The sequence below is a fragment of the Peribacillus sp. NPDC097198 genome, from assembly GCF_044762055.1.
In the GTDB taxonomy this organism is placed as follows: Bacteria; Bacillota; Bacilli; order Bacillales; family DSM-1321; genus Peribacillus.
On record NZ_JBIWDO010000003.1, the window covers coordinates 346,028 to 403,698 of the forward strand.

Below are 57,671 nucleotides of genomic sequence, written 5' to 3' on the forward strand. Positions count from 1 at the left end.
TATCGCAACAGTTTGCTGAAATGGGTGTTAATGTTTTTTACCATACTGTCGTCGGAGATAATGACCGTCGTCTGCAACAAGCCATAGAGATTGCTGAGTCACGGGCTAACTTAATTGTCTTTACTGGTGGCCTTGGTCCAACGAAGGATGATTTAACGAAGGAGACAATTTCTCGCCACATTGGGAAAAAGCTCGTCTTTGATGAGGATGCACTACAATCCATAGAAGCGTACTTTCAAAAGCGCGGTCGTCCAATGACAGAAAATAATAAGAAGCAGGCTCTTGTTTTGGAAGGCTGTGATGTATTGCCAAACGACCATGGCATGGCACCCGGAATGGTCTTGGCTAAATCGGGAATCACATATATGCTGCTTCCTGGTCCACCAAGCGAAATGGAACCAATGTTCTTAAACTACGGATATGAAGCAATCATGAAAAGGCTTGAAAAGCATGAACGAATTGATTCGAAGGTTCTTCGTTTCTACGGAATAGGGGAAGCGGAGCTGGAAACGGTGATAGAAGATCTTCTCGTAGACCAAACCAATCCAACCATTGCCCCACTTGCAGCTGAAGGGGAAGTGACTTTAAGGATTACAGCAAAAGAATCGTCTAAAGAAAAGTGTGAAGAGCTTATTTTGGGAGCGGAGAAGGAAATCCTTAGTCGGGTCGGTCAATATTATTATGGAAGTGATAAAACATCGCTGATAAAAGAACTGGTTAAAGAATTAACGGTCCGTAAGCTAACGATCGCGGCGGCGGAAAGTTTGACCGGTGGAATGTTTCAAGAACAGTTAACGACCATACCAGGTGCTGGAAAAGTGTTCAAAGGCGGTATTGTCAGCTATACAAACGATGCAAAGGCGGATGTGCTAGGCGTAAGCGAAGGAACCATTTCAACTCATGGCGTCGTGAGCGGAGAGTGTGCCATGGAAATGGCCTCTAAGGTACGGGAGAAGCTTGATGCGGATGTAGGTATCAGTTTTACTGGAGTAGCAGGACCTGATGAACAAGAAGGGAAACCAGTGGGTACTGTATTCATTGGTATTTCCTTACGGGATGGAGACACCCGCTTTGAAGAGTTGAATTTATCTGGAAGCAGGGCGCAAAACCGAGTAAGAAGTGTAAAATATGGTTGCCATTATTTATTACGGGGTTTATAAGCGACATAAAAGCAGAGCTTAAAAGGCTCTGTTTTTTTATGTTTTAGAAGTTTTCGTTTTATCGAATAAGGGAAAAGAAGAAAACAGTTTATTCAATAAAAAGGCATTTTATTAGCGGATATCTAAAAGAAAAAGGTAAAATCACGTAGACAAAATACTTTTTCATGAAGATTTAACCAAAAGAAAAAAACGAATGAATGTTCGACTTTTTGCTTGGCAAAATAGCAAAAAGAGTATATAGTTAAGATAGGTTTTGAGACAAGATATTGACCTTGTCCTCAAAGAATGGCTAACGTAAGAACATCTTTAATCGGACTGCCGATTATTTGAATATAGAGGAGGAACTTAAGTGAGTAGTGATCGTCAAGCGGCTTTAGATATGGCGTTAAAACAAATTGAGAAACAATTTGGTAAAGGTTCTGTAATGAAACTTGGAGAACAGTCCGATCGAAGAATCTCAACGATTTCGAGTGGGTCTCTAGCGTTGGATGTAGCATTGGGAGTAGGTGGCTATCCGAGAGGCCGTGTCATTGAGATATACGGACCGGAGAGTTCAGGTAAAACGACTGTTGCCTTGCATGCAATAGCAGAGGTACAAAAGACTGGCGGAACAGCTGCATTTATTGATGCTGAGCATGCCTTGGATCCAGCATATTCTGAAAAACTTGGCGTGAATATTGATGAATTGTTGCTTTCACAGCCTGATACTGGTGAACAAGCCCTTGAGATTGCGGAAGCGTTAGTGAGAAGTGGTGCGGTGGATATCATTGTTATCGACTCCGTAGCAGCACTTGTTCCTAAAGCGGAAATCGAAGGAGAAATGGGAGATTCCCATATGGGTCTTCAAGCCCGTATGATGTCACAGGCCCTTAGAAAACTTTCTGGTGCTATCAATAAATCAAATACCATTGCGATTTTCATTAACCAGATTCGTGAAAAGATCGGGATTATGTTTGGGAATCCAGAAACGACTCCTGGTGGTCGTGCCTTGAAGTTCTATTCGACTGTTCGTCTTGAAGTGCGTCGTGCTGAACAATTAAAACAAGGTAATGAAATCGTTGGTAATAAAACAAAGATTAAAGTCGTTAAAAATAAAGTAGCTCCACCTTTCCGTCAAGCGGAAGTCGATATCATGTATGGTCAGGGAATCTCACAGGAAGGCGAAATCATTGATATGGGTGCAGACCTGGATATCGTCCTAAAAAGTGGTTCGTGGTATTCATACAATGATGAGCGTGTGGGACAAGGTAGGGAAAATGCGAAATTGTTCTTGAAAGAAAATCAGGACATCGCTAAGGAAATCTCACAAAAAATCAGGGACCATTATAATCTAGATGGAGAGTTTGAGCTCCCGAAAGAGGCTGAAGAGGAGCATCTTGAACTACTTGATTGATGGTAGGAAAGGACCTAAGCTAATTATGCTTAGGCCTTTTCTATATTCCTTAAGATCTTTGAAATGGAAAAATTGCAAAAATTAAAGCGGTTTTGCAGTCCTCAATTATGTTAAACTGATACATAATTGCTATGCATAGTAATAAAACGAGAATAAACCTTGATACATAAGGGACAAAGGCTTGACAATAAAAATTCTCAACTATACAATTAATATGTATATTTTACAATTTTTCAAACTAAAATTTTGAAAATTAAGAGCTGTATATTGAATTTATTGTGCAATGTACTTGCCGACAGTTCAACATTTTATGTAAAAGTTCATAGCAAGGGGAGGTGAAACGATGGAACCCATGACAATCATCTTCACTTTGCTTGGCCTAATCGTCGGTGCAGTTGTTGGTTATTTTATTCACAAATCAAAATTTGAGAGTAAAATAGCAGGGGCAAAGGGCTCTGCTGAACATATCCTTGAGGATGCAAAACGTGAAGCGGAAGCGCTTAAAAAAGAAGCCTTGTTGGAAGCAAAAGATGAAATTCACAAGGTTCGTTCTGAGTCCGATCGGGAATCCCGTGAAAGAAGGAACGAATTACAAAAACAAGAAAATCGATTATTGCAAAGAGAAGAGAATCTTGATCGGAAGGATGAAACGTTGGATAAACGTGAAAGCCTTTTAGAGAGAAAAGAGGAGTCTCTTAACCAAAGACAACAGCATATTGAAGAGATGGAAAGCAAAGTGGACGAGACGGTACGCAAGCAACAAACGGAGCTTGAACGTGTCTCAGGTTTGACTCGTGAAGAAGCTAAATCGATCATTATAGATCGAACAGAAAATGAGCTTGCTCATGATGTAGCAGTTATGATTAAAGAAAGTGATACCCGCGCCAAAGAAGAAGCTGATAAAAAGGCGAAAGAAGTCTTATCTCTAGCCATTCAGCGTTGTGCGGCTGATCATGTTGCAGAAACCACCGTTTCTGTAGTGAATCTTCCAAATGATGAGATGAAGGGACGGATAATCGGACGTGAGGGCCGAAATATCCGAACACTTGAAACGCTAACGGGTATTGATCTTATCATTGATGATACTCCTGAGGCAGTCATCCTATCTGGATTTGATCCAATTCGACGGGAAACAGCACGTTTGGCTCTTGAAAAACTAGTTCAGGACGGACGGATTCATCCGGCTCGTATTGAAGAAATGGTTGATAAGGCAAGACGTGAGGTAGATGAACATATTCGTGAAATTGGTGAACAAACAACTTTTGAAGTGGGTGTTCACGGGCTTCATCCAGATCTTATCAAGATTCTTGGTCGTTTGAAGTTCCGTACAAGCTATGGTCAAAACGTACTGAAACATTCTATTGAAGTGGCCCAACTTTCAGGATTATTGGCAGCTGAGCTTGGTGAGGACGAAGTACTTGCCCGCCGTGCCGGTTTATTACATGATATCGGGAAAGCAATTGACCACGAAGTGGAAGGTAGTCACGTTGAAATCGGCGTTGAATTAGCGACTAAGTATAAGGAACATCCAACTGTCATCAACAGCATCGCTTCACATCATGGTGACACAGAACCAACATCCATTATTTCGGTGCTTGTAGCGGCCGCTGATGCCTTATCAGCTGCAAGACCAGGTGCACGGAGTGAAACACTGGAAAATTATATTAGAAGACTTGAAAAACTTGAAGAGATATCCGAATCCTATGATGGAGTGGAAAAATCCTTCGCGATTCAAGCCGGACGTGAAGTGCGGATTCTAGTGAAACCAGAACAAATTGATGATCTTTCGGCTCATAAACTTGCTCGTGATATCCGGAAACGGATTGAAGAAGAGCTTGATTACCCAGGTCATATAAAAGTAACAGTAATCCGTGAAACAAGAGCGGTAGAATATGCCAAATGATTTGGCTTGGAAAACGAAGTGGTGAAAACCACTTCGTTTTCATTTTTTGTATGAACTTATTTGAGGATGTCTGTGCATTCAACAGTTATACCAAACAAGTGAAATGTATATAGGAAAGGGTTTTAGTATGAGATTGTTATTTATAGGAGATGTAGTGGGGGCACCGGGCCGTGGTATGGTTAAAGAATACCTCCCAAGACTTAAAGAAAAATATCAGCCGCACATCACGGTAATAAATGGTGAAAATGCTGCAGGAGGCCGAGGAATTACAGAAAAGATTTACCGCAGTTTTCTGGAGTGGGGCGCGCAGGCCGTAACAATGGGAAATCATACGTGGGATAATCGAGATATTTTTTCGTTTATTGATGAAGCGGAATATCTTGTTCGTCCAGCCAACTTTCCCATGGGTGCCCCGGGTGAGGGTCTGAAGTATATAGCGCTAGATCAACAGGAAGTCGCTATCATCAATCTACAGGCCCGGACATTCATGCCAGCATTGGACTGTCCTTTCCGAAAAGCGGAAGAGCTCGTTCTGGAAGCCCAAAAAAGGACACCTATCATTTTTGTCGACTTCCATGGTGAAGCTACAAGTGAAAAACAGGCGATGGGCTGGTACCTTGATGGGAAGGTGACTGCGGTGGTAGGCACACATACACATGTCCAAACAGCTGATAACCGGGTTTTACCACAAGGTACAGCTTATGTATCGGACGTAGGGATGACAGGGCCTTATGACGGCATTCTGGGAATGGATAGAGAGGCTGTTATCCATAAGTTCTTGACGAGCCTCCCTGTGCGATTTGAAGTACCTAAAGCTGGCCGTTCTTTATTAAGTGCTGTATTAATAGATATTGATGAAAAGTCAGGCAAGGCGGTAAACATTGAGCGAATACTGATAAACGAAGATAACCCGTTTTATAACTAACTTAAATGGACATCAGTCGTGGCTGATTGTCCATTTTTCTTTAATAGCTACGTGATTTTCACGAGAAAGATTCAATGAGGGAAAAAGTTAAGTAAGGTCTCCTAATAGGGAATCTAAAATCTGTTGTTGGACAATCCTGGTTTTCTTTGTCATACAAGTTTTACTAGCTGAATATAGTAGCAGTGGAAAGTGTTATAACTATTGAGCCAAGTTATAATCGGCAGGGAAAACAAGGAGGACTAGGAATGGAAATATTAAAGGTTTCAGCAAAATCTAATCCTAATTCTGTAGCAGGCGCACTGGCGGGGGTTCTCAGAGAAAGAGGGACCGCAGAAATTCAAGCAATTGGTGCAGGTGCGTTAAATCAAGCCGTTAAGGCAGTAGCAATCGCAAGAGGATTTGTCGCACCTAGTGGAGTCGACTTGATTTGTATTCCTGCCTTTACGGATATTCTCATTGATGGCGAAGAGCGTACGGCAATTAAGCTAATCGTTGAACCAAGATAAATTCATAAGTTTATGCCTGTTTGTCGGATGGCGAGCAGGTTATTTTTTGTATGTGACGAATAAGAAAGGTAGAGAAGGGGGATTGGATGGTGATTTTTGATGCGCATTGTGATGTTTTGATGAAATTGTTTATAGATCCGGATATTTCCTTTGTGGACAGCGATAAGTTACATATTACAAAGCGTGAACTTATGGATTCAGGTGGAAAGGTCCAATGCTTTGCGATATACATTCCTGAACAAGTCCACTCGGATATGAGATTTCAGGCTGCCTTGGCGATGGTGGAAATTTTTCACAAAAAAGTCCTGGCTGAACCTGAAATGAAATTTATAAGGTCGAAGAAAGATATCGATTCACTGGGGGAAAAAGAGATAGGAGCTTTGCTGACATTAGAAGGCTGTGATTGCATCGGGGATGATGTATTAAAGATGAAAACCCTCCTTCAGTTGGGGGTTACTTCGGTAGGATTAACATGGAATTATGCCAATCTGGTAGCCGACGGAGTTTTAGAAAAAAGAGGAGGCGGGCTAACGCGATTTGGAACGGATGTGGTGGGATTATTGAATGTGCAGTCGATATGGTGCGATCTTTCCCACCTATCGGAATCTGGGTTTTGGGACACCATAGAAATAGCAGACTTTCCGATTGCTTCCCATTCGAACGCCTATCGTTTATGCCCACATCCAAGGAATCTGAAAGACAGCCAAATAAAGGCTCTCCTAAAAAAGAATGGGACTATTGGGGTGACATTTGTTCCTCAATTTTTATCACAAGGTAAATCCGCGTCCATAAAAGACGTTATCAATCATATTGAACATATTTGTAGTTTAGGTGGAGAAAAACAAATTGGTTTTGGATCGGATTTCGATGGCATAGAAGAGATGGTCGATGACTTGGTCTCTTATAGCAATTACCAAAATTTAATTGATGAACTTGATAGGCTCTATTCCACAGAATTCGTAAAAGGCATTCTTTTTGAAAATTTCGTTCGTCATTATCCTCGATAAAAAAGGAGAGGGCGAAATGGTGTTTTTATTCTGATTTTGTAGATAGAATTGAATATTCTGAAAATATAAAAAATAAAAGCAAAAAGGTTGCAATTTATGTATTTAACCGATAGAATTGAAAGCGTTTAGTACACCTTTTCTGTCATAGAACGATTATTTACATATTGAACGTTCTGAAGAGAGGTACAGGTAAATAGCAGTTATATACGAACGTTCTAAAGGAGTGTAAGACATGATCAATCAACTTTCATGGAAAGTTGGCGGACAACAAGGTGAAGGTATTGAAAGTACAGGAGAAATATTCTGTATTGCCCTCAATCGCTTAGGTTATTACTTGTATGGCTACCGTCATTTCTCATCTCGAATAAAGGGAGGACACACGAATAATAAGATTCGTGTAAGTACTTCTGAAACTCGTGCTATCTCAGATGATTTAGACATCTTAGTTGCTTTCGATCAAGAAACAATAGACGTCAATTATAAAGAACTACACGAAGGCGGCATCATTATCGCTGATGCAAAATTTAAACCTGTCTGCCCTGAAGATACAAAGGCAGAGTTATATATAGTCCCATTTACGGAAATCGCATCTGAATTGGGTACTTCTTTAATGAAAAACATGGTGGCCATCGGAGCTACCTGTGCTGTACTTGGTATGGAAATCTCCGTGTTTAATGATGTTGTTGATGAAATCTTCGGCCGTAAAGGTGAAGAAATCGTTAAAAAGAACATGGATGCGATCACTGCTGGTTATAAGGCCATGGAAGTATTGCTTGGTGAAAAAGTGGGCGCTATGGAACTTGAAAAAGCGGATGGTCAAAAACGTTTATTCATGATTGGTAACGACGCAATCGCACTAGGTGCAGTTGCTGGTGGATGTCGATTTATGGCTGCTTATCCGATTACGCCAGCTTCAGAAATCATGGAGTATTTAATCAAGAAACTGCCTAAAGTGGGTGGTACCGTCATTCAGACGGAAGACGAAATCGCTGCAGCTACGATGGCAATCGGGGCTAACTACGGTGGTGTTCGTGCTATTACAGCTTCTGCCGGACCAGGTCTTTCATTGAAAATGGAAGCAATCGGTTTAGCGGGAATCACAGAAACTCCGATTGTTATTGTAGATACACAACGTGGCGGTCCTTCTACCGGACTTCCAACGAAACAAGAACAATCTGACTTAATGGCTATGATTTATGGGACGCACGGAGAAATACCGAAAATCGTCATGGCCCCAAGTACGGTTGAGGAAGCCTTTTATGATACGGCTGAAGCCTTCAATCTTGCTGAGGAATACCAATGTCCGGTTATCATTTTATCCGATTTACAGCTATCATTGGGTAAGCAGACTGTGCAACCGCTAGATTACAGTAAAGTGGAAATCAGACGTGGTAAACTTTTGGACACGGAAATAGAAGGCCCTCAAGAAAAAACATATTTCAAGCGCTATGAAGTAACAGAAGATGGAGTTTCTCCTCGTGTCGTTCCAGGCATGAAAAACGGAATTCACCATGTTACGGGTGTAGAGCATGATGAAACAGGGAAGCCTTCTGAATCAGCTGCAAATCGTGTAGCACAAATGGATAAGCGGATGCGTAAGCTTAGCAATTTAGCGAACACATTCAATACACCCGTTTACAAAAATGCACCACACGCAGAGGCTGACTTATTAATCCTAGGGTTTAACTCTACCCGGGGAACGATAGATGAAGCCATCGGCCGTTTGGAAACGGACGGAATAAAAGTGAATCATGCACAAGTTCGTTTGATTCATCCATTCCCTGCTGATGAAGTTCTTTCTTTAGTGCAATCAGCTAAGAAAGTAGTAGTAATTGAAAATAATGCGACTGGACAATTGGCTAATATTATCAAGATGAATGTCGGGCATGTAAATAAAATTAAAAGCATCCTAAAATATGACGGCAACCCATTCCTCCCGCATGAAATTCACACACAATGCAAGGAGATGTTCGAATATGGCAACATTTAAAGAATTTCGAAATGATGTAAAACCTAATTGGTGTCCTGGTTGTGGGGATTTCTCCGTTCAGGCTGCCATGCAGCGTGCAGCAGCCAACGTAGGCTTGGAACCGGAAAACTTAGCTGTGGTTTCTGGAATCGGCTGTTCAGGTCGGATTTCAGGCTATATCAAATCTTATGGTTTCCATGGCATTCATGGTCGTTCGCTACCGATTGCCCAAGGATTGAAAATGGCTAACCGCGAGTTGACGGTTATAGCTTCCGGTGGGGATGGCGATGGTTTTGCAATCGGGATGGGACATACCATACATGCAATACGTCGTAATATCGATATAACGTATATCGTTATGGATAACCAAATTTATGGTTTAACTAAAGGACAGACTTCCCCACGTTCAGCTGCTGGATTTAAAACGAAATCCACGCCTGAAGGATCAATTGAGCGGGCAGTCTCTCCGATGGAATTAGCTTTGTCGGCTGGAGCTACCTTTGTCGCTCAAAGTTTTTCAACGGATTTAAAAGACTTAACTGCAATCATTGAAGCTGGAATCAACCATAAAGGGTTCTCCTTTATTAATGTTTTCTCGCCATGCGTTACGTACAACAAAATCAATACGTATGATTGGTTCAAACAAAACTTAACAAAATTAAGCACGATTGAAGGATATGATTCCACAAATAAAGAACAGGCCATGCATACGTTAATGAAGCATGACAGTCTTGTGACTGGGATCATTTATCAAGATTCTTCACGGTCATCGTATCAGGAATTAATTCCAGGTTATGCCGATGAAGCGTTGAATAAATCTGATTTAACCCTAGATCAGGCTCATTTTGATAAATTGGTTGAAGAATTTATGTAAGCGTGAAAAGGTTCACCCCAAATTTGGGGTGAACCTTTTTTGTGGTTAATAACGCGTTCAAGGGAGGTCGAACGCTTTTTAGTTGGGACTACTTAGAAGTAAGTCTTACCACCAACCGTTATTGCAGCCACAGTTGTTGTTGTTGTTGCAGCATCCGAAAGAAAAGAAATTACAACGATTTCTTCTGCAGCAGCAGTTATTATTATTATTATTGTTATAATTGTTATTTCTATAATTATTGTAGTCGTTATTGTTGTCATAGGAATTGTTATTGTTGTTGTTATAATGATGATGGTGATGATGATGCTTATTGTTGTTATTGTTATGATTGTCGTTATCGTTGTTGCGTCGTTGACAACCTCTCACCGCACGACAGAAGTCCCTTTCGATTCTACTGTCATTAGAATTGTTGTTATCGTTGTGATTCCCTTTGTAGCACTCTTCGTTCTCGTAATATGACATATAAGTCACTCCTTAAAATATTTTTGTTGTACGAGATATCTTATTCAAGAGTGGACAGGATGCTATGGGGTCCTGTCCTATATAGAGAAAATGTACGATAGCCCTAGATAACGGATTGGAGAGAAGTAAATAGAAGGTTACTGGTTGATTACCATCTCTTAATTTCCTATTTTGTGAATTTTTTCTAACAAACGCTAAAGGATTGACAGAATGATTGTTTCTTCCTGGTAAAAGCTTTATACTATGTTAATGTGGATATATCACACTTAAAAGCAAATATTTACACATGAATGAAATAGGTAAGTGAACAAAAAACCTGGTTAGTATGCGGGTCTGGAAATAGTTAGGACGTTAAATAAACTAACTATTTTGAAAGGAGATTAACATGAACGAGAAACAAAGATTAGAATTACAACAAGTACAGAATGAAAATCCAGCGGACAAAAAATCCGAAAAGGATTACAGTAAGTACTTTCAGGCAGTTTATATACCGCCTTCCTTGAAGGATGCTAAAAAACGAGGAAAAGAAAATGTAGAATATCATGATGACTTTGCTATTCCTGAACAATTCCGAGGAATGGGAGAAGGTAAGAAATTTCTTATTCGTACATACGGTTGCCAAATGAATGAGCACGATACTGAAGTCATGGCGGGTATCTTTACGGCACTCGGATATCAACCGACCACTACAGTCGACGATGCGAATGTCATTTTACTGAACACTTGCGCAATAAGGGAAAATGCGGAGAACAAAGTATTCGGGGAACTAGGGCATTTAAAATCACTTAAATTGGAAAAACCGGATTTACTGTTGGGCGTTTGCGGCTGTATGTCCCAGGAAGAATCGGTCGTTAAAAGAATCCTTGAGAAACATCATTTTGTCGATATGATCTTTGGTACACATAATATCCACCGACTACCACAAATCCTAAATGAGGCATATCTTTCAAAAGAGATGGTCATTGAAGTTTGGTCCAAAGAAGGGGATGTGATCGAAAATCTTCCTAAAGTACGTAAAGGGAAAACAAAAGCATGGGTCAATATTATGTACGGCTGTGATAAATTCTGTACGTATTGCATCGTGCCTTTTACACGAGGAAAAGAAAGGAGTCGCCGTCCCGAAGATATCATTCAGGAGGTTCGTCATCTTGCGGCACAGGGCTACAAGGAAGTCACCCTCCTCGGTCAAAATGTGAATGCATATGGAAAAGACTTTACAGACATGGAGTATCGCCTTGGTGACTTGATGGATGAAATCCGTAAGATAGATATCCCGCGGATTCGCTTTACTACTAGTCATCCCCGGGACTTCGATGATCATTTGATTGAAGTTCTTGCTAAAGGCGGTAACTTAGTGGATCATATCCATCTTCCTGTTCAATCGGGAAGTACGGAAACGCTTAAAATCATGGCGCGTAAATACACGCGTGAACAATATTTAGAGCTTGTTAGAAAAATTAGGGAAGCAATTCCTAGTGCATCTTTAACGACGGATATTATTGTCGGTTATCCAAATGAAACGGAAGAACATTTCGAGGAAACGATGTCTTTATACCGGGAAGTTGGATTTGATGCTGCTTATACGTATATTTACTCTCCGCGAGAAGGAACGCCTGCAGCAAAAATGCAGGATAATGTCCCGATGGAAGTGAAAAAAGAGCGTCTGCAACGCTTAAATGCTCTTGTGAACGAAACATGTGCTTTGAAAATGAAAGAGTACAATGGGCAAATTGTAGAAGTTCTCGTGGAAGGTGAAAGTAAGAAAAATCCAGATGTATTAGCAGGGTATACTACGAAAAATAAGCTAGTGAACTTCAAAGGACCAAAGTCCGCGATTGGCCAAATCGTCAAGGTGAAAATCACCGACACGAAAACATGGTCATTGAATGGGGATATGGTTGAAGAAGCGACAGCAATAGAGGTGGATTAAAATGACAAAATATACAAAAGACGATATCTTAACAAAAGCGGCAGAGCTAGCTGAAATGATTGCCAGCACGGAAGAAGTGGATTTCTTTAAACGGGCTGAGGCTCATATTAATGAAAACCAAAAGATACGTGAAATGATTGCCAGTATCAAAAGCTTACAAAAACAAGCTGTGAACTTCCAACATTATGGAAAAGAAAAAGCATACGGGCAAGTTCAGGCGAAAATCGATGCCCTTGAAAAGCAGTTGGATGAGCTTCCAATCGTCCAGGAGTTCAAGCAATCCCAAGTCGATGTCAACGACCTTCTTCAAATGGTTTCTTCGCAAGTATCCAATAAGGTGACGGATTTGATAATTGAATCAACTGAAGGTGATATCCTTCGTGGTGAGACAGGATCAAAGGTGCAGGCTGGTGGCGGAGGTTGTTCATAATATTTTCGGGAAGCCCTTCTGGATGCAGAAGGGCTTTTTTATGTTTCAAAAACCCTTATACAGCGCCCATTCGTGACACATATCCCAAAACTGGTGCATAAAATAACCTAGATTTAAACATTACAGCAGTTTTCAGATATTAAAAATTCTACGCACACTAGACTTTTACCACGCATAGGATGAATGGAAACTGTATGAGGAGGGTTCGCTAGCATGTCACAATATAGAGAGATAATAACTAAAGCGGTGGTGGCCAAGGGACGTAAATTCACAAAGTCCTCACACACCATTTGCCCGGCTCATCATCCTTCTAGCATTCTAGGTTGTTGGATCATCAACCATAAATACGATGCCAAGAAAGTCGGCAAAAAGGTAGAAATTCACGGCAGCTACGAAATCAACGTTTGGTATTCATATAACCATAATTCAAAGACGGAAGTTGTCACTGAAAAAGTACAATATACCGACGTGATTTCGCTAAAATACCGTGATCCAGATTGTCATGATGACCATGAAATCGTAGCACAAGCTGTCCAACAGCCGAATTGTTTAGAAGCATCCATCTCCCCATGTGGACAAAAGATCATTGTTCATGTGGAAAGAGAATTCTTTGTGGAGGTCGTTGGCGAAACGAAAATTTGCGTCGCTGTAAGCCCAGATGGCCGCTGTGAAGATGACTGGGGCTCAGATTTTGATGATGATGAGTTCGAAGATTTAGATCCGGATTTCCTTGATGAATTCGAAGATGAGTAAAATACTTTAATATAGTCAATACCGGATGACATTCCCTTCATCCGGTCTTATTTACGTTAAAAGAAGGACAGGCCAAATTAGTGAATATTTTATTACCCGCATAAGCTCCTCGGCGTCCTAAATCCCCTTATAAAAAGGAAAAAAACAGTATATTATGCATGTTTTCTTGTAATAGCGAATACAGGAAAGGTGCTATCCCGTATGGTATAATAAATGACATATATAAATAACAGATTATAGTTTGGAAAGGTTTTGAAAGAATGGCTGGATATACACCAATGATTCAACAATATTTAAAAATCAAGGCAGAGTATCAGGATGCCTTTTTATTTTTCCGTTTAGGGGATTTTTATGAAATGTTTTTTGAGGATGCATTGAATGCCTCACAGGAACTGGAGATTACATTAACGAGCCGGGAGGGTGGCACGGAAAATCGAATTCCCATGTGTGGCATTCCCTATCACTCGGCTCCCAATTATATTGATATTTTGATAGAAAAAGGCTTTAAGGTAGCCATTTGTGAACAGACAGAGGATCCTAAACAAGCAAAAGGGGTCGTCCGCCGGGAAGTTGTCCAGCTGATTACACCGGGAACCAAAATGGATAGTAAGGGACTTCGGGAAAAAGAAAATAATTACATTGCATCCATCACGTCCTTTACAGATGGGCCATTCGGTTTTGCTTACAACGATTTGTCGACAGGTGAAAACAAGGTCACGTTGATTGAAAGTTTTGAAGAGGTATTGAATGAGTTTGCAAACCTTGGTGCCAGCGAAGTTGTCATTGCAACGGATTTTAACGATGAATGGAAAAAGCAATTGCAGGAACGGGGTGCCGCAGCACTTTCCCTTGAGGATAACTTAGAGCAAAGTGAGTCGTTCGTTTCTTTGTTTCGACTGTTGAAAGAAGATAAGCAAGCTCAAACGACTGCGCGTTTATTGAATTATTTATACCGAACCCAAAAAAGAAGCCTAGATCACCTGCAGCCAGTATTTGCATATGAAACGTCCCATTATATGAAAATCGACTATTATAGCAAGCGTAATTTGGAGTTGACGGAAACCATCCGTTCCAAAGGAAAAAAAGGGTCGTTATTATGGCTTTTGGATGAGACGAAGACAGCGATGGGAGGCAGGATGCTTAAGCAATGGATTGATCGTCCACTCATCAATCGACTGCAAATCGAACGTAGACAAAACCTTGTGGAAATATTGAAGGATCACTACTTCGAACGTCAAGATTTGCGCGAGCGCTTGAAGGAAGTATATGATTTAGAGCGTCTTGCGGGCCGGGTGGCGTTTGGAAATGTCAATGCACGTGATTTAATCCAGTTGAAACGTTCACTCCAACAAGTACCCATCATTCGTGAAATCGTCCAATCCTTGGGCTCCAATGGTGATATAACAGCTCTCGCCGAAAAGCTGGATCCCTGTGAGGAAGTGACCGATTTACTTGAAACGGCATTAGTGGAAAATCCACCGTTATCCGTTAAGGAAGGGAACATTATCCAAGATGGTTTCCACTCGGAACTGGATACATATCGAGATGCCAGCCGAAACGGAAAAACGTGGATCGCTCAGCTGGAACGGGAGGAACGGGAACGTACCGGAATACGATCATTGAAAATCGGCTATAACCGAGTATTTGGTTATTATATTGAAGTGACTCGCGCCAATTTGCATTTACTTGAAGAGGGACGGTATGAACGGAAGCAAACCTTGACCAATGCTGAAAGATATATCACACCTGAACTAAAAGAAAAGGAAGCCTTGATTTTACAAGCCGAAGAGAAAAGCATCGGTCTTGAATATGATCTGTTCCTCAGCCTCCGTGAACAGGTGAAAAGCTATATCCCACGTTTACAAGAGCTTGCGAAAGGCATCAGTGAACTTGATGTTCTCCAGTGCTTTGCAACGATCAGTGAAGAGCGTCATTATGTAAAGCCGGTCTTTTCTGAAAATCGTAAAATAGCCTTACAGGAAGGACGCCATCCTGTTGTCGAAAAAGTACTGCATTCTCAAGAGTATGTTCCAAATGACTGTTTTATGGATAGCGACCGTGAGCTACTTTTGATTACAGGACCTAATATGTCGGGTAAAAGTACGTATATGCGTCAGATTGCGTTGACATCCATTTTGGCCCAAATCGGTTGTTTTGTATCGGCGACCTCAGCGGAACTGCCGATTTTCGATAAAGTGTTCACTCGAATTGGTGCAGCGGATGATCTCATTTCGGGGCAAAGTACTTTCATGGTCGAGATGCTCGAAGCAAAAAATGCCATCATGAATGCTACGGAAAACAGCTTGATTTTATTCGATGAAATCGGACGAGGAACTTCCACTTACGATGGTATGGCGTTAGCGCAGGCAATCATTGAATATATTCATGGAGAAATCGGTGCAAAGACACTCTTTTCAACACATTATCATGAATTGACCGTGCTATCAGAGGAACTTCCTAAACTGAAAAATATCCACGTAAGTGCAATCGAACAGAATGGGAATGTCGTTTTCCTTCATAAAATAAAAGAGGGACCAGCCGATAAAAGTTATGGTATTCATGTTGCCAAGCTTGCCAACCTTCCAAAACAGTTAATTGACCGGGCAGCTGCCATTTTAGCGCAACTTGAAAGTGATAATGAACAAGTGACGCAAACACCTTCAAAGTCAGCTGTTGTAGTAGATATAGATGTTCCTAAAGGATCTAAAGAAAAGGATGGTACGGTTGTAAATGAAGCGTCGCAACTTTCCTTTTTCGGAGAAGAAGTTCCAAGGGAAAAAACCAGTTCATCAGCTAAGGAAAAAAAAGTGCTTGATGATATCAAATCGCTCGATATCCTAGAAATGACACCACTGGATGCGATGAATATACTCTATAAATTGCATAAGAAATTGAAATAAATAATTGAAGCGAGGCGATAAAAGTGGGGAAAATCATACAGCTAGACGAGTCTTTATCGAATAAAATAGCAGCTGGCGAAGTGGTTGAACGTCCTGCCTCAGTCGTGAAGGAGCTAGTGGAGAACGCCATAGATGCCAACAGTACCATCATTGAAATTGAATTGGTGGAGGCCGGACTTGGGTCCATCAGGATCATAGACAATGGAGATGGAATGACGGCCGATGATGTAGAAGCGGCGTTCAAACGTCATGCCACAAGTAAAATAAAAGATGAAAATGACTTGTTTCGGATTCGGACGCTCGGGTTCCGTGGTGAAGCCATGCCAAGTATCGCATCAGTTTCCCATTTTGAAATGAAAAGCAGCACGGGAGAGGGGCCAGGAACCCGAATTCTGCTTGAAGGGGGGATCATTCGTGAATTGGAGGCTTCATCAAGCCGAAAAGGGACGGACATCACGGTCTCCGAGCTTTTCTATAATACACCGGCACGATTGAAGTATTTAAAAACGATTCATACGGAGCTAGGAAACATTACGGATGTCACGAACAGGCTGGCTTTGTCACACCCTGACGTTTCGATAAGCCTTACGCATAATGAGAAACGTATTTTGCATACGAATGGTAATGGAGATGTCCGGCAAGTACTGGCCGCAATCTACGGAATGAATATTGCCAAAAAGATGATTCCGATAGAGACGAGGTCTTTGGACTTCACTATAACCGGATATATCGTAATGCCCGAGGTCACCCGTGCCTCCAGAAACTACATTTCGACTATGATTAACGGTAGATTTATAAAAAACTATGTTCTTGTTAAGGCAATCCTGGAGGGATACCACACACTCCTTCCTATTGGACGTTTCCCAATTGCTTTGTTGAATATTGAAATGGATCCAATCTTGGTCGATGTTAATGTACATCCATCCAAATTAGAGGTGCGACTTAGTAAGGAACAGGAGTTATATGCCTTAGTATCGGAAACGATTAAATCGGCTTTCAAGAAACTTTCCTTGATTCCAAGCGGTTTCACGCCGTCACACAAGAAAGAGGAGCCTAAGAGCGAGCAGACGTCTCTCAGCTTAGACCATGTCGTGGAAAGGGGAAGGCAAGTTCTTGAAGAAGCAAAAAAAGAAGCATCCCTACTAAAGAATACCTTGATACGAGAAAAACAACAGCAAGAAATTCCAGTGGAATCTATCGATGATAACCAGGATATTGATACCATGCATGAATTAATATATAGCAGTGAAGATGGAATGCAAATGGGAGAGGCCTCTATCCCTGTCATACCTCCAGAAGAAAAAAGGTCCTTGTTCGAATCCGCTGAAGGGTATACAACATATACAGTCGAAGAGGATGAGGAAGAAATGGAGGAGGAAGATGCTTCAAGCCGCATACCTCCTATGTATCCAATTGGACAAATGCATGGCACCTATATTTTCGCCCAAAACGAAAAAGGTTTGTATATCATCGATCAGCATGCTGCACAGGAACGGATTAAATATGAATATTTCAAAGAAAAGGTTGGTCGTGTCGAAAATGAGCTACAGGATATGCTCGTTCCGATCACGTTAGAATTTTCGACCGATCAATCAATTCGAATCAATGAATACAAGGATGAGCTAGAAAAGGTCGGCGTCTTTTTAGAGGAATTCGGTTACAATTCCTTTATCGTCCGGTCCCATCCACAATGGTTCCCTAAAGGAATTGAACAGGAAATCCTTGAAGACATGATTGAACAATTATTGTCGATGAAAAAGGTGGACATAAAAAAACTGCGTGAAGCGGCGGCCATCATGATGAGCTGCAAAGCCTCCATTAAAGCCAACCGCCACCTCCGTAACGATGAAATACAAGCCCTTCTTGATGAATTAAGGCGAACAACCGATCCATTCACCTGTCCGCATGGAAGACCCATCATCATCTCCTATTCAATTTACGAAATGGAAAAGATGTTTAAAAGGGTGATGTGAAAATGAAAAGAGAACCCCTTGTTATCAAGGGGTTCTCTTTGGGATAGGTACCAACATAATACGTAATATGTATGCTAAGGGAGGAGTTTCTTTGCATTTTGAACCGATTGATGTAACGAAGCATAGAACATTCATTATTCGATTTCGTAGGGACTCTTTCATCATAAGCTTTGGTTCTGATAAGGATCTTGGAAACGTAGAGGAATATCTGGATTGGGTAAAAATAAAATCGAACCGATATCCAGGTGGATTTGTCTTGGTTATGGAAGATGATGTGCCCATCGGTCAACTTGAACTTACAATTAAAGAATATAAGGGTAGTAAAGTAGGCTACGTAAATCTTTATTATCTCATTCCTGAAAAACGTGGAATGGGGTTAGGGAAGGAACTTCACCGATATGCTCTTCATTTCTTTAAAAAATATGGGGTAAAGGAATATCATCTACGCGTTTCTCCTACTAATAGAAACGCATTGTCTTTTTATCGTAAAAATGGAATGCAGGAAGTAGGGTTTGAATTAGAGGGAAAAGTGATAAGAATGAAAGGGAACGTGTAAGTTAAAAAATATACCTCCAGGGTAAGTTCATGTTTCTCAGCTAGTTCATTATTATTAAGGTAAAAGATGTAGAAAAAATCCCCTTCTCATTTTGAGAAGGGGATAGTCGTAGTCAATCTTCAAACAACTCATCCATCAAGTCATCAATTTCTTTTTTTAACTTTCTTGTTCCTTCTTTGGAGACAGTAATTGTATCACCATCGATAATCAGCATATCTCCGACCTTGGCCCCTTTTGGAAGGGAGCTTTTCGGAAAATCCTTCATATCGCCACCATCGATTTCCACGACAGCTATTTCACCTTCAAAGCGATCAATTATTCCTTGCTTCATTTATTTCACCGTCTTTACAGTAAGTTTCGTACCTGTAGAAGTAAAAATAATGTTTCCAGATTTGTCTGTACGATAGATTTTAGCTTTTATGGAATTCAAGCGTTTTACAACGGTAGAAGTAGGATGCCCATAGCTATTTTTTCCTACACTTATTATAGCGTATTTTGGTTTTGCTTTCTTAATAAAAGCTGAACTAGAAGATGTTTTTGCCCCGTGGTGCCCAACTTTAAGGACATCCACGCTTGGTACTACCTTTTTGGCAAGCATGTCTTTTTCGGATTTTTCTTCAGCATCGCCAGTGAACAAGAACGATTTTTTATTATGTTTAAGCAATAGGACGGCACTCCAGTTATTTAAGTCTTTCTTATAGTCTTTGACTGGAGCAAGGAATTTCAATGACGTATTCTTTGCCTTCGTTGTGACTACTACCCCGGTCTTGGCTTTCTTGATTTTTAGCCCTTTCTTCTTAACCGCTTTTAAAAAGTCTTTGTAAGCTTGTGTGGTATGGGAAACTTTCGGTGCATACACAGCTTTGACTTTCAGGTTATTGATTACATAGGCCAGTCCACCGATATGATCGGCATCCGGATGCGTCGAGACAACCGCATTCAACGTTTTTACCTTTTGTTTTTTCAGATAGGCAACGACATCATCGCCTTTTCCTTTTCCACCAGCATCAATTAAAATGTTTTCATTACCGGTTTGAATCAGGATGGAATCGCCTTGGCCCACATTGATAAAGTGTACCTTCACATTGGAAGCAGCAGCTTCAGTTGACTGGATTCCAGTAAATAAAGTTAAACATAGAACAGCCACTAATATTACTTTAAGTTTTTTCATCATTATATCACCCTAGCATATCTTATCATGGTTATTAAGAGAAAAGTGAGATAATAAATATTTTAAAATAGTATTTTTTCATTCGTATAGATATTTATCTGTTATTTTATGCATGAATTAATAAAAAATACCATTAATATAAAATATAAGGATAATATTTTAGTTATTTATGGGATTTTATATTATTTTATTAAAATAATACTAATAATATGGTAAAGCTGATGGATTTTGATTGTAGTATGGGCTACCGTACCATTGGTTTAGATAGTGCCATGATTGATTGGAATGATTATTCCCATTTCTGTTATAGGTTACGGGTGGGCCAATGAAAGTCGAGGGCTGAACGGGTGACACCGTTTTTTTCCATTGGTTTTCATCTATGGAATAAGTGTGGGCCATGATATCCGCTGGCGTTAATTTCAAGATATCCGATCCAAGAATGACTTCAGGGATAGGTGCATTAAAAATAGCAAGTAAATGTGTTTGGTCCATGGTAGCCACTTCATAATGCCACCAGCCTTGTGGGACGTTCGCTACTTGGCCGGGAGTAATGGGGTAGTTCTGAATGAGCTTTGTATATGGATTCAGAATGGATACTGTAGCGGCCCCGGAGATGCAATAAACTAGCTCAGCTGCATTTTGATGGTAATGAGGTTCGATGATATTATTGGCACTTAAGAATATATCGAGTAAAGAAGTATTCTCCAGGGTGTTCAACTGTGAAATGCCCAATACATTTATATAGTTCAGATTATCTTTTTTTACTAAAGTACTTTTATTTACATCGAAGGTAAATTGAGTCGAAGGTGATGCATAATCCATAGGTATCCTTCCTTTACGATGGTGTGGGTTTTGAGCAGAATATGCGGTTTTTCTTTAGAATGTGCAAATACCCATGATAAAGATTGTAGTTAGAAACCAAAGTCTTTCAAAATAATATTCTTATAAAATATCATTTAACTGAATTTTCCCTATTGTCTTATTTAAGAATAAGCAGAATTTTCCCATTGCATGAATAGAAATTACAGTGATATAATAATTCCTGTGTTTTTAAAGTTAAAAAGATATAGGAAGTGTCTAAATTGTCTAACAATTCAAAAGAGAGCAAATTCGTCCCGTACGTTTCTGCTTCGAAATCTTTACCCGAATTAACTGTCACTGCAATTATTCTAGGTATAATTCTTGCCATCGTTTTTGGAGCAGCTAATGCATATTTAGGTCTCCTTATTGGATTGACGGTTTCCGCATCTATACCCGCGGCGGTAATTTCAATGGCAATCCTGAGAGGGATTTTTCGACGAGATTCCATCTTAGAAAACAACATTGTGCAAACGATGACAACAGCAGGTGAGGCCATTGGGGCCGGAGCCGTTTTTACTATCCCAGCATTATTTATGTGGGGGATGGATGTTAGTCAAGCGTTAATCCTATTCATTGTTTTAACTGGTGGATTCCTTGGGGTCTTCATGATGGTCCCCCTTCGTCAGCTTTTAATAGTAAGGGAGCACGAAACATTACCTTATCCTGAGGGTACGGCATGTGCCGAGGTATTGAAATCAGGAGAAAAAGGCGGTTCTAGCGCTAAATTAATCGGAGTCGGTTTAGTAATCGGTGGTGTGGTTAAAGCGCTTGGAGATGGATTCAAGCTATTTAAAACGGAAGTGGAAACAGGCATCACTGGTTTTAAAAATGCAGTAGTCGGCCTTGATGCATTTCCTTCCCTATTGGGTGTCGGGTATATCATCGGTCCACGTGTTGCGGGTCAAATGATCGGTGGGGGTCTATTGGCTTGGGTCGTCCTTATACCGGCCATTAGCTTCTTTGGTAGTGGTAGCTCAACACCTATATTCCCGTCAGAAGTTCCTATCGGTGAACTGGATGCTTGGGGAATTTGGGATAATTATATTCGGTACATCGGAGCTGGAGCAGTTGCGACTGGGGGCTTAATCACACTGATTAAGACATTGCCCACTCTATTCAGTTCTGCTTTTGCAACGCTGAGAGGCGTGCAAGCGAATAAAGGTCAGCTTAAAGCCGGGCTAATTCGTACTGAAAAAGACATTCCTGCTAAATTCGTGTGGTTAGGGATGCTTATTGTTCTTTTGATCATTGCCTTTGCACCTGTAACGGAAGTAGGTATCATAGGCGCAGTTGCAATCGGTATTTTTGGTTTCTTATTCGTGACGGTCGCTTCAAGGATTGTTGGGATTGTAGGAAGCTCTTCATCCCCTACATCTGGGATGACCATTGCGACACTACTAATTGTAGCGCTTATTTATAAGGCAACAGGCTTCACTGGCATGGATGGCATGATAGCTGTAGTAACGGTTGCTGCAATCGTTTGTACGGCACTTGCAGTGTCAGGTGACGTTTCTCAAGATTTGAAAACAGGTTATATTGTCGGTGGTACGCCATGGAAACAACAAGTTGCGATGATGATTGGTGTCGTTGCATCTGCAGCTGTCATTGGCTTTACCTTAGTGTTAATGGATAATGCTTATACAATGGGTTCTGCAGAACTTCCTGCACCTAAAGCGGCCTTGATGAAAATTCTTGCTGAAGGTGTTCTTGGAGGAGACTTACCTTGGACCCTTATCTTCATAGGAACGGCGATTGCCATTACTCTAGAGTTCTTCGGTTTGAATTCACTTAGTGTGGCAGTTGGGATTTACTTGCCAGTTCATACGAGTGCGCCAATCATGATCGGTGGATTTGTACGTTACTTCGTTGAACGTTTTTCTAAATCTAAAGAAGCACGTAAAGCAAGAGTAGATAGAGGAACATTGTTCGCGTCCGGTTTAATCGCCGGTGAATCATTGATTGGAGTGCTTATTGCAGTCTTAATTGCAGTGGGAGTAAAAGTTCCAGCCGTAGCGGTGATAGCGAGCAACCTAATACCATTCTTACTTTTCCTTGCTTTAGCTGGAGTACTTTGGTTTGTATCTAGCAAAAGGAATAAAGAAGATGTTTCGTAAAAAGCAAAAATCAAAGAGGAACCTGTTAACTATGGTTCCTCTTTTGGAAAGTCGTGTCACCCTAGAAATGGATTCTTCTTCGGACTTAGGATTTTTGATTATCCAGAGAACTAACTTCATCGAGAGACTGACGATTCGTTTCTTGAAGCAAAGGGCATTTCGTAAAATCAAGCTAGATAAGTTTGGGAGATTTGCCATTGAACAAATGGCATATCGCAAGAATGTTCAAGCGATTTCGGAAGCGATGATTGAACACTTTGGGGAAGAAGCCGAACCGGCCTTACCACGACTTGTGAAATTTTTTGAAATCCTTGAAGTTCATGAATGGATCATTTGGGAAGAAGAAAAATAAAAAACAAGCTGAAGCATGCAAATCGCGCTTCAGCTTGTTTTTTTGCTTTTTCATGAATGAGGGGTAGCGAAATCAATAGCTAAAGGTAATTCGAAAAAATTTCTTAATAACGGCAGAGAGTAGGTTGTAGGGCTGATCGTCATGTTTGGTATTTGTAAAAGGAGCATATTCTGTAAATGTTAACGTATATGATTTCATTCTTGATGGGTTTGTATGGGAAATGTAACAGGGACGCTAAAGAGGGTGACACCAGGCCTGAATTTAAGGTCCGGCAAAAATGCCCTCAGTCTATACTTATTGTATTGCCTTGCCATCCTACGGGGGAGGGGACCATGTTCTATCATTTATTAATTCGTCAATAGATTCCTAATCTATCAATTGGTGGAATTGAAAAATCCAGTTTCCGTCTAAGGACAGAAACTGGATTTTTCTCAGCGTCTACTTATTTACAAATGATTAAGTTCAGTGTTGAACTTAATAGACCAAATTGTAAAGCGCTTTGATATGAGTAAGATAACGGATGTTACTAGCTTCCTTCATTAAAGTGGCAGGTAAGCCTTTAAGTTCAGTGTTGTTAGCCCCAACTGTTGCTACACCATCTTTACGACCTAAGCTGGCAAGTGTTCCAGAATTGATAGGTGCGAATTTTTCTAGTGTTTTACCTTCAAATGCTGCATATAGGTTGTAACCGACTAGTTCGCCCATTTGCCAAGCGTTTTGTGCTGTTGGTGCGTATGGACGTCCACCTTCTGGAGGGAAGGCAACGGCACTATCGCCAACAACGAATACGTCATTATGAGACTTGGATTGAAGATATTCATTGACAGTTGCTTTACCACGGTCCACTTCAAGACCTGATTCCCCAACGATAGGAAGAGCAGCGACCCCACCAGTCCAAACAAGTGTATTAGCCGTGATGGTTTGTCCATCTTTCAATTCGATAACATTGCCTTTGACACCTGTTACAGGAAGGCTAGTTAAGAATTCGACCCCACGTTTTTGTAGACTTGTCATTGCGCGTTCAATTAATGAATCCGGTAATACAGGAAGAATCTTTGGACCAGCCTCGATAAGCTTGATTTTCAAGTCTTTGTAGTCTACGCCAAATTGTTTTGCAATTTTAGGGAAATGATCTACGATTTCACCGATTAATTCAACGCCAGTTAATCCACCGCCGCCGATTACAATCGTTGCGTCCGCTTCATTTTTCGTAATGGAATATTCACGAATGCGATCTTCGATATGTTTGTAAACTTTGTTTGCATCATGTACAGATTTTAATACCATGCTGTTTTCTTCAAGTCCTGGAATGCCGAAGAATCCTGTTTGGCTTCCTAAAGCAACAACTAAAGCATCGTAAGTTAGAGTAGAACCATTAGCAAGTTTAACTTGTTTTTTATCCACTGAGAAAGATTCAGCTTTGGAAATGACAAGGTCGATGTCTTTTCCTTTGAAAAGTTTTTCTAACGGAATGGCAACAGCTTGTTCAGAAACTGATCCTCCTGCTAGACGATGAAGTTCTGTGATAATTTGGTGTGTTGGGTATTGGTTAACCACTGTAACTTGTGCTTCATCTTTATTTAAGTATTTTCGAACCGTTAATGCAGATAGTAATCCGCCGTATCCTGCACCTAAGATGACGATATGTTTTGACATTTGTTAATCCCCCGTCCTAACTGGTTGAATGATAATAATAGAATTAGTTTTGGTTCTTACGTTCTGCAGAGATTTCAAGGAACGCACTTGCGAAACGGAAAAGTTTTTGCGCTTGTGGATCTTTCATCATACGTAGTAAACCGAAAAGACCAATGACTTCCGTACTTTCTTCAGCGCGGTCCTTTGCTTCGATTGCATTGGCAGCAAGGCCCTTTACAGAAGATACAACTGGTGTTGCCATTTCTGAAATAGCACTGACTGTATCATTTTTCAATACTTCATCAGTTGCAACAGATTGAGCAAAATCATATGACTTTGTCAAAATATTAACCAATTCCGTTAATTTTGGTAATTGTTCTACTAAATTATTCAGTGATTGTTGAACCTCAGGGTTTAAAAGTTGATCTAGGATATCTCTTTGTTCCTGGCTTGCAGAGATATTAAGTGTTTCGTTTTCAGGTTTTGATTTTGAGACTACATCTGCCATATCTATTTCCCCTTTGCGTTGAACTTAATTTGCTAATTAGGATGCAAAGTCACATTACTATCGAAGTCAGAAACTATAACTTTGAAAATCTCTTTAAAAAGTTATCGCTACTAGAGGCCCATACTGATATGTAGTTCCTTTGATAGAACCTATTAACTTACTGAACTCACGTGTCTCTATCCTAACACTCCTAATCATACGTCTACCGACTGTTAATTTCAAATAGTTTTTTACAATATGAATATAACTTAAAGTTATTATTTATGTTCGTGTAAGCCAGGGGACATTTTTCGTGGTATCATCGGGAAACTTGAATATCTTCTATATTCTCCATTTTTATGGTTTTTTTGAGAATTCACCTTAGAAATAGGCTTCATTCCTATAAAATACCTATAATTTTCTTACTTTTTTGTATTTCTTTTAGTTTTTACGAATAAACTCTCTAAAATCAGGGTATAAGATATTACTTGTATTGGAGATGATGCCTTTGATCAAACGTCGATTATTAAAAGTTCATGGAGAAATGATTCAGATTTCCTCCAGATATTCTAAAAAGCATAACAAATGGAATTGTACGGCCAAACTTCCCAATAGTTCGCTTATCGCATATTGTCGAGATAAAAACAGGATACGTGCAGAAACTGTGTCCATGAGTAGGTTAATAATTACTTATGATGATTATAAAATCATATAATCAGGATGAACGTACTTTATAAATAGTAAAAGGGCACTCAATCATTTTTGATTGGGTGCCCTGGCCTGCCCTTTTAATTAACGCTCTTTATCTTTAAATTCCTTAAATGTTTATTCCCATCATGAAATGATGTTTGTTTTTCCATACATAATACAAGCGGGGATCACTGGAGTAAGGATACATGGCTATCTTTCATATATCCTCAATATTAATAATCTCATGCATTATCAGTATCCTTTTTTTTAAAAATTATTTTGTATGTTGCTATAGTGATATACGTAATTGAAAGATGATTAGAAATCCATACAAGTAGAAAAGCTATCTGTTAATGCTCAGATGGCTTTTTTATTTTAATAGAACTAACTATAAAAAAAATAAAATTCAATACATTTGTTTAAAAGAAAGGAGATTAGTGTAAAAAATAATAGGACAAATTAACGCAAGTAATAAAAACGAGAGGGTTGAAGGATTTTGGAACATTCTAAGAATACAGTTGCCGAGTTAATCATTCAACAATTACAACTCATGAATGTGAAAAGAATTTATGGAGTGGTGGGAGATACGATAATTGGACTGATTGATGCACTGGCGAATCAAGAAAATATTAAATTCATTGCTGTTAAGCATGAATCGGTAGCCGCTTTAATGGCTTCGGCGGAGGCCAAGTTAACAGGTGGATTGGGTGTGTGTACCGCGACCATGGGACCTGGGGTCACTAATTTGCTTAATGGACTTGGTGATGCCTATTCCGATAAAGCACCGGTGTTGGCCATAACAGGGCAGGCTCCAAGTGATAAAATAGGAACGGATTTTCAACAATATGTGAATCAACAGGAACTCGTGAAGCCGTTTGCTTCTTATAGTGTAAATTTGACCAGCCCGGATGCCATTATTGAAGTGATGCATAAAGCGGCCCAAAAATCGCTTGGCCAGAGAGGGGTTACTCACCTTTCCATACCAAAGGATTTTTTCGATAAAAAAACGGAAGTGCGGCCAAGGCGTTTACCTTTACTTGTTAAAAGTACTTCCTCGCTGGAAGAAGAAAGCAAGAATCGGATTCTTGAGGTAATGAAAACAGCGAGACAACCTATGATACTTGCTGGAGCCGGTGCCCATGGTGCTTCAGAAGCGATTGAGATGCTTGCCGGTACGTGGGGTGCTGCCATTCTTACTAGCCTTGGGGGCAAGGGCGCTTTCGAGGCAAATTCTCCAAATCTTTTACAAGGCATCGGGGAAGGCGGCAATCCATATGCGAAGACCGCCTTCCTGGAGGCTGACGTTGTATTGCTTGCCGGTGTTACTTGGTGGCCCGAAGGATATGTGCCAACGGATGCGAAGATTATACAGATAGACAGTAATTTTGACAAGATTGAAAAAAGCATACCCGTAGAAATCGGTATTAAAGGTAATACTGAAGAGGTTATTCCTCAATTGAATCTTGGATTAAAAGGGCACAACAAGAATGATGAGTGGGTCGGTCGTTGCCGGGAAGTGAAAGAATTATGGTCAGCGCAATTGGAACAGGAAGGCAATAGCGAAGGTTCTCCTATACACCCAGCAAGGATTATTCGAGCGATTGAAAGGACGATAGATCCAGATGCGATCCTAGCAATCGATACTGGGGATGTAACTGTTTGGACGAATAGAATCTTGCGCCAACAAAACCAAAGGGTTCTATTTTCAGGATATTGGAGAACGATGGGGTTTGGTCTTCCAGCTGCAATGGCTGCCAAATTAGCCGAACCGGAAAAACAAGTAGTAGCCGTTGTCGGTGACGGAGGCCTTCAGATGACACTTGCTGACTTACTGACAGCCAAACGATATGGCATTAAGATTACCATCATCGTACTCAATAATGAATCACTACAAATGGAACGGGATAAAATTAAAGCTGAGGGAGGGGATGAAGTGGGCGTGGGTCTGACAAATCCTGATTTCGTAAAGGTAGCGGAAGCCTGTGGATGGAAGGGTGTGCATGTCGAAGAGGATAACTCCTTGGAAGGATCCATCACAGAAGCTTTGCAGTCAGAGTTACCCGCTTTAGTCGATATCCGTACAGCTCAAATCTTTTTCCCTGAAACAGAATGAAAGGACAATTACGTACAGGGAAAATATATAGTGGAAGGAAGTTAGTAAAAAGAGGCATTTGACCAATGGGTTAAGTGCTTCTTTTTTTGCCAAATATAATAGAAAGGACCCATCAAAAGGTACTGTATCAAAAATAAATGATTCACGCTTCCTACTGAATTACCCCCTCTCTTTAAAATGACCTTTGACAAAAAGAAGAGAAAGGGTTAAATTCTAATAATCGTATATTCAAATAATCAGATATACAAAAATAAAAAAGGAAGTGCTTTTTTATGAAGCGAAATTGGCTTATTGATGGAAGATACAAAGATTATTCTTTTCAATCTTTACAAAAAGATCTTATAGCTGGACTCGTAGTCGGTGTAATTGCCATTCCATTAGGCATGGCATTTGCTATAGCTTCAGGTGTAAAACCTGAATATGGGATATACACGACAATCATTGCCGGAGTATTGATTTCCTTATTAGGGGGTTCAAAATTTCAAATAGGTGGGCCAACAGGTGCGTTTATCCCGATTTTATTTGGGATTGTAATGACATATGGGTTTGAAAATTTATTAATTGCTGGATTTTTAGCAGGAATCATCCTAACTTTAATGGGGATTTTTAAATTAGGCTCATTAATTAAGTTTATTCCCAAACCTGTAACGATTGGTTTTACCGCTGGGATTGCCGTCATCATATTTGTGGGCCAGGTTCCGAACTTTCTGGGATTGTCTGGTGTGGAGAAACACGAAGAATTCATTAATAATGTAAAGGAAATATTCATGCATATTCAAAGCATGAATATGTACAGCGTATTAACCGCAGGTATTTGTTTACTGGCTGTTTTAGGCACACCAAGGTTCTTTCCAAAGATTCCAGGGCCACTAATCGGCATTATCTGTTCGACGTTGGTTGCCACTTTCTTATTTCCGGGTCAAGTAGCAACGATTGGTTCCACATATGGGGAAATTCCAAATAATTTGCCACAGTTCAAATTTCCTGAGATTACTTTAGATCGCATTCAACTTTTAATTCGACCCGCGCTTGTCATAGCCATGCTAGGAGCAATAGAATCATTATTATCAGCAGTCGTGGCAGACGGGATGTCCGGTAGTAAGCATAATAGTAATAAGGAATTGATTGGTCAAGGCGTTGCTAATATAATTACGCCTCTATTCGGTGGAATCCCAGCGACAGGTGCAATCGCAAGAACGGCTACCAATATTAAAAACGGGGCTGTTTCCCCGGTATCCGGTGTGGTTCATGGCATAGTCGTCCTCTTGGTTTTAGTGCTGTTTGCACCGTACGCCTCAAAGGTGCCGTTGGCAAGTATGGCTCCGATATTGATGGTGGTTGCTTGGAATATGAGTGAGAGGCATCTTTTCTTTAATATGGTCAAAATCAAAACGACAGATTCACTCATTCTAGTTATAACATTCTTATTGACGGTATTTGAAAATTTAACCAGCGCCGTAGAAGTGGGGCTTATTTTAGCCGTCCTTTTATTTATAAAACGAATGAGTGATACAATAGTAACTGAAAAAGTATTGCCTAATCCCAATAATAAACATCAACAGGTTGATAGCCGAGTAGTTACATCTACGCATGATTGTCCACAGATTAGTATATATAATGTGGAAGGGCCACTCTTTTTCGGTGCAGCCCAAACTTTTGAACAGTCTATTATTGGGACAACCCATTCCAAACCAAAGGTACTGCTTTTAAGAATGGGACAAGTCCCATTGTTGGATACCACTGGTGAGTCTTATCTTTCTAACATCGTTCATCATTTTTCTAAACACGGTCTCGTTTTGATTTCTGGAATCAAACCACAACCTAAAACGCTTCTGATCAAAACTGGCTTATATGAAGTAATTGGGAAAGATCATTTTTTTGATCATACAGGAGTAGCGATTGATTACGCTCTTGAACAGTTAAATAGGAATAAGTGTCTTGGCTGCAAGCACTTTGCCTTTAGAGAATGTTCGGCTTTATCAGGGGATCTCACCAAAGGTATTGAGGAAAGAAGACGGGCCTTTTCCAGTTAATTAAATTGAAGAGGAGAAATTATCATTGAATCTTGAGATGCAACAATTTAAAGCGGAGTTTTTTAAGGCACTTGCACATCCCTTGAGAATAAAAATTCTCGAGTTATTGTCAGAAGGAGATAAAAACGTAAATGAAATCCAAAATCTCATTGGTAGTGAAGGATCCGCAGTTTCCCAGCAGCTAACCGTTTTACGAGCGAAAAATATTGTCGTAGGAACGAAAGATGGAAATCGCGTGGTCTATTCACTAAGAGACCCCATGATTGTGGAACTTCTTTCAATAGCACGTCAAATATTTAATAATCACTTGGTAGATACGATTTCAATGCTAGATAAAATAAGTGAAAATGAGGAAAAGAATAGAAATAAGTTGTAACTGAGGCTGGGGGATGTTGACATAGCAACGTAAAGATGAACTATGTCAACACCTTTATTTTTCCTTTTTATTTGCAGAAAATACTGAAAAAAACAAACGAAATTATGTTAATATATTTTAAGAAAGTGGTATAGGATAAATATGGGGAATAATAGTTATAGTGAAGTTTTCTTTTACAAGCAACGAGTGGGAAATTTGACGAAAACGTACTATTTCCCCAAGAATTATGAGAATCTACATGGTATAGTACAATTATAATTAGATATTGTTATTTATTGTAAAACGAGATATTAAAGGGGCTATTGAAAGACAACTGCAATCAACATATATCTTCGGAGTTATCCCCTGATTACATTTAAGTTTAGGCATATAGGTGGCTAATGTAGTTTTTTATTAAAACGAACTGGAGTTGATAGGATGAGGAAAATCACTGGATACGGCAAAGCAACACAGGAAGCGGTCAATAACTTTGAGAGGTATGTCGGTTTCGAGATTCCGGCTGATTATAAACATTTCCTCCTTGAATATAACGGAGGGACCACTACCGTTCAAAATGGTAAGTTTTATGTAGAGGCATTGGACACACTTGTATCGTTAGACGTTTTATATGGGTTGGATATCGATAGTGAACAGCTTGATTTACAAAAGTTGCATGAAAATAATAAAGATGGTTTACATACAAATTGCATTATAATCGGCAACGATACCTGTGCAGGAAAAATCCTGTTGATAAACAATGATGAAGAACAAGGAATCTTCTTTTGGGATCAGGGGTGGTACGCAGATCCCTCCAGTCAGGATGAAAATATTTATAAAGTGGCAGAAAGTTTCAAATCCTTTATCGAGGGACTAAAAATCCCTGAGGAAATTTAATGGTGTAAAGTCACTCCTTGATTGGTTAAAAACCAGTCAAGGTTTTTTATCGTGACTGACAATTCCATTCTGCATGCTTTAAGCAATTAGAGTACTCATGGCAGAAAATCAATCTTTAGTAGAAAATCGAACAGGTCATTTAAGTGCTTCTCGTGGACTTGCGGGGAGTGATCCTCTTGATTTTATTGTCTTGTAAATGATTTCATCTATTGAAACTTCAACAAATTTCTACGGGGTGTTATAGTACGTAAAGGTTTGAAAAAAATGAAATCAATTAATAAAGCATGATAGCCGAAAAAAGGGGCTGTCCCAAAAGGTGTAATTACCCCGTAATTGAATAAATAGTAAAAGGCAGAAACGTTGATTTAACAACATTTCCGCCTCTTTGTTTTTGCGAAATTCACTGGAATAAGGACTTATTAGACAGCCCCTTTCACACTTGTTGAAGTCTAGAAAAAGGAATATTTAGAACGTTGTGTCATTATCTTATTTATTCATTTTGTGATTAAATATACCTATGATAATCGATATAAAATAAGTTTACTATATTCCTTTCTCTGTAATTATAGTAAAATTATAGTATAATATCCGATTATCAACTTCAAGAGATGGGGTATATAGAATTTTATGAAAAATAAAAAGGTAAAAGCATTCATTATAATGATATTCCTATTGTTACTTGGATTTGTCCTACTTAATATGTTTACTTCTTATTTAAATATCAAAAATACTGTTCAAAGGTCTGTGGCCAATCAAAATCTCTTGGTTGCTAAGTCTGTTGCTAGTACGTTGGATATAGAAGCCTATAAACGCTTTCTTAAAAACCCAGTAAAGAGCCAAGAATATGAGGATATTAAAGCCTATTTAGAGAATGTCCGTGAAAATGTTGGCGTTGTACACATCTATACTTTAAAAGTGGAAAACCCCCAAGAGTCAAGGACCATGATTGCAGGTCTCCCAGAAAACGTTAAAAGAGAACCTGAAATTGGGGAACTATGCACGGTCCCCGAACGCCAGGTCAGACAGGCCTATAAGGGAGAAAACTTCATCACGGATATTCTGGATGACCCCATATATGGGAAGTATATGACTGTAGGAGTTCCCATAAAGGATAAGGAAGGCTCCGTAATAGGTTTTTTAGGAGTGGATGCGAGTGCTGAAGATATTCACGCAATAAGCGATGAGGTTATCAATAGCAGCATTTTTAATCTGATTTATTCGGGCGCTTTTGTCATTATCCTGGCCATTGCTTTTACAATCATGCAAAGATGGTATCGAAAAGAGTTGATACGAGAGGTAGGGGATACTGAGGATACGTACAGGGCGGAGTTTCAATCTCTTATGGCATCTGTTCGTTCCCTAAGGCATGACTTCTCCAATCACATTCAGGTCGTACACGGTCTTTTAAAACTTGGAGAAAAAGATAAAGCATTAGAATACTTAACAGGTCTCTCTAAGGAGATCCATACCATAGAATCCATGGAAATGAACGTTACACACCCTGGGTTATCGGTGCTGTTGGAAACGAAAAGGCTGTCTGCCCAAAACTATAATATTGATATAAGCCTTGATATTTCTCCAGATTCTTTCGATACGATTAAGACGATAGATTTAATTAAATTGTTATCAAATATAATAGATAATGCCATAGAAGCTACGATTGAAATACCTGAGCAAGAGCGGCGTATGAATATCATTTGTAAAAAGGATAAAGGAAAATATACATTCACCGTTACGAATTCAGGACAGATGATTAGTAGGGGGGACCTGGAAAAGATTTATATAAGTGGATTTTCCACTAAAAAGAAAGAAAAAGGAAAAGAGCGTGGTCAAGGTCTGTTTATCGTTAAGGATCTAGTAAGAAGATATAACGGTGAGATATCAGTAGATTCGAATGAAATAGAAACGACTGTAACGGTCTTAATACCTGTGGAATGAAGTTTTTACAAAGAGCCGCCCAAAATGTGAGATGCTTTATTTTTGTTAGGGATGTTTAGGGGCATGAACCCGTTTATGGGATCATGCCTTTAGTCATGTGGATTTACAGACAGTACTCCAAGCGTTGAACCAGAACCTTCGCTAACTTGTTAAGGAGATATATTCGCCGATGTGAATAAATGAGTGAGGAATGGATATAATGGTTAGATGTTTAACTGCTTTTGTGGCGTTTTGTGATAAGATAAAAAAAAATCATATAAGGCAGTGAATAAAGTTGACACAACAAAAAGGAAAACTTCTAGTCATTATTGGACCGACGGCAGTAGGCAAGACGAAACTGAGCATTGAGTTGGCCAAGCGATTTAATGGAGAAATAATCAGTGGGGATTCCATGCAGGTTTATAAGGGAATGGATATTGGAACTGCAAAGATCACAAGAGAAGAGATGGAAGGCATTCCCCATTATCTACTTGATATAAAGGGGCCGGATGAACCATTCAGTGCAGCTGAGTTTCAGAAGCGGGCAAATGCTTGCATTGAGGATATTCAGGGCAGGGGCAAACTCCCTATCATAGTAGGAGGCACGGGTTTATATATTCAATCGGTAATCTATGATTATCATTTCTCTGAAGCGCCATCCGATCCTCTATATAGGGAACAGCTCGAAAAACAAGTCAACGAAGCAGGAATCGATCCTGTTTTTGACCAATTGCGGAGTGTGGACCCAGAAAGTGCTAAAAGAATACACCCTAATAATGTAAGAAGGGTGATTCGTGCACTTGAGATTTACCACTGTACAGGAAAAACAATGAGTGAGCAGATGAATCAACAACCCACGGAAATGAAATATGATACATGCATAATAGGACTGACAATGGATCGGGACAAGTTATATGAACGTATTGACCAACGAGTTGATGGAATGGTGGAAGCCGGATTGATTGAAGAGGTACAATCTTTTTATGATCAAGGATTGAGGGATTGCCAATCGATACAGGCAATTGGTTACAAAGAGATATACGACTACTTTGAAGACCGGGCTTCGGTGGAAGAAGCGATCGATTCTTTGAAGCAAAACTCACGCCGATATGCAAAACGTCAATTGACCTGGTTCCGAAATAAAATGGATGTAATCTGGTTTAATATGACGGACATCGAAGGGTTTACAAAAAAAATAAATGAAATATCTGGATTTGTAGCAGGAAAGCTTTTCAAAGAAGGCGAATACATAAATTTAGAGAGAAAAGAGGAGGACTAAATCATGAAGCAATCCGTAAATATTCAAGACCAATTTCTTAATCAATTACGAAAAGATGGGACGTATGTGACGGTTTTCTTATTAAATGGTTTCCAAATCAGGGGCCAGGTTAAAGGGTTTGATAATTTCACTGTGTTATTCGAATCCGAAGGTAAGCAGCAATTGGTATACAAACATGCTATATCCACATTCGCTCCACAGCGTAATGTTCAAATTGATTACGAAGTGAAGGAATAACCATATACATGATAGAAAAATGACAGGCGTCCCACAGGGCGGCCTGTTTTTTTGTGCTAAGAGCTTGTATCTTTTTCAAGGATTCGATTATTTTACTTGTTCGTTTTGAATATATATATGGAAGGAAGAATCATTTCTCGGGAAAGCGCAGGAAATGACAAATGAATGAAAGAAATGATGAATAGGAGATAAATTGTCGAAAGCCCCTTTATAGACAAGAAAGCTAACTGAAAAACCCAATATTCACAAAAGTAAATTAGACGGAGATATTGGCGAAGGGAAAACATATAATGACCCGAAAGGTCCTTGTGTGTTTCATGTTAAATGAATGGTTTAAAAGTTTAGGGTCCAAGATGGAGAGGTGAAGACATTGGAACAACCGATCCGTATGAAAAATAACGGGCAAATCAATATCGTTTTTAATGCGGAAAATAGAAAATCACTACAGAAAGATTTGCCGGTCAAAGAAGTGTTGGTCCAAGAAATCCCCCAACAACATGTGGCTTTGAAGGAAATAGAAGATGAACTGAAGGCACTGGTTGGAATGGATGAGATGAAACGTATGATAAAGGAAATATACGCTTGGATTTACATAAACAAACAACGTGAGACCAGAGGGCTGAAGACTGGTCAGCAAGCACTTCATATGATGTTTAAAGGGAATCCAGGAACAGGTAAGACTACCGTTGCCCGATTGATTGGTAAGTTGTTTCAAAAGATGAATGTCCTTTCTAAAGGGCATTTGATTGAAGCGGAACGCGCCGATTTGGTCGGTGAATATATTGGTCATACAGCCCAAAAAACACGTGATCTGATTAAAAAGGCAATAGGTGGCATATTATTTATCGATGAGGCCTACTCTTTGGGAAGAGGTGGAGAGAAGGATTTTGGCAAAGAAGCGATAGATACGCTTGTCAAGCATATGGAAGATCGCCAACACGAATTCATCTTAATCTTAGCAGGTTATTCTCGTGAAATGGACTATTTCCTAAGTCTCAATCCAGGGCTTTATTCGAGGTTTCCACTAGTCGTCGATTTTCCGGACTATACAATCGATCAGTTAATGGAGATAGCTGGCCTCATGTTGCAAGAGCGTGAATATATTATGAGCCGGGATGCCGAAAGGAAGTTAAAGGAACATTTAATTGTATTACGTTCCGATCGTGGCGTGGTATCGTTTTCTAATGGCCGTTATATCCGGAATGTACTTGAAAAATCGATAAGGGCGCAGGCCATGCGCCTATTAATAGAAGATACGTTTGAAAAGGTCGACCTGCTTACACTGACAAGTCAAGACCTCGTTTTCGAGGATGATGAGAAGGAGTGACAAAAGAAAGGCCCGCCATTAAACGTGGCTGGCCTTTCGCATTTATATTTTCGGGACCCATTTTTTATTAGGAAGGTGCCAATTATATGTGTAAGATAGCACGCGGAATAAGGTGACAAAAATAAAGAGTGTGTATAAATGCCATGCTTGCGAGAAAAGCCCACTGCCTAAGGCCAAACCTGCGATGATTGCCCAAACGGCATAGATTTCTTTTCTAAAGACTAACGGTTTTCTCCCGGCAAGTACATCCCTGATTATTCCCCCGCCACATCCGGTTAATGCCGCGGACACGATAATGGCGCTAATTGGATGATTCAGTTCCACTGCATACATCGCACCTTGGATAGCGAACGCAGAGAGTCCAATGGCATCACTGAAGTTTCCCCATCTGTCCCAATGCCTTGATAGATTGGTAGGGAAAAGAAAAACGATGGTGATTGATACCAGGGCGACGGTGAAATAGAGGCTTTGATCCCAAAGCGCAGATACAGGCACGCCGATTAAAAGGTTTCGAATCGCGCCTCCCCCGAAAGCCGTAACGATTCCTAAAATATATACTCCTAAAATATCATACTCTTCTTCCATTGCAATGATGGTTCCGCTTATGGCAAATGCAATTGTACCAATGAAGGTTAATACTTCCCACGTCATATCCTTTTCCCTCTATGTCATTTCAGATTTATGGTAAAGCCAAACTTGATTTTAGCATGTTACGGGTGATATTAATATGGTTACTGGCCCTGTTTTCAGGAAAATTTTATATGTGGCCATTTATTTGGTATGATGGATGAAAATTGTTTAGGTGGTGTGTGAATTGGAACAGGCAATAAGGGAAACCGCTGTATTGATTGGTTGTCAAACGACAGAGGATGAGGAGCATTTCCGCTATTCACTGGAGGAGCTGGCGTCGTTAGCTAAGACAGCAAATGGCGAGGTATTGATGACCATTACACAAAAAAGAGAACGGGTTCATCCGTCTACATATATAGGCAAAGGGAAAATAGAAGAACTACAAAACCTGGAAGCGGAATTGGAGCCTGATTTATTCATTTTCAATGATGAATTATCACCGAGTCAAATCCGGAACCTTTCTAAATTCCTCGAGGCGAGGGTGATTGACAGGACTCAGCTTATACTGGACATTTTTGCTCAGCGAGCCAGGTCGAGGGAAGGTAAGCTCCAGGTGGAACTTGCCCAGCTCCAATATTTAATGCCTCGTTTAGCCGGGCAGGGTACAGCCATGTCCAGATTAGGAGGTGGAATCGGTACGCGGGGACCGGGAGAGACGAAGCTCGAAAGTGACCGCCGTCACATTCGTGGGAAAATTGACGAAATCAAGCAACAACTAAGTGGAATCGTGAAGCACCGAGAGAGGTATCGTGAAAGGAGAAAACGAAATAAGGCGTTTCAGGTTGCTCTGGTTGGTTACACGAACGCTGGTAAATCAACCTTGTTCAACCGTTTGACAGAAGCAGATTCTTTTGAAGAAAACCTGTTATTCGCCACTCTCGATCCAATGACGCGAAAAGCGATTCTTCCTAGCGGCTTCACTGTACTAATGACCGATACCGTCGGTTTCATTCAGGATTTGCCGACTTCCCTGATTGCAGCCTTTCGCTCGACATTAGAGGAAGTGAAGGAAGCGGACTTGTTGCTCCACGTTGTCGATTCGTCTAGCTCGGATTATTTTAATCATGAGAAAACGGTTCACAACCTATTAAATGACTTAGATGTCTCTTCCATTCCCCAGCTAACGTTGTATAATAAGAAGGATAGGGTTCACGTCGACTTTTTAAGGTCTTCCAGTAATGATTCGTTATTAATCAGTGCCTATGACCAAAAAGACCTGGAAACAATCATGGAAGAAATTGAAAAGTACGTCATTGAGAAAATGATACCGTATAATGTTTTCTTACCTTCCAGTGAGGGTAAACTACTATCACAGCTGAAAAATGAAACCATTTTGCGTACTCTCTCCTTTAATGAAGAATCGGAAAGATATGAATGCAAAGGTTTTTGTCTAGCTGATCATTCAATAATTGGACAGCTAGAGAAATACTCATTATAAAAGGGGAATTTGGATGTATCAGCAGTTAAAGCATGGAGAAGTCTTAAAAACAATCGCCCAAGAAGTCGAAGCGATGATTTTTCCATTACATAAGCAAGTAGATGAAAGAATCGAGACCAATCAATTTCGCGTATTGCAAAGCTATCAGAAGCACCGGGTGAGTGATTCGCATTTTAACCCAACAACAGGATATGGATATGATGATATCGGACGTGATACGCTCGAATTAATATATGCCGATGTTTTTGGTGCGGAAGCAGGACTGGTTCGTGCTCAAATCATTTCCGGTACACACGCCATATCCACTGCCTTATTTGGGATTTTACGTCCAGGCGATGAATTGCTATACATAACTGGAAAACCATACGATACATTAGAAGAAATTGTCGGGATCAGGGGTTCTGGAATTGGGTCCTTACGCGATTTTCAAATAGGTTATGATGCGGTACCGTTAATGGAATCGGGAAGTGTGGATTTTGAAGCCGTCAGACAAGCGATCAATCCGAAAACGAAAATGATAGGCATCCAACGCTCAAAGGGCTATGCGACTCGTCCTTCCTTTACAATCGATGAAATAAAGGAAATGATTTCTTTCGTCAAGGAAATCAATCCAGAAATCGTTGTTTTCGTGGATAATTGCTACGGCGAATTTGTGGAAACGGAAGAGCCTTGTCATGTCGGGGCAGATCTTATGGCGGGTTCTCTCATTAAAAATCCAGGTGGCGGAATTGTGAAGACTGGCGGATACATTGTCGGTAAAAAAGATTTAGTTGAAGCGTGTTCCTATCGTTTGACGTCCCCAGGTATTGGAGCGGAGGCAGGGGCTTCACTATATAGCCTACAGGAAATGTACCAAGGATTCTTCCTTGCGCCACATGTCGTCGGGCAAGCGATAAAAGGTGCGATGTTCACAGCAGCCTTTTTAGAAAAAATCGGGATGAATACATACCCTCGTTGGGATGCAAAACGTACCGATTTAATTCAGTCTGTCCAATTCGATGATAAAGATAAAATGGTGGCTTTTTGCCAGGCCATTCAATATGCATCCCCAATTAATTCACATGTTACTCCATACCCTGCTTATATGCCAGGGTATGAAGATGATGTAATCATGGCTGCAGGAACATTCATCCAAGGAGCTAGCATTGAACTGACGGCAGATGGACCGACAAGGTCTCCTTATGTTGCCTATGTTCAAGGTGGCTTAACATATGCCCATGTCAAAATGGCTGTATTGACCGCGGTGAACTCGTTAATGGAGAAAGAATTGATACATTTGTGACATGAGATGGTAGCCGTTAGTTTTAAGAAATACACTTCGTGAGAACCCAGCATGTCTGGATTCTCATGAAGAAAAATAGTCATAATATTCAATGGGTTACAAATCATTCAATTTTTATGAATAATTTATGTCATAAAAGGTAACATCACCTTGACATATTAAATACCATATACTATGATTATATCAAGATAAACAAAGGAGGATGCAAAGAATGAGCGGCAACAACATTCGGCGTTCTATGCCTCTTTTTTCCATCGGAATTGTGATGCAGCTGACTGATTTGTCTGCACGTCAAATTCGATATTACGAAGAGCATCAATTAATTACTCCTATGAGAACAGACGGAAACCGGCGCGTTTTTTCTTTAAACGATATTGATAGACTCCTTGAGATTAAAGACTTGATCGAACAAGGCGTCAATCTCGCTGGCATTAAGAAGATATTTACTGTAAAAGAACAAAATTTACCGAAATCACAAGATCTTGAACAGGCGGAGAAAATAAGACGTGACTTAAGTGATGACGAACTGCGTAAGCTTTTACGAGCAGAGCTTCTCCAAGGCACTAGAAATCGCACATCTCTCCGACAAGGTGATATGTCGCGTTTTTTCAAATGAAATATCAATATGAACTATTATTTAGGGGGAATTGAAAATGGCAAAGTTTACACGTGAAGATATTACTCGTTTAGCAAAAGAAGAAAATGTAAAGTACATTCGTTTACAATTCACTGATATCCTAGGAACAATCAAAAATGTAGAAATTCCAGTTAGTCAATTGGAAAAAGCACTTGATAATAAAATGATGTTTGACGGATCTTCCATTGAAGGTTTCGTACGCATCGAAGAATCAGATATGTATTTGTACCCTGATTTAGATACATGGGTGGTTTTCCCTTGGACATCAGAAAAAGGTAAAGTTGCTCGTCTGATATGCGATATCTACAATACAGATGGAACACCTTTTGATGGGGACCCTCGTGCTAACCTAAAACGAATTCTCGCTGAAGCAAGAGAAATGGGCTTCACGAACTTTAACTTAGGACCTGAACCTGAATTCTTCTTATTCAAACTAGATGCTCAAGGCGAACCAACTCTAGAATTAAATGATAAAGGTGGATACTTTGACCTTGCACCTACTGACTTAGGGGAAAACTGCCGTCGCGATATCGTTCTTGAACTGGAAGAAATGGGCTTTGAAATTGAAGCATCACATCACGAAGTTGCCCCAGGACAACACGAAATCGATTGGAAATATGCAGACGCTGTATCAGCTTGTGATAACATCCAAACATTCAAATTGGTCGTTAAAACGATTGCCCGTAAACATGGTTTACATGCAACGTTCATGCCAAAACCATTGTTCGGTGTGAATGGTTCAGGTATGCACTGTAACGTATCTCTATTTAAGGGAAGCGAAAATGCTTTCTACGATAAAGATGGTAAATTAGAATTAAGCAAAACAGCTGAACAATTTATCGCGGGTATCATCAAACATGCACCAAACTTTACAGCGGTAACTAACCCAACTGTTAACTCATACAAACGTTTAGTACCTGGTTATGAAGCACCTTGCTATGTTGCTTGGTCCGCTAAAAACCGTAGCCCATTAATCCGTATCCCGGCTTCACGTGGAGTAAGTACTCGTGTTGAGGTACGTAGTGTCGATCCAGCAGCAAACCCATACCTTGCACTTGCGGTCATCCTAAAAGCGGGTCTAGACGGAATCGCAAATAACCTGACTCCTCCAGCTCCAGTGGACCGTAACATCTATGTCATGAACAAAGAAGAACGTGAAGCAGAAGGCATCATCGATCTTCCATCTACTTTATACGCGGCATTAGAAACATTAAAAGCGGATAAAGTCATCAAGGATGCTCTAGGTGATCATTTACTTGAACACTTCATCGAAGCAAAAGAAATCGAGTGGGATATGTTCCGCACACAAGTTCACCCTTGGGAACGCGAACAATATATGAGCACGTATTAATTCTTTGAACCCTTGACGCTCTAAGCGTTGAGGGTTTTTATTTTGTGGGTGAATACTTTATATTTATGTTTACTTTTTAAATACACAAAACACCCACACTCACGACAAAACTTTGTTTATATATGCACCGAAATTGTTCACTTAACCTTTAGCCCTACTACATCAGTATTCACTATCAATTTTATGTCGCAGTTCAACTCTCAACTTATAAGTTGAGAGTTGAACTTTAATCTTAGTGAAAGATGTTATTCGTTTTTTCTTCGGTGATGCCGATAATAGGGGTTTATTTTAACTATATTATTTTTCCTTCTATTCAACTAACTGAGCAGGATAGGTAAATAAGAATAGGAGGAAAAAAGGATAATAAATAGAATATCAATATCAATCATATAAGCAAGAAAGGTAGATTAGGCTCAATATTTCAACTCTATTTTTAAGATCGCCCCTCATTTTTATAACATTAAAGAAAATATAAAATGTGCAATTGATGAACATGTAACCTTAACAAATGGGGATAAGCAAATATTTACTCAAACAAACCTTGGAATTGCTTTGTTATTCTGTTAAAGGGCGCTTATCTGTAATATGATAAACACCTTTGTTGAAAAAAATGATTAAGTCCTTAACAGTAATTTTAAATAATTGGTATTAAGTTTAAGGAGGCTCTAGAGTGCTTAACTTAGAGATTAGAAGGACAAGAACTGAGGATATAAAAGAGTTAAATCAATTTTTTAGAACAGTAATAACTGATATATTTATTAAAGAAGGTATAGGGGATAAGCTAGAGGACATAGAAAACGAAATTGAAGCTAAGAAAACCTACTTAGAAAGTGACTTGGAAAGTAATGGTGAAAAACGATTTTTTCTGATTGCTTTAGATGGAGATAAAATAATCGGTACAATTGAATACGGTGCAGCAAGCGATCTTATAAGTAAATGTACAGATAATGCTTTAAAAAATCTAAACGAGGTGGGTACAGTATTTGTGGATCCTGACTACCAAAGGAAGGGTATAGGTAATTTACTATTAAATAAAATATATTTGACACTGCATAATAAGGGTATAGAAGAATTTTGTTTAGATAGTGGATATATAAGTGCACAAAAAATCTGGAAAAAGAAATATGGAGATCCTGATTATTTCTTAGAGAATTATTGGGACGAAGGCTATCATCACATGATTTGGAGACTCATGGTCGATGATTTATTAAAATAACCTACCTCCTTTTATTGTTTTCTTTTCAGTATTTTATGGAACTTTTATTAGACTAAATAAGCTATAAGAAGCTGTTTGGTTATTCCATAAAAGGGCGCTTTAATGGCACAACTGAACTTCTACTTTATCTGACGGGCTTTATTTTATTTATATTAACTTTGATACTTTCTAAGTATGTTACACACGACTTCTTATAAAGTAAAGTTAAAATTAAGTGTCATCATGAATTAAAAAGGTCAAGTAAGTTTAGGATGAAAGGGATTGTATGAATAAATCACATTTTACTTTATCTTTATTGTTATAATTGCCTATAGAGAATAAAAAGGAAGTGAGCCCAAATGGATAATACTAAGTACATAGAAGTGGTTTTTGAGAATTGTGAATCAATTGTCATTCCAACAGAGCGTGTTTTAGGTCTAACATATGGTGAACTAACACCTATAAAGGATGATCATCCTTTAGAAAATTCTTATCATAGCAGCCGTTTAGATTTAGAAATTTCATATACTCAACAAACAGAACTTGAATACTCCCCAACGGAGAATGATGATCTTCTTGGTGCATATATTAATAATCCTTCAAGTAATAAGGTGGAAGACAGACCTAATATTCTAGGGCGGTTATTTAATTACCATGACATTATGTATATCCAACTATTAGATACAGATGAAAAGCCCCTAAAAAATATTTATGTACCTTGGTACGAAGAGGATCAAGATGATAATCGCTATATGAAGATACATAAAGAAGAAGGATCATTTACAATTGAAATTAAACCAGAATAGTTATGTAAGCAATTTGTTCTAGATACTATACAATAAGTAATGATTTATGTGCATATATTACTTATTGTATACATCATAATGAATAAATTACATATTATATCCGAAAAAACCGTTTTTTTAACGGGAGGTGCAAAGGGTGAACAAGCATAAAGCCCGAGAGACAAGGATTGTATACAGTTCGGCAATTTTCTATTGGTTATCATCTGAAAGCTGGTGTTAATTTCACTGATATTAAATATTACTTTCTTCCATATAAGAGTCCCCAAAACAAGCCTTTGTTCTTTCAACTATGCTAATCAATATTCGTTGAATTACCCACAGACTGCAGCTAATAATTTTTGAATATCATAAATACTTTTATCTTTTTTTAATTGTTTCGATACAGCTGGTGTTTGTGCACCTGAAATCCATATTTTTAATTCTGCGTCTAAATCAAAGTGTCCAGCAGTTTCTACGCTGAAATGGGAAATGCTTTTAAAAGGTATGGAATGGTATTCTACCTTTTTGCCAGTAATTCCTTGCTTATCCACTAATATAAGGCGTTTGTCTGTAAATACAATCAAATCTCTTATTAATTTAAACGCAGCATCTACATCCTCACCATTCGCTAGAATCTGTTCTAGTTCTTTTATTGCTTCATCTTTACTTATCGTTGAAGCATTACCGATTAATCCATCTAAGAATCCCATGCTATTTCCTCCTTAAAACTTGGTTTTACTCTAAAAATCCGTGTTTAATTTTTGACTTATATTTAAAATAGGTAAAAAAACCTAAATAAATAGTAGCACTATTGAATTAGTATTGTAAGCGGGCAATTTTGGTCATTTTATCTTTAATTGGCAGTGTTGTTGAGGGGAACCGTATAACTTCCTTTATTCTTGTATTACTTTGATTATAAATACAAATGATCTATTTTTGACTAGTAATGACTCATTCAGTGGTTTCATTTATATTATCCTGACCAATATAAAAATTAGTGTATTCGTTTAGTACAAGTTACCACCTTACTTCATAAGCTACACTGTAAGTACTAAAACTAACTAAAGGTGGGATTTTATAATGAGTTGTAATTGTAGGAAGTGCCGTGAACAAAGGGAAGAAGTGATTACTAGCCCAACTGAAACGGTTGTTAATACCAGAGTGAATCGACGGGTAGTGAAGCATATACACCCTACTGAAGTTATCAATGTAAATAGAACCATTGTTAGAAATGAACATTATTATCCTGTAAGGGAACGGGAAGTATATGAAACAGTGGAAGAAAATTTAGACTGCGGAAGCAATGTTAATAACTCTAATCGTTGCAGACCGTTTTGGAATAGATAATTAACATGTAGGGCACTCATCAGACATGAGTGCCTTTTCTTTTTAAGAAGTAGTCAGTTTCAAAGAGTAGAACATACTTTTATGTAATAATCATTTGAATTTAAAAGAATATATGCTGTACTGTCATTCTAATAAGGGCCATCCCTGTATTATGCAGTTCTTTAGTCGTGTATCACTGCTTTGAGGGTAATCAAATGACATATGTACAAGCATTTATAGGGGACATACATAGAATTAATAGGAGGTGATAATTATGGTGAAAATATATATTGATCCAGGTCATGGGGGGAAGATTCAGGCACCATAGGTAATGGATTGAAAGAAAAAGATCTTACATTAAAAATTGCTAAAAAAATCAGGGAGTTTCTTGCACGGTATAAGAATGTATCGACAAAGATGAGTCGTACAGGAGATACGTATCCGTCCTTATCGGCACGGACAAACGAAGCAAATGCTTGGGGAGCTGATTTCTTTTTGTCCGTCCATATTAATGCCGGTGGTGGACAAGGATATGAAGATTATATTTATACATCCACTAATCAGGTTACTAAAAAGTACCAGGATAATATCCACGCTGAAATTCTGAAACTTGTGGATTTGAAAGATCGTGGGCAAAGAACGGGAAATTTACATGTGCTTCGGGAATCCACTATGCCTGCTTTATTGACTGAAAATGGCTTCATCGATAATGTTTCTGATGCCTCTAAGTTGAAAAAGAGTGCTTTTATTGAAAATTTGGCTCAAGGACATATCAATGGAATCGTTAAATCATTCAATTTGAAAAGGGAAAGAGGAGGTACCAAGTAACACTCACACGATTGTAAAGGGTGATACTCTTTATAGCATTGCCATAAAATATGGAACAAGTGTGTCTAAACTTTTAGCTTTGAACCCTAAGGTTAAACCCAATTACCTTGAAATCGGTCAAAAACTGCGAGTGAAATGATAGCTCTGGATGGTGAATGAAACATTATCAAGTACTTCGAGATACCACACTACACACCATATCTAATCCCATCTCTTATTGAGATTAAAGAAGTTGATTAAGTGAATTGTAGAAATGGCTGTCATATATGTAGATAATCTGAAAATATCGTTGGTGAAATCAAAAAGGTGCCGAAATGTTTTATCATGGGTAATCCCATTTATTGAGAATGGTTGTTTTATGCTTATTATTCGCTTTTTATTCCAATAAATATAATGGTCACTCCTATAAAGATGCATGAAACTTTAAAGAGGGAAAGCTTTTCGGTCATCCCGAATAAACCAACAGCTGTTGTACTAATAAGTATTATAGGTCCAACGAGTGCGAGGGAACTATTCACAACCAATGCTTTTTCGATATCATTAAGTCTTAACATGAGTATAGCTGCGAATATTTCTATACTTCCCGAAAGCAAACGAAGTAAACCCATTATAAGAACGGCTTTTTCAAAAGCTATAAACATGATTTTCCCCTCCGAACTTTTGTGCACGTTTATCTTATGAATCTATTTTAAAAAATAGGACAACTTTATCCTATCCCGGTGGTCGTTCCATTTGAAAATACCCATCGTTATGGACTTTATGAAGGGGGTCAGGTGGAAGTCAGGTGACAAGATCTTTCTTGGCTAAACAGTACGATAGCCGATAGATACCAATATATATATATATATATATATATATAATAAAAGTCGGTCAGAAATTACGTGTTAAGGAGTATGTCAAGGGAGAGAAAAAGTAGGAAATCTTATGAGTGTTGTACCAAGCGCTATATCTTTCATATTGACGGTATGTCCTCAATAGCCTAGGATGTAATGGTATTCGTTTGAAGGAGGGCCCCATATGACTTATAAAACGCTATTGCTTACGCTTCTGTTCTCACAGGGGTTATTCTTCGGTGGTCTACCTATTTTTCTTCAACTCCTATTCTATTTGAACCCTTGGGTGATCATGGTTGTATGGGTTTGTATTGTAGTCTCTGTGTTGATGATCGTCTTATTGGTCAGGGGGGAAACAATAAAACTACCCCGATTGTATTGGCAGGTAGCGATAAGTGGTTATAGTTTCTCTTTGCTAGTTTTACTTTTCTTCCGACCTGAAGGACAGGAATATTCGTATAACATTATCCCGTTATCTACAATCAGCACTTATTTGACTGGTGATTCGAATTGGCTTGTTTCTTTTTATAATCTAAGTGCCAATATAGGATTATTCATTCCATTTGGATTGTACCTGCTATCCAGAAAAGGAAAAAAGATGACCGGTATTCCAAAATTTTTTATTCCCTTTTTCTCAATCTCAATCATAGAAATATGCCAGTATGTTTTTCAAAGAGGAAGTTTGGATATAGATGATCTTATTTTGAACCTTATTGGGGTATATTTGGGATATTTGTTGTATCGTTGGTTCGTGAAAGTGATAGATATTATCCCCGCAAAGCGGAGTACATAATGAAAATCCGGTAGGGTTCAGTAACATACAGTGTTGACGAAAAACAAAAAAAGCCAGCTATTCCATGATAGGAGAAGCTGGCTTTTTTTGTGTTAACGTAAGCCTTTCATAAAGCCTTGAATCTTTGGTGATATTGCCAATAGGATAAATCCTAAAATCAATGAAGTGATTCCGATAGCCCCGAAATAGACCATTTCCGTGTCCGCAGAGTAAAATCTTACAATTTGAGCATTTAATGCTTGTGCTGCTGCATTGGCTAAGAACCATAAACTCATCATTTGTGCTGAGAACGCAGATGGAGCAAGTTTAGTGGTTGCTGACATACCAACAGGTGACAAGCAAAGCTCTCCAATTACTACAAGGAAATAACTAAGTACAAGCCATAATGGGCTAACTAATGAACCGGCTCCTCCAAAATAAGAGGGAACCAAAATTACTAGGAATGATAAACCAGCAAAGAATAGGCCAATCGAAAACTTTTGGGGTATAGTTGGCTGACGTTTCCCTAATTTAACCCATAACCATGCGAATAAAGGTGCTAAAGTAATGATGAACAATGGATTTAAAGATTGGAACCATGCTGGTGAAATGTGAAAACCGGCAAATTCTAACTGTGTCCGTTTATCAGCATAATTTGCTAAAATAGTTGAGCCTTGTTCTTGAATGGCCCAAAACATAACAGCTGCTATAAATAAAGGGATATAGGCTAGTAAACGTGAACGCTCAACAGATGTTGTTTTCGGACTACGATACATCACAATAAAATACATGGTAGGAATTAGAATTCCAAGGATACCAACAAGCCCGATGAAGCTATTAAGTGTTAAGAGACCATTTGAGATAGCGATTGCACAAATGATGGCAATAATTATAATAGCTAGCCCAATCTTAGTGTAAACAGATTTCTTTTCATTAGAAGCCAAAGGATTGACAGGGGTTATTCCTGCAAGTCCCAGATTTTTTTTCTTTGTAGCCATGAAGACGATTAATCCAATAAACATACCAACGGCTGCAATGCCGAATCCAAGATGGAAATTGTAATTCATTCCAACTGTTCCGACAATAAGCGGAGCAATGAATGCACCCGTGTTTATTCCCATGTAGAATATGCTGAAACCAGAATCACGACGGTTATCGTCTTCCGCATATAGCTCTCCAACAATACTGGATACATTAGGTTTTAAAAGACCTGTACCTATAACGATTAGTATCATGGAAACGAAGAACATGGAAATGCTGCCCGGAATCGCAAGGGCAATATGACCAAGCATAATCAATATACCGCCGTAAAAAACGGATTTCGATGTTCCGAAGATCCTATCGGCTAACCATCCACCAATAATTCCGGACATATATACTAACGACCCATAGATGGATACAATGGCTAGAGATGTTTTTTCATCAAGACCTAGTCCGCCTTTAGATACCTCATAATACATATAGTATACAAGAATGGCCTTCATACCATAATAGGAGAAGCGCTCCCAAAACTCCGTGAAGAAAAGAGTGAATAGTCCTTTAGGGTTTCCGAAAAAACCTTTTTGAGGAATGCTATCCAAAATTTTCTGTTTATTTATTGATGACATACATTCTCCTCCTTTTATTATTGTATAATAACTTTTCTTAGAGCTCTTGTAAAGAATATTTAGTGTATTTTAATAATAGTTCTTAATAACCTGTGTTTATATTCCATTTTAGTAAAATGCAGGACTATCGAAATAGTATAATTAGGTAAGAAGGTATATATTAGAGCCCTTTAATCACTTTGGATTGAAAACGCACCGTTCATTTGATATATAATCCAATAAGTAAATGATTTGGGGTTTCGAATTGCAAGAACCTTCAACAAGTTATGAAAATCCAATTTTAAATGGTTGTGTAGAAAAAATGATGATGAATAAAGGTTGAAATATTAAAAAAGTATGGTAGGAAATAGTGTAAATAATTGAAAATAGGAATATTGTCATATCGACAAAAGAAGCCAAAATACTTATTCTAGTATAGAAAGCAATTTAATTGTTTTCTTTTTTACCATGTGGTGCCGCCAGATAATTGCAGTTATCTGGCGGCATTTATTATTATAACCAAATAATAATTTTCAACCATTCTTACTGGATGGTTTTCTTTGTGGTAGGGAGAACGGAAGATCAAACACTAAAGGCCACCCTTTTTAGGGCGGCCTTTTATAGTACCTATATAGGTAGAAGTATATAAGCAGCCGATAAGTTTATTGCCTGAGGAGCTTAAAGTGATTTTCATTAGTCACAAGTCTGTTCTATTAATAAAAAAATTTCATAAATTTTAGAGAAAGGAGGTGGTTATTTTTGGAGCTAATTTGGATGTTAATTGTTGGTGGAATAATTGGATGGCTGGGAAGCCTGATTTTAGGAAGGGATATGCCGGGTGGAATTATTGGAAATATCATTGCTGGATTTGTTGGAGCATGGCTTGGTACTGCAATATTAGGGCCAATCGGACCTGAAACAGAAGGGTTTTACATTGTGCCTGCGTTACTGGGTGCCATAATTGTAGTGTTCATTGTATCCATTATCATGAGAAATACAAGATGGAGGTAGAAAGCAGAGGGTACACGATTGAATAAATTTTCCAGAATCACGTGTAGATGGTTTAGAGAAAGCTGATCTATATGTGTCCATTATTGCTTGAAAATGCTGTTCAACAATACTGGACAGTTTTTTTGCGTAAAAAAATAGAGGTTTCGATTAAAGGATCGATCAGTGTTTACTCAATCCGAATGATTATCAGAGTTCCTAAAGGATACGAAAGCTGTTTTAAGTGCGGCGTAATTACCGATACTGGCGTATCCGTAAAACCATCCCATAAAAATCCCGGTAGTCAAGTTATGCCGATGGCTTATGAATATAGAAATGATTAAACCAAGACATAACGCAATAGTGGGTACGTAACTTCGGGGGATAGGAAAGAGAAACTTTATAATTTGGGTCAAAATCATGATAGTTGGGATAGCCATTACAGCATCCCAAAAATTCGTATGTATCGTCGGAAAATCCATAGTAACACCACTTTCAAAAAGAAATGTCTATTGAACTAATTTCACCGGATATAAAAGAATTATACCTTGTTATTTTGACTCGGTTTGTTATTCAATGCTCTCTAGTAAAATATTATAATATTGCTTCTGTCATATACATAGGATGTAATACATAGACTTAAAACAAATAAAAAAAGCGCAATTTGCGCGCTTTTAGTGAATTTGCCTATATAGCCCGATCACTCTTCCAAGAATGGTTACATCTCTTAGAATGATAGGTTCCATATTGGAGTTTTCTGGCTGAAGCCGTATGTAATCCGGTTCCTTAAAGAATCGTTTAACGGTGGCTTCATCATCTTCCGTCATGGCCACGACGATATCTCCGTTATTGGCATTGCTTTGTTGTTTTACAATGACATAATCTCCATCATGAATTCCCGCTTCAATCATACTTTCACCCATAATTTCAAGCATGAACACATGATCATCATGTGGAACCATACTTTCAGGAAGAGGGAAGTATTCCTCTATGTTCTCGATGGCAGTTATCGGCATACCTGCGGTTACTTTTCCGAGAAGTGGTACGTTAACTACGTTTGTTTTTGGAATGTTATTAGATTCTTCTATATTTAAAATCTCAATGGCCCTTGGTTTAGTCGGGTCGCGTCTGATTAAGCCTTTGCTTTCCAAACGAGATAAATGTCCATGTACAGTCGAACTTGATGCAAGTCCCACAGCTTCGCCAATCTCTCTAACGGAAGGTGGATAACCTTTTTGACGAACTTCATCTTTTATGAAATCAAGAATATCCTGCTGCCGTTTTGATAGTTTAGTCATATACGCACCTCTTCTCTATAATTCTTTGCTATATTATAGCATGGCTCTCCATGCTATACAAACATAAGTTCGAATTTGGTTGTTGACTGAAACAAACGTTCGTATTATAATTCAATTATCAACTAAAAACGAACGTACATTCGCTACGGAGGGATATTAATGAAGACATTTTGCAAAAATAATATCTATACGATTCTATTAGCAGGATTTGTATTTATCTTGTCTATTTTATTCTCTTTCACATTAGATAGTAATCAAAATAAGGATTTCCTTTCGATTGAAATTAACGAAGGTGATACTATATGGGAGATTTCAGAAGAATATGGTCAAACCGAATTGACAAAAAAAGAATTCATTGGTTGGATAGAAGAGTATAACGGTGTAAGGGCGGATACGATTAAGGCAGGTCAAATCATTGTCATACCAGTTGAAAGTGAAAAAGTAGTCCAAAGTTTGGCTAGTAAGCAGTAAAGGTAGGTTCATATGAAAGCAGTCATCTATTGTCGGGTAAGTACAGAAAAAGAAACACAGGAAACCTCGCTAGCTAGGCAGGAAGAGGAATTAGTAAAGTTAGCAGAACATAATGACATGGAAGTCGTTTCAATAATAAGAGAGCAGGCAAGTGGTTACGAACTGAACCGTGACGGGATATTTGACATGCTTGATCTTTTTAAGACAAAAGAAGCGGATGTTCTCCTGATACAAGATGAAACTAGGTTGGGAAGAGGAAATGCTAAAATTGCCTTGTTTCATGTTGTACTTAAAGAAGGAGTGAAGATTTTCACACTTTCTCATGATGGTGAATTAGAGTTATCGGACTCTGATGCCATGGTTATCCAAATTGTTGGTATTGTAGAAGAATATCAACGCAAACTACATAACCTGAAAATTAAACGTGGTATGCTTAGGGCCGTTGAAAATGGCTACCGCCCCCAGAAAAACCTGAAGAACCAAAGAAACTCCACTGGCAGGGATCGTAAAGAAGTACCCATAGAAGAAATTGTGAAACTGCGTTCGAATGGATTAACTTTTGCCGAGATTGCGGCAACACTGAGAGGCTTTGGCTATGACGTGTCAAAAGCAACGGTACACCGCAGATTCTTGGAATACCAGCAGGGTATACCGGAGAATCAATCATAGAACTTGTAATTTCACTTTTTTTTTAATACCATGTCAATATCCGTATATATAAAGGAGAAAAATTATGCTATCAAAAGAAAAAATGGCACGTATCAATGAACTTTCTAAAAAAGCAAAAGGAGAGGGCTTAACTGTAGAAGAGGCGAAAGAGCAAACTTCCTTACGAAGTGAGTATTTGGAGACATTTAGACGTTCGATGGCTGATACGCTGGAAAATGTTAAAGTTATCGATCCAGAAGGTAATGATGTCACGCCTCAAAAAATAAAAAATATTAAAGAAAAAAAAGGTTTACATTAACCAATAAGGACTGATGATGGCCCCATCATTAGGATTACTCATGAGGAATGTAAAGTGAAAAAAGAGAATGCATCGATGTATGTATTCTCTTTTTTGGTTTAACCTAACCTTGGTGAATCCTTAATTAGTAGAAAATTGAATTAGCTGTGCAAGAAATGGTTATTTTAGTTGTGATATTAAGTTAGTCAATATAATATAAAGAGGTACACTACAGGAAAGGATGTTTTACACATGTTAGATAAATTAGATGCACTTTCTATTAATACAATTCGTACATTATCGATCGATGCAATTGAAAAGGCTAATTCAGGTCATCCAGGCATGCCTATGGGTGCAGCTCCCATGGCATATAAGCTGTGGACTGATTATATGAATCATAACCCGAAAAATCCTGATTGGTTTAATAGAGACCGTTTTGTTTTATCGGCAGGACATGGTTCCATGCTATTATACAGTCTCCTGCATTTATCAGGTTACGGCTTGACAATGGATGACTTAAAGGGTTTCCGTCAATGGGGAAGTAAAACTCCTGGGCATCCTGAATACGGACATACTGCTGGAGTAGATGCCACTACTGGACCACTTGGCCAAGGGATTGCAATGGCTGTAGGTATGGCAATGGCAGAACGTCACTTGGCTGAAAGCTACAATCGTGATTCTTATAATGTGGTTGATCATTATACATATAGTATTTGTGGGGATGGAGACTTAATGGAAGGCGTTTCAGCTGAAGCTGCTTCTTTAGCAGGCCATCTTCAACTAGGAAGACTTGTCGTTTTATATGATTCAAACGATATTTCTCTTGACGGAGATCTTAGCCAATCATTCAGTGAAAGTGTAGCAGACCGTTTTAAATCATACGGCTGGCAGTATCTGAGAGTGGAAGACGGCAACGATTTACAACAAATCGCAAAAGCCATTGAAGAAGCAAAGACTGATGAAGCTCGTCCAACCTTAATCGAAGTGAAGACAGTGATCGGTTATGGTTCTCCTAACCGCTCTGGTAAGTCTGCTGCTCACGGTGCTCCTCTTGGTGCTGATGAAATGAAGTTGACAAAAGAAGCTTACAAATGGACATTCGAAGAAGACTTTTATGTTCCGGATGAAGTATATGCACACTTTAATGAAGCTTGTGTAGAAGCTGGAAATAAAAAAGAACAAGAATGGAATGAACTATTTAATAAATATAAAGAAGCGTACCCTGAGCTCGCAGAACAGCTGGAGCTTTCTATAAAAGGTGAACTACCTGCAGACTGGGATCAGGAAATTCCAGTTTATGAAGAAGGCAAGACATTGGCTTCGCGTGCTTCAAGTGGAGAAGTATTGAATGCATTAGCGAAAAAACTACCTAGCCTTATTGGAGGTTCAGCTGATTTAGCAGGATCAAATAATACATCCATCAAAGGTGCTACAGATCTATTGCCTGGAAATTATAGTGGACGTAATATTTGGTTTGGTGTACGTGAATTCGCTATGGGAGCAGCATTGAACGGGATGACGCTACATGGTGGCATCAAGGTTTACGGTGGAACATTCTTCGTATTCTCTGATTATCTACGTCCATCCATCCGAATGGCTGCCTTAATGGGCCTTCCTGTAACCTATGTATTCACTCACGACAGTATCGCTGTCGGTGAAGACGGACCAACACATGAGCCTATTGAACAATTAGCCTCATTACGTGCCATGCCTAATCTCGGTGTGATACGTCCAGCTGACGGTAATGAAGTTGCAGCAGCTTGGAAGGTCGCTATTGAGTCTAAGGATAAACCAACGGCTCTTGTGTTAACACGCCAAGGTTTACCAACAATCAAAAACACATCAGAAACTGCTTATGAAGGTGTGGTAAAAGGTGCTTATGTGATATCAGACGCTAAAAAAGAAGTAGCGGATGCATTGCTACTGGCTACTGGTTCTGAAGTTCACCTAGCGGTCGAAGCACAGCAAGCATTGTCGGAAGAAGGAATTGAAGTTTCCGTTATCAGCATGCCATCATGGGATCGTTTTGAAACTCAATCCAAGGATTACAAACAAAGTGTCATCAACCCGGCTGTCAAAAAACGTCTGGCTATCGAAATGGCCTCACCTTTTGGCTGGGACCGTTATACAGGGGATGAAGGTGAAATTTTAGCCATTAATCATTTTGGCGCTTCAGCTCCAGGTGGTAAAATCATGAAAGAATTCGGCTTTACCGTTGAAAATGTAGTAGCTCGTGTGAAAGAGATGCTTGTTAAATAATAGTGAGCAATACATGACTGGCACCTATTTATGAGGTGTCAGTTTTTCTTATGTATAAGATATATGAGGACTTATTTAAAAAAATCCCATTCGACAAAAAAAGATGAAAATTTCTCCAGTAAACAACATATCTTGTTGTTTTGTCAAGATATAATAAGAATAATTAATTATCGATTAAATATGTCAAATGGGTAAAGGTTTATAATGATTCATGGCAAAAGCCATTACGTTTTACTATGTGTTTATAAATTGAGATCCTAGGGAGGTATAGGCTAATGAGAACCTATCAGATTTTTTTGATTGAAGATGAATTCGCCCATCATTATTATGGTAGGGAAAAGCTTTTCTTCAATTTGTTTTTGGAGTATATTCAAGCAAAGGGTGGACTAAGGAGTATTTTGCAAAAACAAATCGAATACGTCACTAAGACAGTGCCTGTCATCCAATTGCAGGCGGTTATTGAACAGCGGTTAAAGAAAAAGATGAATTTTTGGTCGCAAAACGGTAAATACTATTTAGAAAAAACAAGTGGAACTAGCAAGGCAGCATTAACTATTGAGGGTGAATCCATAATACTTAAATCTGAGGGTGACGTTGAAGCGGAGACTGCTTTCTTTGAATGTATTCGTAAATGCGAGCCAGGTTTTCTAGCCATAGATTTTGAACATGAAAAGTATGGTTGGTTAAAACCGATTAAAGAAAGAAAATTTGTCTAAATGGGGGACTTTTCGCTAGCGGGTATTGTATAATAATATTTGGTCTAGTACACTGATGTTAGACAACATGAAGGAGGAAATAGTATGTGGGTTTACATTCTAGTTGGCGTACTAGCATTGATTTTGGGAATAGTGCTAGGATTTTTCATCGCTCGTAAATACATGATGGATTACTTAAAGAAAAATCCGCCAATTAACGAACAAATGTTGAAAATGATGATGATGCAAATGGGTATGAAACCGTCCCAAAAGAAAATTAATCAAATGATGAGTGCTATGAATAAACAACAAACCAAATAAATAGCATGAAAATCGCTATGCACTAATTTTTAATCGATTGATTATGGCTATTATAGGATGAGCAAATCATAAAATGCATTACAGAGTAATCTTTCATCATAAATTTTTGTTTGCTTTATCTTTCATCACGATCCGAAACCTCTTTCTCTGACGAAATCTACCAGAGAAGGGGGTTTTTTGCGTGAAGAAGAATCAGTTATAAGGGCTAGGACTGGAAAAAATTGATATTTAGGTATACAGAAAGGAAAGAGGAGATAGAAGGGATCCCATTCAAATGGCCATTAAATGAAAAATAGGTTGCCCCAAGATAAAAGAGGGCAACCTGTGTTGTATGTGTCATTTTATATTATTGTGCAGTTAATCCGCCGTCAATTACGAATTCAGCTCCTGTAGAATAGCTTGATTCTTCGGAAGCTAGGAAAAGAACGAGATTGGAGACTTCTTCTGGCTGTGCCACGCGTTTAAGAGGAATATGTTTGGCAAATTCTTTGATGACTTCAACAGCATCGCCTTGGGTTACCATTGGTGTTTCAATCACACCTGGGTGTACTGAATTCACGCGGATTCCATAACGTGAAAAATCAATTGCGGCTGCTTTTGTCATTCCGCGAACGGCAAATTTTGTATCCGTATAACCAATTGCACCAGCCACTAGCCCGTTCATTGAAGAAATATTGACGATTGATCCGTTTTCAGTTTTCTTCATGGATGAAACAACGGTTTTCATTCCCAAAAATACAGATACTTGGTTAATTTTTACGATTTTAAGGTACTGATCCAAGGTTGTATCTTCAATGGAGTTATTAAGGCTTATTCCTGCATTGTTTACTAAAATGTTTACTGGGCCAAATGTGTTTTCAGTCTCGGTAACGACAGTCTGCCAATCGGCTTCGCTAGAAACGTCTTGTTTAATAAATATGGCGTTTTCGCCTAGTTCTTTCGCTAGGGCTGCTCCGGCTTCTTCATTTAAGTCGGTTAAAACAACTTTTGCGCCTTCTTCAACAAATTTACGCGCATGAGTCGCACCCATACCGGCTGCTGCGCCAGTGATAATCGCTACTTTATTTAATAACCTTTCCATAAATAACACCTCATTATTATTTTTTTGATAGTTGAACTATCATTTTATGCATTTTTATTTTATACTATTTAACAGAATATATCAAGCAATGGGAGAAAGGACCGATGAATCGTGAGTTCAAATACTAGAGAAAAAAATAAAAAGCATCGGACAGAACAAATAATCCTTGCAGCGGAGGAATTATTTTCAGAAAAAGGATTATATGATGTACAGATGCAAGATGTCGCTACAAAGGCAAATGTCGGTATAGCCACCTTATTTCGTTACTTTCCTAAAAAAGAAAATTTAATCGTTGAGGTTGCTGTATTCATTTTAAGTAATTTCCAAGACGACCTAAAAAAGATTGCCGATTCAGAAAAGAACGCATACGAAAAATTTGAAGAGTTATTCGAATATTTTTTAGAGATCGCGAATGGACCAGCTAGAAAAGTCACCTTATTTCGTGAGGCTTTTGAAAGCTATTCCTCATATAAAAACGAGCCTCTAGAAAATATTGAATCCTATATCGACATACAAAAAGAGTTATCACGTGAAATTTTCAAAATCATAAAGCAAGGGGTTGAAGATGACTCTCTCCGTTCGGATATAAATATGGAGCTAGCTCTTCAAACAATAACAAATTGTTTTAGCATATTTTCAACGAGAATCACTTTGCATGAAAAGGTAGCTATACCATCTTCGGGAATTACCCCCATTGACCAACAACAGTTTTTAAAAGAGATGTTCCTCCACTATATAAGGGCT

53 protein-coding genes and 1 pseudogene (2 of these 54 running past the window's edge) are annotated in these 57,671 nt (G+C 38.9%); 41 read left to right on the top strand and 13 right to left on the bottom strand.

Annotation, left to right across the window (positions count from 1 at the left end; genetic code table 11):
- From ACIQXQ_RS07150 to ACIQXQ_RS07185, 8 genes are all read left to right on the top strand, one after another.
- A protein-coding gene (locus ACIQXQ_RS07150) for a competence/damage-inducible protein A (protein ID WP_402956359.1) crosses the window boundary here: on the top strand, positions 1-1,160 show its 3' portion. 73 nt of this gene lie to the left of the window's left edge; only the last 1,160 of its 1,233 coding nucleotides appear in the window; its start codon lies beyond the left edge, outside the window; the stop codon is at positions 1,158-1,160.
- 349 nt (positions 1,161-1,509) lie between these two features.
- Positions 1,510-2,553, top strand: a complete 1,044-nt coding sequence (recA, locus tag ACIQXQ_RS07155; protein WP_402868461.1) for a recombinase RecA — start codon at positions 1,510-1,512, stop codon at positions 2,551-2,553.
- A gap of 343 nt (positions 2,554-2,896) precedes the next feature.
- Entirely contained in the window at positions 2,897-4,456 is a 1,560-nt protein-coding gene (rny, locus tag ACIQXQ_RS07160; protein WP_402868463.1) for a ribonuclease Y, read from the top strand.
- Positions 4,457-4,583: 127 nt separating this feature from the next.
- On the top strand, positions 4,584-5,381 hold the full coding sequence (locus ACIQXQ_RS07165) for a TIGR00282 family metallophosphoesterase (protein ID WP_402956361.1): 798 nt from the start codon (positions 4,584-4,586) through the stop codon (positions 5,379-5,381).
- Positions 5,382-5,626: 245 nt separating this feature from the next.
- Entirely contained in the window at positions 5,627-5,887 is a 261-nt protein-coding gene (gene spoVS / locus ACIQXQ_RS07170) for a stage V sporulation protein SpoVS (protein WP_191095538.1), read from the top strand.
- An 86-nt stretch (positions 5,888-5,973) separates the two neighbouring features.
- Positions 5,974-6,894: a dipeptidase gene (locus tag ACIQXQ_RS07175; protein WP_402956363.1), complete on the top strand. Its 921-nt coding sequence runs from the start codon at positions 5,974-5,976 to the stop codon at positions 6,892-6,894.
- Positions 6,895-7,126: 232 nt separating this feature from the next.
- Entirely contained in the window at positions 7,127-8,884 is a 1,758-nt protein-coding gene (locus ACIQXQ_RS07180) for a 2-oxoacid:acceptor oxidoreductase subunit alpha (RefSeq protein WP_402956365.1), read from the top strand.
- Positions 8,871-9,737: a 2-oxoacid:ferredoxin oxidoreductase subunit beta gene (locus ACIQXQ_RS07185; RefSeq protein ID WP_402956367.1), complete on the top strand. Its 867-nt coding sequence runs from the start codon at positions 8,871-8,873 to the stop codon at positions 9,735-9,737. The genes ACIQXQ_RS07180 and ACIQXQ_RS07185 overlap by 14 nt, the downstream gene beginning before the upstream one ends.
- Before the next feature lie 92 nt (positions 9,738-9,829).
- Here ACIQXQ_RS07185 and ACIQXQ_RS07190 read toward each other — a convergent pair whose 3' ends face one another.
- A complete protein-coding gene (locus tag ACIQXQ_RS07190; RefSeq protein ID WP_402956370.1) occupies positions 9,830-9,997 on the bottom strand; it encodes a hypothetical protein in 168 nt (55 codons plus the stop codon).
- A 587-nt stretch (positions 9,998-10,584) separates the two neighbouring features.
- Here ACIQXQ_RS07190 and miaB point away from each other — a divergent pair.
- From miaB to ACIQXQ_RS07220, 6 genes are all read left to right on the top strand, one after another.
- Positions 10,585-12,129 carry a tRNA (N6-isopentenyl adenosine(37)-C2)-methylthiotransferase MiaB gene (miaB, locus tag ACIQXQ_RS07195; protein ID WP_402868474.1) on the top strand — a complete coding sequence of 515 codons (1,545 nt, stop codon included), beginning with the start codon at positions 10,585-10,587 and terminating at the stop codon, positions 12,127-12,129.
- A 1-nt stretch (position 12,130) separates the two neighbouring features.
- Positions 12,131-12,559, top strand: coding sequence for a YlbF/YmcA family competence regulator (locus ACIQXQ_RS07200; protein ID WP_402868476.1), 429 nt, complete (start codon positions 12,131-12,133; stop codon positions 12,557-12,559).
- Between the two features lie 213 nt (positions 12,560-12,772).
- Complete coding sequence (locus ACIQXQ_RS07205; RefSeq protein ID WP_402868478.1) at positions 12,773-13,312, top strand: outer spore coat protein CotE; 540 nt, start codon at positions 12,773-12,775, stop codon at positions 13,310-13,312.
- 260 nt (positions 13,313-13,572) lie between these two features.
- Positions 13,573-16,212: a DNA mismatch repair protein MutS gene (mutS, locus tag ACIQXQ_RS07210; protein ID WP_402956373.1), complete on the top strand. Its 2,640-nt coding sequence runs from the start codon at positions 13,573-13,575 to the stop codon at positions 16,210-16,212.
- 23 nt (positions 16,213-16,235) lie between these two features.
- The gene (gene mutL / locus ACIQXQ_RS07215; protein WP_402956375.1) at positions 16,236-18,185 is read left to right on the top strand and encodes a DNA mismatch repair endonuclease MutL; all 1,950 of its coding nucleotides are present in this window, start codon (positions 16,236-16,238) and stop codon (positions 18,183-18,185) included.
- Positions 18,186-18,276: 91 nt separating this feature from the next.
- Positions 18,277-18,741, top strand: a complete 465-nt coding sequence (locus ACIQXQ_RS07220) for a GNAT family N-acetyltransferase (protein WP_402956377.1) — start codon at positions 18,277-18,279, stop codon at positions 18,739-18,741.
- 112 nt (positions 18,742-18,853) lie between these two features.
- Here the strand turns inward: ACIQXQ_RS07220 and ACIQXQ_RS07225 are convergent, their stop codons facing one another.
- From ACIQXQ_RS07225 to ACIQXQ_RS07235, 3 genes are all read right to left on the bottom strand, one after another.
- Positions 18,854-19,072, bottom strand: a complete 219-nt coding sequence (locus tag ACIQXQ_RS07225; protein WP_402956379.1) for a DUF3006 domain-containing protein — start codon at positions 19,070-19,072, stop codon at positions 18,854-18,856.
- Positions 19,073-19,912: a ComEC/Rec2 family competence protein gene (locus ACIQXQ_RS07230; RefSeq protein WP_402956381.1), complete on the bottom strand. Its 840-nt coding sequence runs from the start codon at positions 19,910-19,912 to the stop codon at positions 19,073-19,075. It abuts the gene before it with no gap.
- 201 nt (positions 19,913-20,113) lie between these two features.
- Complete coding sequence (locus tag ACIQXQ_RS07235) at positions 20,114-20,734, bottom strand: cupin domain-containing protein (RefSeq protein WP_402956383.1); 621 nt, start codon at positions 20,732-20,734, stop codon at positions 20,114-20,116.
- 260 nt (positions 20,735-20,994) lie between these two features.
- On the opposite strand from ACIQXQ_RS07235, the gene ACIQXQ_RS07240 reads away from it, so the two are divergent.
- Positions 20,995-22,887 (top strand): OPT family oligopeptide transporter, encoded by a 1,893-nt coding sequence (locus ACIQXQ_RS07240; RefSeq protein ID WP_402868492.1) that lies wholly within the window; start codon positions 20,995-20,997, stop codon positions 22,885-22,887.
- A complete protein-coding gene (locus ACIQXQ_RS07245) occupies positions 22,877-23,239 on the top strand; it encodes a PqqD family protein (protein ID WP_402868494.1) in 363 nt (120 codons plus the stop codon). The genes ACIQXQ_RS07240 and ACIQXQ_RS07245 overlap by 11 nt, the downstream gene beginning before the upstream one ends.
- A 474-nt stretch (positions 23,240-23,713) precedes the next feature.
- On the opposite strand, the gene ACIQXQ_RS07250 is transcribed toward ACIQXQ_RS07245, so the two are convergent.
- Together ACIQXQ_RS07250 and ACIQXQ_RS07255 are read right to left on the bottom strand one after the other, a co-directional pair.
- Entirely contained in the window at positions 23,714-24,895 is a 1,182-nt protein-coding gene (locus tag ACIQXQ_RS07250) for an NAD(P)/FAD-dependent oxidoreductase (protein WP_402875257.1), read from the bottom strand.
- Between the two features lie 43 nt (positions 24,896-24,938).
- A complete protein-coding gene (locus ACIQXQ_RS07255; RefSeq protein WP_402875259.1) occupies positions 24,939-25,382 on the bottom strand; it encodes a DUF1641 domain-containing protein in 444 nt (147 codons plus the stop codon).
- 1,165 nt (positions 25,383-26,547) lie between these two features.
- Here ACIQXQ_RS07255 and ACIQXQ_RS07260 point away from each other — a divergent pair.
- The 8 genes from ACIQXQ_RS07260 (at position 26,548) to spoVK (ending at position 36,206) form a co-directional block, all read left to right on the top strand.
- Entirely contained in the window at positions 26,548-28,164 is a 1,617-nt protein-coding gene (locus ACIQXQ_RS07260; protein WP_402956385.1) for a thiamine pyrophosphate-binding protein, read from the top strand.
- A 272-nt stretch (positions 28,165-28,436) separates the two neighbouring features.
- On the top strand, positions 28,437-30,197 hold the full coding sequence (locus ACIQXQ_RS07265) for a SulP family inorganic anion transporter (protein WP_402956387.1): 1,761 nt from the start codon (positions 28,437-28,439) through the stop codon (positions 30,195-30,197).
- A 25-nt stretch (positions 30,198-30,222) separates the two neighbouring features.
- Entirely contained in the window at positions 30,223-30,573 is a 351-nt protein-coding gene (locus ACIQXQ_RS07270; protein ID WP_402875268.1) for an ArsR/SmtB family transcription factor, read from the top strand.
- 417 nt (positions 30,574-30,990) lie between these two features.
- Positions 30,991-31,446, top strand: a complete 456-nt coding sequence (locus ACIQXQ_RS07275; RefSeq protein WP_402875271.1) for an SMI1/KNR4 family protein — start codon at positions 30,991-30,993, stop codon at positions 31,444-31,446.
- 627 nt (positions 31,447-32,073) lie between these two features.
- Positions 32,074-33,384 (top strand): sensor histidine kinase, encoded by a 1,311-nt coding sequence (locus ACIQXQ_RS07280; protein WP_402956389.1) that lies wholly within the window; start codon positions 32,074-32,076, stop codon positions 33,382-33,384.
- A gap of 274 nt (positions 33,385-33,658) precedes the next feature.
- Complete coding sequence (miaA, locus tag ACIQXQ_RS07285; RefSeq protein ID WP_402875277.1) at positions 33,659-34,642, top strand: tRNA (adenosine(37)-N6)-dimethylallyltransferase MiaA; 984 nt, start codon at positions 33,659-33,661, stop codon at positions 34,640-34,642.
- A gap of 3 nt (positions 34,643-34,645) precedes the next feature.
- Positions 34,646-34,879, top strand: coding sequence for an RNA chaperone Hfq (hfq, locus tag ACIQXQ_RS07290; RefSeq protein ID WP_034313436.1), 234 nt, complete (start codon positions 34,646-34,648; stop codon positions 34,877-34,879).
- Between the two features lie 370 nt (positions 34,880-35,249).
- Positions 35,250-36,206: a stage V sporulation protein K gene (gene spoVK / locus ACIQXQ_RS07295; RefSeq protein ID WP_402875280.1), complete on the top strand. Its 957-nt coding sequence runs from the start codon at positions 35,250-35,252 to the stop codon at positions 36,204-36,206.
- A gap of 42 nt (positions 36,207-36,248) precedes the next feature.
- On the opposite strand, the gene ACIQXQ_RS07300 is transcribed toward spoVK, so the two are convergent.
- Positions 36,249-36,857: a trimeric intracellular cation channel family protein gene (locus ACIQXQ_RS07300; protein ID WP_402875283.1), complete on the bottom strand. Its 609-nt coding sequence runs from the start codon at positions 36,855-36,857 to the stop codon at positions 36,249-36,251.
- A gap of 163 nt (positions 36,858-37,020) precedes the next feature.
- Here ACIQXQ_RS07300 and hflX point away from each other — a divergent pair, with 163 nt between their 5' ends.
- The 6 genes from hflX (at position 37,021) to ACIQXQ_RS07330 (ending at position 43,545) form a co-directional block, all read left to right on the top strand.
- Positions 37,021-38,274, top strand: coding sequence for a GTPase HflX (hflX, locus tag ACIQXQ_RS07305; RefSeq protein ID WP_402956391.1), 1,254 nt, complete (start codon positions 37,021-37,023; stop codon positions 38,272-38,274).
- A 13-nt stretch (positions 38,275-38,287) separates the two neighbouring features.
- A complete protein-coding gene (locus ACIQXQ_RS07310; RefSeq protein WP_402956393.1) occupies positions 38,288-39,556 on the top strand; it encodes a methionine gamma-lyase family protein in 1,269 nt (422 codons plus the stop codon).
- A 211-nt stretch (positions 39,557-39,767) separates the two neighbouring features.
- Entirely contained in the window at positions 39,768-40,172 is a 405-nt protein-coding gene (locus tag ACIQXQ_RS07315) for a MerR family transcriptional regulator (RefSeq protein ID WP_402875291.1), read from the top strand.
- A gap of 37 nt (positions 40,173-40,209) precedes the next feature.
- Positions 40,210-41,544: a type I glutamate--ammonia ligase gene (gene glnA, locus ACIQXQ_RS07320; RefSeq protein WP_402956395.1), complete on the top strand. Its 1,335-nt coding sequence runs from the start codon at positions 40,210-40,212 to the stop codon at positions 41,542-41,544.
- A 670-nt stretch (positions 41,545-42,214) separates the two neighbouring features.
- On the top strand, positions 42,215-42,760 hold the full coding sequence (locus ACIQXQ_RS07325) for a GNAT family N-acetyltransferase (RefSeq protein WP_402956397.1): 546 nt from the start codon (positions 42,215-42,217) through the stop codon (positions 42,758-42,760).
- A gap of 338 nt (positions 42,761-43,098) precedes the next feature.
- Entirely contained in the window at positions 43,099-43,545 is a 447-nt protein-coding gene (locus ACIQXQ_RS07330; RefSeq protein ID WP_402956399.1) for a hypothetical protein, read from the top strand.
- A gap of 311 nt (positions 43,546-43,856) precedes the next feature.
- Here the strand turns inward: ACIQXQ_RS07330 and ACIQXQ_RS07335 are convergent, their stop codons facing one another.
- Positions 43,857-44,234, bottom strand: a complete 378-nt coding sequence (locus ACIQXQ_RS07335) for a PH domain-containing protein (protein ID WP_402956401.1) — start codon at positions 44,232-44,234, stop codon at positions 43,857-43,859.
- A gap of 370 nt (positions 44,235-44,604) precedes the next feature.
- Here ACIQXQ_RS07335 and ACIQXQ_RS07340 point away from each other — a divergent pair, with 370 nt between their 5' ends.
- Both ACIQXQ_RS07340 and ACIQXQ_RS07345 read left to right on the top strand, forming a co-directional pair.
- Complete coding sequence (locus ACIQXQ_RS07340) at positions 44,605-44,871, top strand: CotD family spore coat protein (RefSeq protein ID WP_402875342.1); 267 nt, start codon at positions 44,605-44,607, stop codon at positions 44,869-44,871.
- Positions 44,872-45,124: 253 nt separating this feature from the next.
- Positions 45,125-45,817 (top strand): annotated as a pseudogene (locus ACIQXQ_RS07345) (N-acetylmuramoyl-L-alanine amidase).
- A gap of 226 nt (positions 45,818-46,043) precedes the next feature.
- On the opposite strand, the gene ACIQXQ_RS07350 reads toward ACIQXQ_RS07345, so the two are convergent.
- Positions 46,044-46,319 (bottom strand): YqhV family protein, encoded by a 276-nt coding sequence (locus tag ACIQXQ_RS07350; protein ID WP_402956403.1) that lies wholly within the window; start codon positions 46,317-46,319, stop codon positions 46,044-46,046.
- A 376-nt stretch (positions 46,320-46,695) separates the two neighbouring features.
- On the opposite strand from ACIQXQ_RS07350, the gene ACIQXQ_RS07355 reads away from it, so the two are divergent.
- A complete protein-coding gene (locus tag ACIQXQ_RS07355) occupies positions 46,696-47,304 on the top strand; it encodes a VanZ family protein (RefSeq protein WP_402956405.1) in 609 nt (202 codons plus the stop codon).
- A gap of 92 nt (positions 47,305-47,396) precedes the next feature.
- On the opposite strand, the gene ACIQXQ_RS07360 is transcribed toward ACIQXQ_RS07355, so the two are convergent.
- The gene (locus ACIQXQ_RS07360; RefSeq protein ID WP_402956407.1) at positions 47,397-48,890 is read right to left on the bottom strand and encodes a peptide MFS transporter; all 1,494 of its coding nucleotides are present in this window, start codon (positions 48,888-48,890) and stop codon (positions 47,397-47,399) included.
- 753 nt (positions 48,891-49,643) lie between these two features.
- On the opposite strand from ACIQXQ_RS07360, the gene ACIQXQ_RS07365 reads away from it, so the two are divergent.
- Positions 49,644-49,880: a GlsB/YeaQ/YmgE family stress response membrane protein gene (locus ACIQXQ_RS07365; protein ID WP_402875429.1), complete on the top strand. Its 237-nt coding sequence runs from the start codon at positions 49,644-49,646 to the stop codon at positions 49,878-49,880.
- A gap of 170 nt (positions 49,881-50,050) precedes the next feature.
- Here ACIQXQ_RS07365 and ACIQXQ_RS07370 read toward each other — a convergent pair whose 3' ends face one another.
- On the bottom strand, positions 50,051-50,338 hold the full coding sequence (locus ACIQXQ_RS07370) for a hypothetical protein (RefSeq protein WP_402956409.1): 288 nt from the start codon (positions 50,336-50,338) through the stop codon (positions 50,051-50,053).
- A gap of 192 nt (positions 50,339-50,530) precedes the next feature.
- A complete protein-coding gene (gene lexA, locus ACIQXQ_RS07375) occupies positions 50,531-51,154 on the bottom strand; it encodes a transcriptional repressor LexA (RefSeq protein ID WP_402875352.1) in 624 nt (207 codons plus the stop codon).
- A 159-nt stretch (positions 51,155-51,313) separates the two neighbouring features.
- Between lexA and yneA the strand changes: the two genes are divergently transcribed.
- The 6 genes from yneA (at position 51,314) to ACIQXQ_RS07405 (ending at position 55,846) form a co-directional block, all read left to right on the top strand.
- Positions 51,314-51,625 (top strand): cell division suppressor protein YneA, encoded by a 312-nt coding sequence (yneA, locus tag ACIQXQ_RS07380; RefSeq protein WP_402875354.1) that lies wholly within the window; start codon positions 51,314-51,316, stop codon positions 51,623-51,625.
- A 12-nt stretch (positions 51,626-51,637) separates the two neighbouring features.
- Positions 51,638-52,294, top strand: coding sequence for a YneB family resolvase-like protein (locus ACIQXQ_RS07385; protein ID WP_402956411.1), 657 nt, complete (start codon positions 51,638-51,640; stop codon positions 52,292-52,294).
- A gap of 64 nt (positions 52,295-52,358) precedes the next feature.
- Positions 52,359-52,592: a DUF896 domain-containing protein gene (locus ACIQXQ_RS07390; RefSeq protein WP_402875358.1), complete on the top strand. Its 234-nt coding sequence runs from the start codon at positions 52,359-52,361 to the stop codon at positions 52,590-52,592.
- A 231-nt stretch (positions 52,593-52,823) separates the two neighbouring features.
- Entirely contained in the window at positions 52,824-54,830 is a 2,007-nt protein-coding gene (gene tkt / locus ACIQXQ_RS07395) for a transketolase (RefSeq protein ID WP_402875359.1), read from the top strand.
- Between the two features lie 275 nt (positions 54,831-55,105).
- Entirely contained in the window at positions 55,106-55,546 is a 441-nt protein-coding gene (gene sirA, locus ACIQXQ_RS07400; RefSeq protein ID WP_402956413.1) for a sporulation inhibitor of replication protein SirA, read from the top strand.
- Between the two features lie 84 nt (positions 55,547-55,630).
- Positions 55,631-55,846 carry a YneF family protein gene (locus ACIQXQ_RS07405; RefSeq protein WP_402875361.1) on the top strand — a complete coding sequence of 72 codons (216 nt, stop codon included), beginning with the start codon at positions 55,631-55,633 and terminating at the stop codon, positions 55,844-55,846.
- 346 nt (positions 55,847-56,192) lie between these two features.
- Here ACIQXQ_RS07405 and ACIQXQ_RS07410 read toward each other — a convergent pair whose 3' ends face one another.
- Complete coding sequence (locus ACIQXQ_RS07410; protein ID WP_402956415.1) at positions 56,193-56,927, bottom strand: glucose 1-dehydrogenase; 735 nt, start codon at positions 56,925-56,927, stop codon at positions 56,193-56,195.
- Positions 56,928-57,038: 111 nt separating this feature from the next.
- On the opposite strand from ACIQXQ_RS07410, the gene ACIQXQ_RS07415 reads away from it, so the two are divergent.
- Positions 57,039-57,671 carry the 5' portion of a TetR/AcrR family transcriptional regulator gene (locus ACIQXQ_RS07415; RefSeq protein ID WP_402956417.1) on the top strand. It continues 3 nt past the right edge of the window, so 633 of the gene's 636 nt are visible here — the first part of the coding sequence; its start codon is at positions 57,039-57,041; its stop codon lies off the right edge, out of view.

What these genes read in the sequence shown, in the direction of transcription:
- ACIQXQ_RS07310 (WP_402956393.1), top strand. Translation starts at nt 38,288, where the DNA reads ATGTATCAGCAGTTAAAGCATGGAGAAGTCTTAAAAACAATCGCCCAA.
- ACIQXQ_RS07360 (WP_402956407.1), bottom strand. Translation starts at nt 48,890, where the DNA reads ATGTCATCAATAAATAAACAGAAAATTTTGGATAGCATTCCTCAAAAA.
- ACIQXQ_RS07350 (WP_402956403.1), bottom strand. Translation starts at nt 46,319, where the DNA reads ATGTTTATAGCTTTTGAAAAAGCCGTTCTTATAATGGGTTTACTTCGT.
- rny (WP_402868463.1), top strand. Translation starts at nt 2,897, where the DNA reads ATGGAACCCATGACAATCATCTTCACTTTGCTTGGCCTAATCGTCGGT.
- ACIQXQ_RS07355 (WP_402956405.1), top strand. Translation starts at nt 46,696, where the DNA reads ATGACTTATAAAACGCTATTGCTTACGCTTCTGTTCTCACAGGGGTTA.
- spoVS (WP_191095538.1), top strand. Translation starts at nt 5,627, where the DNA reads ATGGAAATATTAAAGGTTTCAGCAAAATCTAATCCTAATTCTGTAGCA.
- ACIQXQ_RS07370 (WP_402956409.1), bottom strand. Translation starts at nt 50,338, where the DNA reads ATGGATTTTCCGACGATACATACGAATTTTTGGGATGCTGTAATGGCT.
- ACIQXQ_RS07245 (WP_402868494.1), top strand. Translation starts at nt 22,877, where the DNA reads ATGTTTCGTAAAAAGCAAAAATCAAAGAGGAACCTGTTAACTATGGTT.
- ACIQXQ_RS07200 (WP_402868476.1), top strand. Translation starts at nt 12,131, where the DNA reads ATGACAAAATATACAAAAGACGATATCTTAACAAAAGCGGCAGAGCTA.
- ACIQXQ_RS07365 (WP_402875429.1), top strand. Translation starts at nt 49,644, where the DNA reads ATGTTAATTGTTGGTGGAATAATTGGATGGCTGGGAAGCCTGATTTTA.
- ACIQXQ_RS07315 (WP_402875291.1), top strand. Translation starts at nt 39,768, where the DNA reads ATGAGCGGCAACAACATTCGGCGTTCTATGCCTCTTTTTTCCATCGGA.
- ACIQXQ_RS07190 (WP_402956370.1), bottom strand. Translation starts at nt 9,997, where the DNA reads ATGACAACAATAACGACTACAATAATTATAGAAATAACAATTATAACA.
- ACIQXQ_RS07185 (WP_402956367.1), top strand. Translation starts at nt 8,871, where the DNA reads ATGGCAACATTTAAAGAATTTCGAAATGATGTAAAACCTAATTGGTGT.
- ACIQXQ_RS07280 (WP_402956389.1), top strand. Translation starts at nt 32,074, where the DNA reads ATGAAAAATAAAAAGGTAAAAGCATTCATTATAATGATATTCCTATTG.
- ACIQXQ_RS07385 (WP_402956411.1), top strand. Translation starts at nt 51,638, where the DNA reads ATGAAAGCAGTCATCTATTGTCGGGTAAGTACAGAAAAAGAAACACAG.
- ACIQXQ_RS07390 (WP_402875358.1), top strand. Translation starts at nt 52,359, where the DNA reads ATGCTATCAAAAGAAAAAATGGCACGTATCAATGAACTTTCTAAAAAA.
- ACIQXQ_RS07405 (WP_402875361.1), top strand. Translation starts at nt 55,631, where the DNA reads ATGTGGGTTTACATTCTAGTTGGCGTACTAGCATTGATTTTGGGAATA.
- ACIQXQ_RS07330 (WP_402956399.1), top strand. Translation starts at nt 43,099, where the DNA reads ATGGATAATACTAAGTACATAGAAGTGGTTTTTGAGAATTGTGAATCA.
- glnA (WP_402956395.1), top strand. Translation starts at nt 40,210, where the DNA reads ATGGCAAAGTTTACACGTGAAGATATTACTCGTTTAGCAAAAGAAGAA.
- tkt (WP_402875359.1), top strand. Translation starts at nt 52,824, where the DNA reads ATGTTAGATAAATTAGATGCACTTTCTATTAATACAATTCGTACATTA.
- ACIQXQ_RS07175 (WP_402956363.1), top strand. Translation starts at nt 5,974, where the DNA reads ATGGTGATTTTTGATGCGCATTGTGATGTTTTGATGAAATTGTTTATA.
- ACIQXQ_RS07180 (WP_402956365.1), top strand. Translation starts at nt 7,127, where the DNA reads ATGATCAATCAACTTTCATGGAAAGTTGGCGGACAACAAGGTGAAGGT.
- ACIQXQ_RS07205 (WP_402868478.1), top strand. Translation starts at nt 12,773, where the DNA reads ATGTCACAATATAGAGAGATAATAACTAAAGCGGTGGTGGCCAAGGGA.
- ACIQXQ_RS07165 (WP_402956361.1), top strand. Translation starts at nt 4,584, where the DNA reads ATGAGATTGTTATTTATAGGAGATGTAGTGGGGGCACCGGGCCGTGGT.
- mutS (WP_402956373.1), top strand. Translation starts at nt 13,573, where the DNA reads ATGGCTGGATATACACCAATGATTCAACAATATTTAAAAATCAAGGCA.
- ACIQXQ_RS07230 (WP_402956381.1), bottom strand. Translation starts at nt 19,912, where the DNA reads ATGAAAAAACTTAAAGTAATATTAGTGGCTGTTCTATGTTTAACTTTA.
- lexA (WP_402875352.1), bottom strand. Translation starts at nt 51,154, where the DNA reads ATGACTAAACTATCAAAACGGCAGCAGGATATTCTTGATTTCATAAAA.
- ACIQXQ_RS07250 (WP_402875257.1), bottom strand. Translation starts at nt 24,895, where the DNA reads ATGTCAAAACATATCGTCATCTTAGGTGCAGGATACGGCGGATTACTA.
- ACIQXQ_RS07275 (WP_402875271.1), top strand. Translation starts at nt 30,991, where the DNA reads ATGAGGAAAATCACTGGATACGGCAAAGCAACACAGGAAGCGGTCAAT.
- ACIQXQ_RS07300 (WP_402875283.1), bottom strand. Translation starts at nt 36,857, where the DNA reads ATGACGTGGGAAGTATTAACCTTCATTGGTACAATTGCATTTGCCATA.
- ACIQXQ_RS07255 (WP_402875259.1), bottom strand. Translation starts at nt 25,382, where the DNA reads ATGGCAGATGTAGTCTCAAAATCAAAACCTGAAAACGAAACACTTAAT.
- miaB (WP_402868474.1), top strand. Translation starts at nt 10,585, where the DNA reads ATGAACGAGAAACAAAGATTAGAATTACAACAAGTACAGAATGAAAAT.
- ACIQXQ_RS07335 (WP_402956401.1), bottom strand. Translation starts at nt 44,234, where the DNA reads ATGGGATTCTTAGATGGATTAATCGGTAATGCTTCAACGATAAGTAAA.
- ACIQXQ_RS07265 (WP_402956387.1), top strand. Translation starts at nt 28,437, where the DNA reads ATGAAGCGAAATTGGCTTATTGATGGAAGATACAAAGATTATTCTTTT.
- hfq (WP_034313436.1), top strand. Translation starts at nt 34,646, where the DNA reads ATGAAGCAATCCGTAAATATTCAAGACCAATTTCTTAATCAATTACGA.
- yneA (WP_402875354.1), top strand. Translation starts at nt 51,314, where the DNA reads ATGAAGACATTTTGCAAAAATAATATCTATACGATTCTATTAGCAGGA.
- ACIQXQ_RS07225 (WP_402956379.1), bottom strand. Translation starts at nt 19,072, where the DNA reads ATGAAGCAAGGAATAATTGATCGCTTTGAAGGTGAAATAGCTGTCGTG.
- ACIQXQ_RS07235 (WP_402956383.1), bottom strand. Translation starts at nt 20,734, where the DNA reads ATGGATTATGCATCACCTTCGACTCAATTTACCTTCGATGTAAATAAA.
- ACIQXQ_RS07340 (WP_402875342.1), top strand. Translation starts at nt 44,605, where the DNA reads ATGAGTTGTAATTGTAGGAAGTGCCGTGAACAAAGGGAAGAAGTGATT.
- ACIQXQ_RS07410 (WP_402956415.1), bottom strand. Translation starts at nt 56,927, where the DNA reads ATGGAAAGGTTATTAAATAAAGTAGCGATTATCACTGGCGCAGCAGCC.
- sirA (WP_402956413.1), top strand. Translation starts at nt 55,106, where the DNA reads ATGAGAACCTATCAGATTTTTTTGATTGAAGATGAATTCGCCCATCAT.